50 protein-coding genes and 1 riboswitch (2 of these 51 only partly in view) are annotated in these 57,056 nt (G+C 69.0%); of the genes, 38 read left to right on the top strand and 12 right to left on the bottom strand.

Annotated features, from left to right (window positions below):
- The 25 genes from nusG to polA form a co-directional block, all read left to right on the top strand.
- Positions 1–450: the 3' portion of a transcription termination/antitermination protein NusG gene (nusG, locus tag D187_RS45540; protein WP_002628234.1), read on the top strand. Its footprint begins 93 nt before the window's first position; 450 of the gene's 543 nt are visible here — the last part of the coding sequence; its start codon lies off the left edge, out of view; its stop codon occupies positions 448–450.
- Between the two features lie 102 nt (positions 451–552).
- Positions 553–996 (top strand): 50S ribosomal protein L11, encoded by a 444-nt coding sequence (gene rplK, locus D187_RS45535; RefSeq protein WP_002628235.1) that lies wholly within the window; start codon positions 553–555, stop codon positions 994–996.
- A 42-nt stretch (positions 997–1,038) separates the two neighbouring features.
- Complete coding sequence (gene rplA / locus D187_RS45530; RefSeq protein WP_002628236.1) at positions 1,039–1,752, top strand: 50S ribosomal protein L1; 714 nt, start codon at positions 1,039–1,041, stop codon at positions 1,750–1,752.
- Between the two features lie 419 nt (positions 1,753–2,171).
- The gene (rplJ, locus tag D187_RS45525) at positions 2,172–2,693 is read left to right on the top strand and encodes a 50S ribosomal protein L10 (protein WP_002628237.1); all 522 of its coding nucleotides are present in this window, start codon (positions 2,172–2,174) and stop codon (positions 2,691–2,693) included.
- Between the two features lie 91 nt (positions 2,694–2,784).
- The gene (gene rplL, locus D187_RS45520) at positions 2,785–3,162 is read left to right on the top strand and encodes a 50S ribosomal protein L7/L12 (RefSeq protein ID WP_020918723.1); all 378 of its coding nucleotides are present in this window, start codon (positions 2,785–2,787) and stop codon (positions 3,160–3,162) included.
- A 179-nt stretch (positions 3,163–3,341) separates the two neighbouring features.
- A complete protein-coding gene (rpoB, locus tag D187_RS45515) occupies positions 3,342–7,571 on the top strand; it encodes a DNA-directed RNA polymerase subunit beta (protein ID WP_002628239.1) in 4,230 nt (1,409 codons plus the stop codon).
- Positions 7,572–7,675: 104 nt separating this feature from the next.
- A complete protein-coding gene (gene rpoC / locus D187_RS45510) occupies positions 7,676–11,893 on the top strand; it encodes a DNA-directed RNA polymerase subunit beta' (RefSeq protein WP_002628240.1) in 4,218 nt (1,405 codons plus the stop codon).
- A gap of 305 nt (positions 11,894–12,198) precedes the next feature.
- Complete coding sequence (locus D187_RS45505; protein ID WP_002628241.1) at positions 12,199–12,543, top strand: hypothetical protein; 345 nt, start codon at positions 12,199–12,201, stop codon at positions 12,541–12,543.
- Entirely contained in the window at positions 12,543–13,283 is a 741-nt protein-coding gene (locus D187_RS45500) for a lytic transglycosylase domain-containing protein (protein WP_043435019.1), read from the top strand. Before D187_RS45505 ends, D187_RS45500 begins: the two co-directional genes overlap by 1 nt.
- Positions 13,284–13,365: 82 nt before the next feature.
- Entirely contained in the window at positions 13,366–14,037 is a 672-nt protein-coding gene (locus D187_RS45495; RefSeq protein WP_002628243.1) for a hypothetical protein, read from the top strand.
- Positions 14,038–14,058: 21 nt separating this feature from the next.
- A complete protein-coding gene (locus D187_RS45490; RefSeq protein ID WP_002628244.1) occupies positions 14,059–14,523 on the top strand; it encodes a hypothetical protein in 465 nt (154 codons plus the stop codon).
- A gap of 29 nt (positions 14,524–14,552) precedes the next feature.
- Positions 14,553–15,302, top strand: a complete 750-nt coding sequence (gene tgl, locus D187_RS45485; RefSeq protein WP_002628245.1) for a social motility TPR repeat lipoprotein Tgl — start codon at positions 14,553–14,555, stop codon at positions 15,300–15,302.
- An 18-nt stretch (positions 15,303–15,320) separates the two neighbouring features.
- Positions 15,321–15,710 carry a helix-turn-helix domain-containing protein gene (locus D187_RS45480; protein ID WP_002628246.1) on the top strand — a complete coding sequence of 130 codons (390 nt, stop codon included), beginning with the start codon at positions 15,321–15,323 and terminating at the stop codon, positions 15,708–15,710.
- Between the two features lie 3 nt (positions 15,711–15,713).
- Entirely contained in the window at positions 15,714–16,448 is a 735-nt protein-coding gene (recO, locus tag D187_RS45475) for a DNA repair protein RecO (protein ID WP_002628247.1), read from the top strand.
- A 22-nt stretch (positions 16,449–16,470) separates the two neighbouring features.
- On the top strand, positions 16,471–17,481 hold the full coding sequence (locus tag D187_RS45470) for a carbohydrate kinase family protein (RefSeq protein WP_002628249.1): 1,011 nt from the start codon (positions 16,471–16,473) through the stop codon (positions 17,479–17,481).
- An 84-nt stretch (positions 17,482–17,565) separates the two neighbouring features.
- On the top strand, positions 17,566–18,546 hold the full coding sequence (glyQ, locus tag D187_RS45465) for a glycine--tRNA ligase subunit alpha (RefSeq protein ID WP_002628251.1): 981 nt from the start codon (positions 17,566–17,568) through the stop codon (positions 18,544–18,546).
- Positions 18,536–20,635: a glycine--tRNA ligase subunit beta gene (gene glyS / locus D187_RS45460; protein WP_002628252.1), complete on the top strand. Its 2,100-nt coding sequence runs from the start codon at positions 18,536–18,538 to the stop codon at positions 20,633–20,635. The genes glyQ and glyS overlap by 11 nt, the downstream gene beginning before the upstream one ends.
- Before the next feature lie 146 nt (positions 20,636–20,781).
- Positions 20,782–22,206, top strand: a complete 1,425-nt coding sequence (locus D187_RS45455) for a YncE family protein (protein WP_002628253.1) — start codon at positions 20,782–20,784, stop codon at positions 22,204–22,206.
- Entirely contained in the window at positions 22,203–24,230 is a 2,028-nt protein-coding gene (locus D187_RS45450; RefSeq protein WP_002628254.1) for a hypothetical protein, read from the top strand. Before D187_RS45455 ends, D187_RS45450 begins: the two co-directional genes overlap by 4 nt.
- Before the next feature lie 60 nt (positions 24,231–24,290).
- Positions 24,291–25,190 carry an FHA domain-containing protein gene (locus D187_RS45445; RefSeq protein ID WP_002628255.1) on the top strand — a complete coding sequence of 300 codons (900 nt, stop codon included), beginning with the start codon at positions 24,291–24,293 and terminating at the stop codon, positions 25,188–25,190.
- Positions 25,191–25,333: 143 nt separating this feature from the next.
- Positions 25,334–25,870 carry an A24 family peptidase gene (locus D187_RS45440; RefSeq protein ID WP_002628257.1) on the top strand — a complete coding sequence of 179 codons (537 nt, stop codon included), beginning with the start codon at positions 25,334–25,336 and terminating at the stop codon, positions 25,868–25,870.
- Positions 25,871–25,899: 29 nt separating this feature from the next.
- Positions 25,900–27,348: a type II and III secretion system protein family protein gene (locus D187_RS45435; RefSeq protein ID WP_002628259.1), complete on the top strand. Its 1,449-nt coding sequence runs from the start codon at positions 25,900–25,902 to the stop codon at positions 27,346–27,348.
- Positions 27,349–27,517: 169 nt separating this feature from the next.
- Positions 27,518–29,260 carry a TadA family conjugal transfer-associated ATPase gene (locus D187_RS45430; protein ID WP_002628262.1) on the top strand — a complete coding sequence of 581 codons (1,743 nt, stop codon included), beginning with the start codon at positions 27,518–27,520 and terminating at the stop codon, positions 29,258–29,260.
- Positions 29,261–29,267: 7 nt separating this feature from the next.
- Positions 29,268–31,487 carry an FHA domain-containing protein gene (locus D187_RS45425; RefSeq protein ID WP_002628263.1) on the top strand — a complete coding sequence of 740 codons (2,220 nt, stop codon included), beginning with the start codon at positions 29,268–29,270 and terminating at the stop codon, positions 31,485–31,487.
- A 65-nt stretch (positions 31,488–31,552) separates the two neighbouring features.
- Positions 31,553–34,228, top strand: coding sequence for a DNA polymerase I (gene polA, locus D187_RS45420; RefSeq protein WP_002628264.1), 2,676 nt, complete (start codon positions 31,553–31,555; stop codon positions 34,226–34,228).
- A 250-nt stretch (positions 34,229–34,478) separates the two neighbouring features.
- Here polA and D187_RS45415 read toward each other — a convergent pair whose 3' ends face one another.
- The 4 genes from D187_RS45415 to proC form a co-directional block, all read right to left on the bottom strand.
- Complete coding sequence (locus D187_RS45415) at positions 34,479–34,997, bottom strand: hypothetical protein (RefSeq protein WP_002628266.1); 519 nt, start codon at positions 34,995–34,997, stop codon at positions 34,479–34,481.
- 153 nt (positions 34,998–35,150) lie between these two features.
- Positions 35,151–36,314, bottom strand: a complete 1,164-nt coding sequence (locus tag D187_RS45410; protein WP_002628267.1) for a peptidase MA family metallohydrolase — start codon at positions 36,312–36,314, stop codon at positions 35,151–35,153.
- Between the two features lie 100 nt (positions 36,315–36,414).
- Entirely contained in the window at positions 36,415–36,942 is a 528-nt protein-coding gene (locus D187_RS45405) for a DivIVA domain-containing protein (protein ID WP_002628268.1), read from the bottom strand.
- 21 nt (positions 36,943–36,963) lie between these two features.
- Positions 36,964–37,791, bottom strand: coding sequence for a pyrroline-5-carboxylate reductase (gene proC / locus D187_RS45400; RefSeq protein WP_002628269.1), 828 nt, complete (start codon positions 37,789–37,791; stop codon positions 36,964–36,966).
- Positions 37,792–37,953: 162 nt separating this feature from the next.
- Between proC and D187_RS45395 the strand changes: the two genes are divergently transcribed.
- A complete protein-coding gene (locus D187_RS45395; protein ID WP_043435014.1) occupies positions 37,954–38,472 on the top strand; it encodes a J domain-containing protein in 519 nt (172 codons plus the stop codon).
- On the opposite strand, the gene D187_RS45390 is transcribed toward D187_RS45395, so the two are convergent.
- Entirely contained in the window at positions 38,418–39,398 is a 981-nt protein-coding gene (locus D187_RS45390; protein ID WP_020918721.1) for a stage II sporulation protein M, read from the bottom strand. The two genes, D187_RS45395 and D187_RS45390, sit on opposite strands and share 55 nt — an antisense overlap.
- Before the next feature lies 1 nt (position 39,399).
- Positions 39,400–40,164 carry an RDD family protein gene (locus D187_RS45385; RefSeq protein ID WP_002628273.1) on the bottom strand — a complete coding sequence of 255 codons (765 nt, stop codon included), beginning with the start codon at positions 40,162–40,164 and terminating at the stop codon, positions 39,400–39,402.
- A gap of 465 nt (positions 40,165–40,629) precedes the next feature.
- Between D187_RS45385 and D187_RS45380 the strand changes: the two genes are divergently transcribed.
- Both D187_RS45380 and D187_RS45375 read left to right on the top strand, forming a co-directional pair.
- Positions 40,630–41,319 carry a helix-turn-helix transcriptional regulator gene (locus D187_RS45380; protein WP_020918720.1) on the top strand — a complete coding sequence of 230 codons (690 nt, stop codon included), beginning with the start codon at positions 40,630–40,632 and terminating at the stop codon, positions 41,317–41,319.
- Between the two features lie 139 nt (positions 41,320–41,458).
- Positions 41,459–42,250, top strand: coding sequence for a WecB/TagA/CpsF family glycosyltransferase (locus tag D187_RS45375; RefSeq protein WP_002628277.1), 792 nt, complete (start codon positions 41,459–41,461; stop codon positions 42,248–42,250).
- Between the two features lie 24 nt (positions 42,251–42,274).
- Here the strand turns inward: D187_RS45375 and D187_RS45370 are convergent, their stop codons facing one another.
- Positions 42,275–43,363: an ABC transporter ATP-binding protein gene (locus tag D187_RS45370; RefSeq protein WP_002628279.1), complete on the bottom strand. Its 1,089-nt coding sequence runs from the start codon at positions 43,361–43,363 to the stop codon at positions 42,275–42,277.
- Positions 43,345–44,022, bottom strand: coding sequence for a molybdate ABC transporter permease subunit (modB, locus tag D187_RS45365; RefSeq protein ID WP_002628281.1), 678 nt, complete (start codon positions 44,020–44,022; stop codon positions 43,345–43,347). Before modB ends, D187_RS45370 begins: the two co-directional genes overlap by 19 nt.
- Positions 44,023–44,472: 450 nt before the next feature.
- Between modB and D187_RS45360 the strand changes: the two genes are divergently transcribed.
- Complete coding sequence (locus D187_RS45360) at positions 44,473–44,925, top strand: hypothetical protein (RefSeq protein WP_002628282.1); 453 nt, start codon at positions 44,473–44,475, stop codon at positions 44,923–44,925.
- Here D187_RS45360 and D187_RS45355 read toward each other — a convergent pair.
- The 4 genes from D187_RS45355 to D187_RS45340 all read right to left on the bottom strand — a co-directional run bounded on the left by D187_RS45355 (position 44,900) and on the right by D187_RS45340 (position 50,505).
- On the bottom strand, positions 44,900–45,643 hold the full coding sequence (locus tag D187_RS45355) for an energy transducer TonB (protein ID WP_020918719.1): 744 nt from the start codon (positions 45,641–45,643) through the stop codon (positions 44,900–44,902). The two genes, D187_RS45360 and D187_RS45355, sit on opposite strands and share 26 nt — an antisense overlap.
- A gap of 78 nt (positions 45,644–45,721) precedes the next feature.
- Positions 45,722–46,420 carry a response regulator transcription factor gene (locus D187_RS45350; RefSeq protein WP_043435010.1) on the bottom strand — a complete coding sequence of 233 codons (699 nt, stop codon included), beginning with the start codon at positions 46,418–46,420 and terminating at the stop codon, positions 45,722–45,724.
- Complete coding sequence (locus D187_RS45345) at positions 46,417–48,270, bottom strand: sensor histidine kinase (protein WP_002628287.1); 1,854 nt, start codon at positions 48,268–48,270, stop codon at positions 46,417–46,419. The genes D187_RS45350 and D187_RS45345 overlap by 4 nt, the downstream gene beginning before the upstream one ends.
- An 18-nt stretch (positions 48,271–48,288) precedes the next feature.
- Positions 48,289–50,505, bottom strand: coding sequence for a M3 family metallopeptidase (locus tag D187_RS45340; RefSeq protein ID WP_002628289.1), 2,217 nt, complete (start codon positions 50,503–50,505; stop codon positions 48,289–48,291).
- Between the two features lie 165 nt (positions 50,506–50,670).
- Here D187_RS45340 and D187_RS54480 point away from each other — a divergent pair, with 165 nt between their 5' ends.
- From D187_RS54480 to D187_RS45295, 9 genes are all read left to right on the top strand, one after another.
- Entirely contained in the window at positions 50,671–51,531 is an 861-nt protein-coding gene (locus tag D187_RS54480) for a hypothetical protein (protein WP_002628290.1), read from the top strand.
- A 148-nt stretch (positions 51,532–51,679) separates the two neighbouring features.
- Positions 51,680–52,303, top strand: a complete 624-nt coding sequence (locus D187_RS45325; RefSeq protein ID WP_002628292.1) for a histidine phosphatase family protein — start codon at positions 51,680–51,682, stop codon at positions 52,301–52,303.
- Positions 52,304–52,371: 68 nt separating this feature from the next.
- Positions 52,372–53,025 carry a 5,6-dimethylbenzimidazole synthase gene (gene bluB, locus D187_RS45320; protein ID WP_043435007.1) on the top strand — a complete coding sequence of 218 codons (654 nt, stop codon included), beginning with the start codon at positions 52,372–52,374 and terminating at the stop codon, positions 53,023–53,025.
- Between the two features lie 54 nt (positions 53,026–53,079).
- Positions 53,080–53,281: riboswitch (cobalamin riboswitch) on the top strand.
- A 29-nt stretch (positions 53,282–53,310) separates the two neighbouring features.
- Positions 53,311–54,123: an energy-coupling factor ABC transporter permease gene (locus tag D187_RS45315; protein ID WP_081714107.1), complete on the top strand. Its 813-nt coding sequence runs from the start codon at positions 53,311–53,313 to the stop codon at positions 54,121–54,123.
- Positions 54,120–54,338, top strand: coding sequence for a hypothetical protein (locus D187_RS56605; protein WP_002628296.1), 219 nt, complete (start codon positions 54,120–54,122; stop codon positions 54,336–54,338). Before D187_RS45315 ends, D187_RS56605 begins: the two co-directional genes overlap by 4 nt.
- Complete coding sequence (locus D187_RS51365) at positions 54,335–54,967, top strand: CbiQ family ECF transporter T component (RefSeq protein WP_002628297.1); 633 nt, start codon at positions 54,335–54,337, stop codon at positions 54,965–54,967. The genes D187_RS56605 and D187_RS51365 overlap by 4 nt, the downstream gene beginning before the upstream one ends.
- Positions 54,964–55,821, top strand: coding sequence for an energy-coupling factor ABC transporter ATP-binding protein (locus tag D187_RS45305; RefSeq protein WP_002628299.1), 858 nt, complete (start codon positions 54,964–54,966; stop codon positions 55,819–55,821). Before D187_RS51365 ends, D187_RS45305 begins: the two co-directional genes overlap by 4 nt.
- Positions 55,818–57,026, top strand: a complete 1,209-nt coding sequence (locus tag D187_RS45300) for a CbiX/SirB N-terminal domain-containing protein (RefSeq protein ID WP_002628300.1) — start codon at positions 55,818–55,820, stop codon at positions 57,024–57,026. The genes D187_RS45305 and D187_RS45300 overlap by 4 nt, the downstream gene beginning before the upstream one ends.
- Before the next feature lie 14 nt (positions 57,027–57,040).
- A protein-coding gene (locus D187_RS45295) for a DUF3209 family protein (protein ID WP_002628301.1) crosses the window boundary here: on the top strand, positions 57,041–57,056 show its start. The gene runs 359 nt beyond the window's last position; the window shows 16 of its 375 coding nt (coding positions 1–16); the start codon lies at positions 57,041–57,043; its stop codon lies beyond the right edge, outside the window.

Below are 57,056 nucleotides of genomic sequence, written 5' to 3'. Positions count from 1 at the left end.
CAGGACCTGTTCGGCGAGATCCTGATCCCCATGGAGCAGGTCGTCGAGATGGTGAAGGGCGAGAAGAAGACCTCGCGGCGCAAGTTCTTCCCGGGCTACATCTTCGTGCAGATGGAGCTCAATGATCGCTCCTGGCACCTGGTGAAGAACACCCCGAAGATCACGGGCTTCCCCGGGGCGGCGCAGAACGAGCAGCCCACCCCCATCTCGGATGCCGAGGTGGCCCGGCTCACCTCGCAGATCTCCGAGGGGACGCTCAAGCCCAAGCCCAAGATGCAGTTCTCCGATGGCGACACCGTGCGCGTCATCGATGGCCCCTTCGCCAACTTCAATGGCACCGTGGAAGAGGTCAACGCGGAGAAGGGCCGCGTGAAGGTGCTGGTCAGCATCTTCGGTCGCGCCACGCCCGTGGAACTGGATTTCATGCAGGTGGAGAAGACCACCGGCTAGCAGTCTTCCCCGGTCGCTCACGCGCCGGGGATCCCCAGGGTGGGAGGCCCGCCTGTCAAGCGGACCGCGACAACCACCCATTCGAAAGGCAGTCGTCAGCCGATGAAGAAGGTCACAGGACAGGTCAAGCTGCAGATTCCCGCCGGCAAGGCGAACCCCGCTCCGCCGATCGGCCCCGCGCTCGGTCAGCAGGGCGTGAACATCATGGAGTTCTGCAAGCAGTTCAACGCCAAGACGCAGGCGGAGGCCAAGGAAGGTCTGATCATCCCGGTCATCATCACCGTGTATCAGGACCGCTCCTTCACCTTCATCCTGAAGACGCCTCCGGCGGCCGTGCTCATCAAGAAGGCGGCGGGCCTGCACACCGAGAAGAAGAAGGGCTCGGGCGCCAAGAAGCCGGGCAAGGAGAAGGTGGGGCAGATCACCCAGAAGCAGCTGGAGGAGATCGCCAAGAAGAAGCTCGAGGACACCACGGCTGGTTCCCTGGAGGCCTGCCAGCGCACCATCGCCGGCACCGCGCGCTCCATGGGCATCGAGATCGTCTAGTCCCCTCCACCTTCACCCTTTTGAATCAAGAGGATTTTCCCCATGCCTCAGTCCGGTAAGAAGTTCCGCGCCGCCGCCGAGAAGGTGGACCGCAACAAGCGTTACAACATCGCCGAGGGCTTCCAGGCCCTGAAGGAGACCACCACTCTCCGCGGCACCAAGTTCGATCAGACCGTCGAGGTCGCGCTCAACCTGGGCGTGGACCCGAAGCACGCGGACCAGATGGTCCGTGGCGCCGTGGTTCTTCCCCACGGTACGGGCGCCACCGTGCGCGTGGCCGTGTTCGCCAAGGGCGAGCGGGCCACCGACGCGGAGACCGCCGGGGCCGACGTGGTGGGCGGCGACGACCTCGCCAAGCGCATCGAGGGCGGCTTCCTCGACTTCGACACCGTCATCGCCACCCCGGACATGATGGGCGTGGTCGGCCGGCTCGGTAAGGTGCTCGGTCCTCGCGGCCTCATGCCCAACCCCAAGGTGGGCACGGTGACCATGGACGTGGCCAAGGCCGTGCGCGATGCCAAGGGCGGTAAGGTGGAGTTCCGCGCCGAGAAGGCCGGCATCATCCACGCCAAGCTCGGCAAGGCCTCGTTCCCCGCGGAGAAGCTCCAGGAGAACTTCAACACCCTGGTGGACCTGGTCATGAAGCTCAAGCCGGCCACCGCCAAGGGTGTCTACCTCAAGGGCGTGGCCATCTCCGCCACCATGAGCCCGGGCATCAAGATCGACACCACCGAGATCCTCGCCCGTCACCGGTAGTCAAAAGTAGGGCAGGGTGGTTGCGGAGTCCTGACGAGGGGGCGTGGCATCGGTTCACGAAGCCCGCCCCGTTGGTCCGCGACCACCCCCATCACAATTTGCTGGACGTTTTGCGAAGCCGCGGGTATAGCGCCCCGGCTTTTGCAATTGAAGCGCCACGTCGATGAGACGACGCGCTTCAGACATCCCTGGTCCCAGACAGCAGGGATCCGGAGCGGGGCGCGTGCTCTCCGTTGGCAACCGGGCAACCGGTCGGAGGCGCGGGCAGTCCACCGGGTTCAAACGGCTCACCCCGAGCCACCCTGCCGAGACTGGAGGTGCGGTGTGGTGCCTCTCGAGGCTCCTCTCGCTCTGCCACCCTGCGTGGCCCAGGTAATCCAGCCCACCCTCGGGTGGGCGTCGTGAGGAGGTGAAACCAAGTGATCAAGAGCGAGAAGGAAGAACTCATCAAGGAACTCAACGAGAAGTTTTCGCGGGCTCAGACCGCGATCGTCGCTGAGTTTTCCAAGCTGAACGTGGAGACGGTCACCAAGCTGCGCAAGAAGTTCCGCGACGGCAAGGTGGACTACAAGGTCCTGAAGAACACGCTGGCCAAGCGCGCCGCGAAGGGTACCCCGGTGGAGGTCATCGCCGAGGACTTCGTGGGTCCCGTGGCCATCGCCATCAGCTACGACGACGTCGTGGCCCCGGCGAAGATCCTCACGGACTTCATCAAGGATCTCGAGACCATCAAGGTCCGCAGCGCGTCCGTGCAGGGCCGCCGCGTCAACGCCGAGGGTGTCAAGGCCCTGGCGAAGATGCCCGGTCTGCCCGAGCTCCGCGCCCAGCTGCTCGGCATGCTCAACCAGCCGGCCGGCAAGCTCGTTCGCACCATCGCGGCCCCCGGTTCCCAGCTGGCCCGCGTGCTCCAGGCGAACGTGGACAAGCAGCAGCCCAAGTAACCGATTCCAGTAGCCAACCCACCGCACACCTCTGGTCCCGCTCGTTCCGGAAGGAAGAGGGGCCGTTACAAGTTGAAAGAAGGACATTCACATGGCTGACCTGAACACGATCATCGACCAGCTCTCCTCCCTGACGGTCATGGAGGCCGCCGAGCTCGTCAAGAAGCTCGAGGAGAAGTGGGGCGTTTCCGCCGCCGCCGTCGCCGTCGCCGCTGGCCCGGCCGCTGGCGCCGCCGCCGCCGCTCCCGCCGAGGAGAAGACGGAGTTCAACGTCGTGCTGGCCAACGCCGGCGCGAACAAGATCAACGTCATCAAGGAGATCCGCGCCATCACCGGCCTGGGCCTGAAGGAGGCCAAGGACCTGGTCGAGGGCGCTCCCAAGACCGTCAAGGAGGGCGTCAACAAGGACGACGCCAAGAAGATCAAGGACCAGCTCGTCGCCGCTGGTGCCACCGTCGAGATCAAGTAGTTTCGTCTCGGGCCGGCGACGGGTTTCGGGAAATTCCCGTCGCCTCCTGACCGGTTGAGCAGGCCGGCGTGCCCGGAAAGGGTGCGCCGGCTTTGCCCTTTCCGTATCTCTAAATTTCCCGCTGCCGCTGCGCGTTATCCAAGCTCGTCCCGCCCGAGCTTGCTCGCCCCGGAGTTTGAATGCCGACGCAGATCCAGAACAACTTCCGCGTGCGGAAGACCTTCGCGAAGATCGCGAAGACCATCGACATTCCCAATCTCATCAACATCCAGAAGCAGTCCTACGAGAAGTTCCTCCAGGCGGATATTCCGCCCGAGAAGCGTGAGGACCTCGGACTGCAGGGAGTATTCAAGTCGGTCTTCCCGATCCGCGACTTCAACGAGACGTCCTCGCTGGAGTTCGTCAGCTACCACCTCGAGAAGCCCAAGTACGACGTGGATGAGTGCCACCAGCGTGGCATGACCTATTCGGCGCCCATCAAGGTCGTCGTGCGCCTGGTCGTTTGGGACAAGGACGAGGAGACCGGCGCCCAGTCCATCCGGGACGTGAAGGAGCAGGAGGTCTACTTCGGCGAAATCCCGCTGATGACCCAGAACGGCACCTTCATCATCAACGGGACCGAGCGCGTGGTGGTCAGCCAGCTGCACCGCAGCCCGGGTGCCTTCTTCGACCACGACAAGGGCAAGAGCCACTCGTCCGGCAAGCTGCTCTACAACGCCCGCATCATCCCGTACCGCGGCTCGTGGATCGACTTCGAGTTCGACCACAAGGACATCCTCTACGTCCGCATCGACCGGCGCCGCAAGCTGCCGGCCACGGTGCTCATCCGCGCCCTGGGCGCGGTGCCCGACACGGCCAAGAAGAACCCTCTGGAGTTCCGCGGCTCCACCGAGGAGATGCTCAACTACTACTACGCCACGGAGACCATCTACCTCCAGGCGAACACCGAGTTCGAGAAGTCGGTGGAGTTGGAGCTGTTGCCCGGTCAGCGCGCCACGCGCGACATCAAGACGAAGACGGGCGACATCATCGTCAAGAAGAACCGCAAGTTCACCCGCGCCGCCATCAAGAAGCTCGAGGCGGCCAAGATGAAGACGCTCCCCATCGACGCGGACGAGCTCTTCACCAAGGTGTCCGCCTACGACGTGGTGGACGAGAACACCGGCGAGGTCATCCTCGAGTGCAACGAGGAGGTCTCCCAGGAGAAGGTGGACGAGCTCCTCAAGCGCGACATCAAGGAGTTCAAGGTCCTCTTCATCGACAACCTCAACGTGGGTCCCTACCTGCGTGAGACGTTGATGATGGACAAGATCGAGACCCCCGAGCAGGCGATCATGGAGATCTACCGCCGCCTGCGCCCGGGCGATCCTCCGACGCCCGAGACGGCCACCAACCTCTTCAGCAACCTGTTCTTCAACCCCGAGCGCTACGACCTGTCCAAGGTCGGCCGCCTCAAGCTGAACTTCAAGTTCGGCCTCGAGGAGCCGCTCGACGGGCAGATCCTCACCAAGCGCGACATCCTCGAGGTCATCCGCTACCTGGTGGACCTCAAGAACGGCAAGGGTGTGATCGACGACATCGATCACCTCGGCAACCGGCGCGTGCGCGCGGTGGGTGAGCTGCTGGAGAACCAGTACCGCATCGGTCTGGTACGCATGGAGCGGGCGATCAAGGAGCGCATGAGCCTCCAGGAGATCGAGACGCTCATGCCGCACGATCTCATCAACGCCAAGCCCGTGACGGCCGTCATCAAGGAGTTCTTCGGGTCCAGCCAGCTGTCGCAGTTCATGGACCAGACGAACCCCCTGTCCGAGGTCACCCACAAGCGGCGTCTGTCCGCGCTTGGGCCCGGCGGCCTCACCCGCGAGCGCGCGGGCTTCGAGGTGCGCGACGTGCACCCGACGCACTACGGCCGCATCTGCCCCATCGAGACGCCGGAAGGCCCGAACATCGGCCTCATCGCGTCGCTGTCCACCTACGCCCGCGTCAACGAGTTCGGCTTCGTCGAGACGCCGTACAAGAAGGTGGAGGCCGGCTCGGTGACCGGCGACGTGGCCTTCTACTCCGCGCTCGAGGAGGAGAAGCACACCATCGCCCAGGCCAACGCGGAGACGGACCCCAAGGGCAAGTTCATCAACGCCCTCGTGTCCTCGCGCCGCGGCGGTGAGTTCGTCCAGGCCAAGGCCGAGGACGTGGACCTGATGGACGTGTCGCCCAACCAGCTCGTGTCGGTGGCCGCCTCGCTCATCCCGTTCCTGGAGAACGACGACGCCAACCGCGCCCTCATGGGCTCGAACATGCAGCGACAGGCCGTGCCGCTCTTGCGCACCGCCGCTCCGCTCGTGGGCACCGGCATCGAGGCGATCGTCGCCCGCGACTCCGGCGTCACGTGCGTGGCCCGCCGTGACGGCATCGTGGAGAGCGTGGACGCCGGCCGCATCGTGGTGAAGGCCGACTCCGCCGCGGGCGCCTTCGACATCTCCAGCGAGGTCGACATCTACAACCTCCTGAAGTACCAGCGCTCCAACCAGAACACGTGCCTCAACCAGAAGCCCATCGTCCGCAAGGGCGACAAGGTGAAGAAGGGCGACGTGATCGCGGACGGACCCGCCACCGAGACGGGTGAGCTCGCGCTGGGCCAGAACGTGGTCGTCGCGTTCATGCCGTGGCAGGGCTACAACTTCGAGGACTCCATCCTCATCTCCGAGCGCATCCTCAAGGAGGACGTCTTCACGTCCATCCACATCGAGGAGTTCGAGTGCATCGCGCGCGACACCAAGCTCGGCAAGGAGGAGATCACCCGCGACATCCCGAACGTGGGTGAGGAGGCCCTCAAGGACCTCGACGAGAGCGGCATCATCCGCATTGGCGCCGAGGTGAAGCCCGGCGACGTGCTGGTGGGCAAGATCACTCCCAAGGGCGAGACCCAGCTCTCCCCCGAGGAGAAGCTCCTGCGCGCCATCTTCGGTGAGAAGGCCGGCGACGTGCGTGACAGCTCCCTGCGCGTGCCCCCGGGCGTCGTGGGCACCGTCATCAACGCCAAGGTCTTCAGCCGCAAGGGCGTGGAGAAGGACGAGCGCGCCAAGCAGATCGAGTCGATGGAGGAGGCCAAGCTCCTCAAGGACCAGAACGACGAGATCAAGGTCCTGCGCGACAGCGCCTACAACCGCATCCGCACCATGCTCCGGACGAAGGAAGTCCAGGGCAAGCTCGTGGATGACAAGGGCAAGATCCTGCTGAAGAAGGGCGACATCGTCACCGACGAGCTGCTCGCCACCGTGCCCTACAAGTACTGGACGGAGATCTCCGTCGGTGACCCGCTCGACGGCAAGCTGCGCGACATCCTGCGCAACCTCGAGGAGACCACCGAGGCCGTGAAGCTGGCCTTCGGTGAGAAGATCGCCCGCATCAAGAAGGGCGACGAGCTCCCGCCGGGCGTCATCAAGATGGTGAAGGTGTACGTCGCCATCAAGCGCAAGCTGGCCGTGGGCGACAAGATGGCCGGCCGCCACGGAAACAAGGGCGTGGTGTCGCGCGTGCTCCCCGAGGAGGATCTGCCGTTCCTCGAGGACGGCCGTCCCGTGGACATCGTGCTCAACCCGCTGGGCGTGCCCTCGCGCATGAACATCGGGCAGATCCTCGAGACGCACCTGGGCTGGGCCGCCAAGGGCGTGGGCGAGCAGCTGCAGCGCTACATCGACGAGAACTACAGCGGCGAGAACCTCAAGAAGCAGCTCAAGACGGTCTACGACGACGCGGCCTTCGGCCGGTTCGTGGACGGCCTGTCCGACGACGAGGTGAAGAGCCTGGCCCAGCGCCTCAAGAAGGGCATCCATGTCGCCACGCCGGTGTTCGACGGCGCGCGCGAGACGGAGATCCACTCGCTCTTCGACGAGGCCCGTCTGCCGCGCACCGGCCAGATGGTGCTCTTCGACGGCCGCACCGGTGAGCCGTTCGACCAGAACGTCACCGTGGGCGTCATGTACATGCTCAAGCTGCACCACCTGGTGGACGAGAAGATCCACGCCCGCTCCATCGGGCCCTACTCGCTCGTTACCCAGCAGCCCCTGGGCGGCAAGGCGCAGTTCGGCGGTCAGCGTCTGGGCGAGATGGAAGTCTGGGCCATGGAGGCCTACGGCGCCGCGTACACGCTCCAGGAGTTCCTCACCGTCAAGTCCGACGACGTGGTGGGCCGCACGCGCATGTACGAGGCCATCGTCAAGGGCGACAACGTCCTCGAGTCCGGTCTGCCCGAGTCGTTCAACGTGCTCCTCAAGGAGCTCCAGTCGCTCGCCCTGGACGTGGAGCTCTTGGAGAGCGCCCCGCCCGAGCGGCAGCGCTCGTTCTCGGGGGACTTCGGCGGCGGCGGCGACAGCGACGACCGCGTGAAGACCGGTACCGAGGCCTAGTTCAGCGTGCCTTCCCCCCGGCGCCCGCTCCCTGAGCGGGCGGGCGCTGGCGGGAGGGTGAAACGAATAAGCGCTCACGCGCTCCAAAGAAGTTCGGAGGCAACGTGAAGGACATTTTCAACTTCTTCGAGAAGCCGAAGGATCCGCTCTCGTTCAACGCCATCCGCATCGCGCTGGCGTCGCCGGATAAGATCCGCCAGTGGTCGCATGGCGAGGTGAAGAAGCCCGAGACGATCAACTACCGCACCTTCAAGCCGGAGCGGGACGGGCTGTTCTGCGCCCGCATCTTCGGACCGGTGAAGGACTACGAGTGCAACTGCGGCAAGTACAAGCGCATGAAGCACCGCGGCGTCGTGTGCGAGAAGTGCGGCGTGGAGGTCATCCAATCCAAGGTGCGCCGTGAGCGCCTGGGCCACATCACGCTCGCCACGCCCGTGGCGCACATCTGGTTCCTCAAGTCGCTGCCCTCGCGCATCGGCAACCTGCTCGACATCACGCTCAAGGAGCTCGAGAAGGTCCTGTACTGCGAGAGCTACATCATCATCGACCCCAAGGCGACGCCCCTGCAGAAGGGCGAACTCGTCAGCGAGGAGAAGCTCCACCGGCTCTACGAGGAGCACGGCGAGGAGTCCTTCAGCGCGGGCATGGGTGGTGAGGCCGTGCGCGAGATGCTCAAGGCCCTGGACGTCATCCGCCTGTCCGAGGACCTGCGCCGCGACATGCGCGAGACCAACTCGGAGGCCAAGAAGAAGAAGTACGCCAAGCGCCTCAAGGTCGCCGAGGCCTTCCGCATGTCGGGCAACAAGCCCGAGTGGATGATGCTCGACGTCATCCCCGTGATTCCGCCCGATCTGCGCCCCCTGGTGCCGCTCGATGGTGGCCGCTTCGCGACGTCGGACCTCAACGACCTGTACCGCCGCGTCATCAACCGCAACAACCGCCTCAAGCGGCTGCAGGAGCTCAACGCCCCGGACATCATCATCCGCAACGAGAAGCGGATGCTCCAGGAGGCGGTGGACGCGCTGTTTGACAACGGCCGCCGCGGCAAGACGATCACCGGCCCGAACAAGCGGCCGCTCAAGTCGCTCTCCGACATGCTCAAGGGCAAGCAGGGCCGGTTCCGTCAGAACCTGCTCGGCAAGCGCGTGGACTACTCGGGCCGCTCCGTCATCGTGGTGGGCCCCGAGCTGCGCCTGCACCAGTGCGGTCTGCCCAAGATCATGGCGCTCGAGCTCTTCAAGCCGTTCATCTACAACAAGCTCGAAGAGAAGGGCTACGTCACCACCATCAAGAGCGCCAAGAAGATGGTGGAGAAGGAGCGTCCCGAGGTGTGGGACATCCTCGAGGACGTCATCCGCGAGCACCCGGTGATGCTCAACCGCGCGCCCACGCTGCACCGCCTGGGCATGCAGGCCTTCGAGCCCGTGCTCATCGAGGGCAAGGCCATCCAACTGCACCCGCTCGTGTGCGCCGCGTTCAACGCGGACTTCGACGGTGACCAGATGGCCGTCCACGTGCCCCTGTCCATCGAGGCCCAGATGGAAGCGCGCGTGCTGATGATGTCGACGAACAACATCCTCAGCCCCGCCAACGGCAAGCCCATCATCGTCCCCACGCAGGACATGGTGCTCGGCATCTACTACATGACGCGCGCCCGTGAGTTCGCCCACGGCGAGGGCCGGGTGTTCGCCTCGCCCGACGAGGTTCGCGCCGCGTACGACCATGGCGAGGTGCACCTGCAGGCGAAGGTCGTCTGCCGCATCCTCGGCACGCGCAAGGAGACCACCGTCGGCCGCGTCCTGCTCTGGGACATCGTGCCGCGCAAGGTGGGCTTCGACGCCATCAACAAGGTGCTCGACAAGAAGTCGCTCGGTGGCCTCATCGACCTCTGCTACCGCCTCACCGGCGAGAAGGAGACGGTGCTGCTGGCCGATCGCATCCGGAGCCTCGGGTATACCAACGCCACGCGCGCCGGTATCTCCATCGCGCTCAAGGACATGATCATCCCCGCCAAGAAGCAGACCTTCCTGGAGTACGCGGGCAAGGAAGTGGCGGAGATCGAGAACCAGTACCTCGAGGGCCTCATCACCGACGGCGAGCGCTACAACAAGGTCATCGATATCTGGGCGGAGATCACCGAGAAGGTGGCCGCCGAGATGATGCAGCAGATCTCCCAGGAAGAGGCCGTGGGTGACAAGGACGGCAAGCGCGAGACGCGCAAGCAGCCGTCGTTCAATCCCATCTACATCATGGCCGACTCGGGTGCCCGCGGCAGCGCGCAGCAGATCCGCCAGCTCGCCGGTATGCGCGGCCTCATGGCCAAGCCCTCCGGTGAAATCATCGAGACGCCCATCACGGCCAACTTCCGTGAAGGCCTCTCCGTGCTCCAGTACTTCATCTCCACCCACGGCGCCCGCAAGGGTCTGGCGGACACGGCCCTCAAGACGGCCAACTCCGGCTACCTCACCCGCCGTCTCGTCGACGTGGCCCAGGACGCCATCATCAACGAGTACGACTGCGGCACCATGGACGGCCTGTTCATCGGCGCCCTCGTCGAGGGCGGGGAAATCATCGAGGCGCTCGGCGAGCGTATCCTCGGCCGCGTGGCCCTGGACGACATCCTCGATCCGGTGACCAACGACGTGCTCGTGCGCGCCAACGAGGAGATCGACGAGGACCGCGTCAAGAAGATCGAGAACAGCGGGTTGGATCGCGTGAAGATCCGCTCGGTGCTCACGTGCCAGGCCAAGCGCGGCATCTGCGTGGAGTGCTACGGCCGTGACCTGGCGCGCGGCCGCAAGGTGGCCGTGGGCGAGGCGGTGGGCGTCATCGCGGCGCAGTCCATCGGTGAGCCGGGTACCCAGCTCACGATGCGTACCTTCCACATCGGTGGTGCGGCGCAGCGGCGCGCCGAGCAGTCCAGCCTCGAGAACCGCAACGCCGGTACGGTGAAGTTCGCGGGCCTCAACACGGTGCAGAGGAAGGACGGCAGCCTCGTCGCGATGAACCGCAACGGCGAGCTCGTCATCGTCGACGAGAGCGGCCGCGAGCGCGAGCGCTACCAGGTCATCTACGGCGCGCGCATCCTCGTGAAGGAAGGCCAGAAGATCGAGGCCGGCATCCTCGTGGCCGAGTGGGACCCGTTCGCCATCCCCCTGCTCACCGAGGTGGGCGGCACCGTGCGCTTCGAGGACATCATCGAAGGCGTCACGATGAACGAGTCGCTCGACGAGGTGACGGGCCTCACGCGCAAGACGATCATCGAGTCCAAGGACCCCGACGCCCGTCCGCACATCACGCTGCGCGACGAGCAGGGCAACCTCAAGGACCTGGTGTCCTCCAAGGGCCAGGCGAGCTACTTCCTGCCGCAGGGCTCCATCATCACCGTCAACGACGGCGATGAGATCCACGCGGGCGAGGTCATCGCCAAGGTGCCTCGCGAGACCACCAAGACGAAGGACATCACGGGTGGTCTGCCGCGCGTCGCCGAGCTGTTCGAGGCGCGCAAGCCCAAGGACGCCGCGTCCATCGCCGAGATCGACGGCGTGGTCTCCTTCGGCAAGGACACCACGGGCAAGCGCAAGCTCATCATCACCCCCGAGGTGGCGGGTGAGCTGCGCACGGACCTCGCCAAGGAGTACCTGATCTCCAAGGGCAAGAACATCAGCGTGCACGCCGGCGACCGCGTCAAGGCCGGCGAGGCGCTCATGGATGGCTCGGCCAACCCGCACGACATCCTCAAGGTGCTCGGCGAGAAGGCGCTCGCGGGCTACCTCGTGGATGAGGTGCAGGAGGTCTACCGGCTGCAGGGCGTGAAGATCAACGACAAGCACATCGAGGTGATCGTCCGGCAGATGCTGCGCCGCGTGCGCGTCACCGACGTGGGCGACACCAGCTTCCTCGTCGACGAGCAGGTCGAGAAGTGGGTGTTCGAGGAGGAGAACGAGAAGGTCATGGCCAACGGTCAGCGTCCGGGCGTCGGTGAGCCCCTGCTGCTCGGCATCACCAAGGCCTCGCTCTCCACCGAGTCGTTCATCTCCGCGTCCTCCTTCCAGGAGACCACCAAGGTGCTCACCGAGGCCGCCATCAACGGCAAGGTGGACTACCTGCGCGGCCTCAAGGAGAACGTCATCATGGGCCGCCTCATCCCCGCCGGAACGGGCCTGCCCAACTACAAGCACCTCGACATCGAGGTGGAGAGCCCCGCCGACGAGATCTCCGAGATGGAGGCCGCCCTGGCCGCCACCCACGGCGACGATCTCGTGCCGCCCTTGTCCTCGGGCAGCCGCTCCGAGGGCTCCCAGAGCAGCGGGGCGGCCTAGCCCTCGCTCCTCGTCTCTCTGAAGGAAGTTTCAAGCCGCCACCCCGGTTTTCCCCGGGAGTGGCGGTTTTTTTATGACTTTCAACAGTTTTACAGCTTGACCCGTGTAAGCTGGTTGCACTAACTCGTAAAAACGATGGAGATCGACCCGTGCGCTTTCCGGGCGAACATCCAGCAGTGGTCGCAGCAAGCAGCTCGGCGAGCGTGAGCGGTGTTTCACACGATCGAGTGCCTGTTGGCTCGATCGCTCCTTACCCCCCCGCCGTCCTGGCCCCGGGTCGGGACGGCCATGCTGGAGAGTGTGTCATGGACAACGTGGAAATCCCCCAGAAGTACCCCCTGGCGGAGACGTTCGAGCGCGTGTGGAGCCAGGCCCTGCTGGCCGTATCTACCGCCGAGGACGAGGCCACGCGCTGTGCGCAGCGAGTGGCGGACCTGGCGGGCTGGAGCCAGGACGAGGTGGTGCGCCAGGGGCGGCTGTTGACGGACCGGTTGACGGGCCACCGCAAGGATCTCGAGCACAACGTGGAGGAGGGAGTTCGGCGCGCTCTGTCGGGCATCATGATTCCGCGCCGCGACCAGATCCAGGACATCGAGAGCCGGCTCATCCGACTGGCCGAGCGCATCGACGCCATGGGGCAGCGCAAGTGATGCCCCCCCCCTCGACCCGTCAGCGTTGGGCCGAGGGGCTGTTCCGCGGTTTGCACGCGCTGGGCGCCGGGTGTGGAAAGCTCCCCCTGGTGGCCGGGGTCGCCCTGGTGTTGTCCGCCCGCGCGGTGCCGCTGTTCACCCCTCCGGAGGCGCCCCTCGCGGCCGAGTCCTCCCGTTTCGAAGCAGCGCCTCCCGACGCGGCGCTCATCGACGCGGTGCTCGCCAAGCGTGCTCCGGAGTTGGGTCTCACCCTGCGGCGGCAGCTCGTGCACGCCATCGCCGAGGAGGCCGGCCAGGCGGGGTATGATCCGCTGCTCATCCTGGCGCTCATCGACGTGGAGTCGGACTTCACGGAAGAGGCCGTCTCCGACAAGGGGGCACGGGGGCTGATGCAGATCAAGCCCAGCACGTTGCACTTCCTCGCGGAGAAGCAGGGCTTGCGGCTGTCGCGCGAGGAGGTGGCCGCGGACCCCGCCCTGGGAGTGCGCCTGGGCATCCGCTACCTGCGTACGCTGCATGATCGCTTCGGGGAGCTGGATCTGGCCCTCATGGCCTACAATGCCGGCCCCACGCGCATCTGGCTGGCGAAGAAGGCGGGCGAGCTGGACACCTTCCGCCGCTATCCACGCCTGGTCCGCCGTGACTTCAGGCGTTTCCGGGAAGGGGAGGGGCTGGGCGGTGATTGGGCCATGGCCCAGAGGGAGCTCGAGGAGCCCTCGCCCGAGGTGAAGGGTCCTTAGTTAGCGCACGCGGCGGGGGCGCGTGCTTGTCCGTCCCGGATGGGTGCGCTATCGCTCTGTTCCAGGAGGAGTCCATCACCTCATGCGCCGCGTCATCTCCGCTCTCGTCCTCTCGGTCCTGTTGCCCCTGCCGGCTCTCGCCTCGGTGTTCCTCAATGGGGTGCGCATCGACGGCCTGACGAACCAGACCTTCGACAAGGTCTCCTCCGTCCGCCTGGATGATCAGGGCAACGTCCACATCGTCGCTCCGGGCTACACCGTCAAGACGATGGAAGTGCCCGCGCCGGTGGCACCGGCTCCCACGCCCCCTCCGGTGGCCCCCGCTCCAGTGGCTCCCGCTCCCACGGCCGCTCCAGTGGCGCCCGCCGCCCCTCCGGCCCCGGCGGCTCCTACCCGCATCACCCAGCGCTACTGGCTGGTGACGGAGCAATCCGCCCAGGGCAAGACGGAGTACGACATCGACCTGTTCATCAACTCCGCCTGGGTGCGCAAGCTGCGCAATGGCGAGGGGCAGGTCATCACGGAGCTCACCCGCTACCTGCGGCCCGGAAGGAACACCGTGCGGCTGATGGCGTCCAAGGTCGTGACGGGTCCGCGGCGCAGCCAGTCCGCCGAGCACGTCTTCCAGGTCGTCATCGGCGAGGGCAACGAGGGCGGTGGCCGGGTGATGCTCGACAAGCCCCTCATCCGCTTCCAGCGCACCGCCGCGCAGACCGAGGACGTGACCGAGGAGTTCATCCTCACCACGCGCTAGCGCGAGGGATGGTGCCCAAGCATGTTCGTCATCGACGACAGATTCCGGGGTCTGCCCGCGGCGCGGGAGCAGGTGCTGCTGGTGCACCAGTCCATCAACTCGCCCCACCTGGCCATTCCCGGCAAGCCCGCGGGGCCCGCGCAGGCCTTCGTGGTGGGCCTGCGCGGCGCGAGCGGCTTCGCCGTCTTCATCTACCTGTTCCTGTCCGAGGCCCGGGATTGCGCCGTGTACGCCCCCTCGCGTCGCGGCACGAGCCTCGAGGAAACCCAACAGCATGAGGCCGAGGCGCTCGCCTTCGTGGAGTCCATGGGCTTCATGATGGACAACGCGCACTACGCTTCCCTGTCCACCGCGCAGCAGGATGAGCTGTTGAAGAGCTTGCCCGTCTTCTACAAGGACCCCAAGCTGGCGCCGGGCCCCCGTACCCGGGCCGACGACAAGCGCACGGCCTCGACGAACCTCGGCCGCCTGCTGGCCTCCTTCTGATTCCCCCTTCCGTGACGAGATCTCCCCGAATGCTCTCCCGCGCTTCCTCCCTCTGGTTCCTCGCGCTCCTGCTGGTGGGTTGCAAGCATGTCCCCACCGACAAGGAGCGCGAGGGCGCCGAGATCCACTACGAGCTGGCCCTGCAGGCCCAGCATGCGGGCAACGTGCAGGCTGCCTACATGGAACTCCAGAAGTCGTTGGAGCTCAATCCGGACTACCCGGAGGCGCACCACGTCATGGCCATCCTCCTGCACCTGTCGTTCAACCGCCCCGAGGAGGCCATCGTGCACTACCAGAAGGCCCTGCAGCTGCGTCCGACCTTCTCCGAGGCGAAGACGAACCTGGCCAATGTCTATCTGTCCCAGGCGCGCTATGACGAGGCCATTCCCCTGTACGAGCAGGCACTCAACGACATGCTCTACCCCACGCCCTTCATCGCGCAGAGCAACCTGGGGTGGGCCCTGTACAAGAAGGGCGACAAGGAGCGGGCGTTGCAGAACATCAAGGCGGCGGTGACGATCAATCCCGGCTTCTGCCTGGGCTACCGCAACCTGGGCACCATCTACGAGGAAAGCGGCGAGCTTTCCGAGGCATGCCGCTATCTGGGCCGTTATCGTGAGGCCTGCCCGGAGGTGGCGGACGCCCACCTGCGTGAGGGCGCCTGCCTGGTGAAGCAGGGGAAGTTGGAGGAGGCGAAGCAGAGCTTCACCACGTGCGAGGCCAAGGCGACGAGCCAGAACCTCAAGGACGATTGCCACCGCCTGCTCGAGGCCTTGTAACCAGCGAGTCCCATCCCCGTGGATTACGTCGAATTCGGCAGATATCTGTCCCAGCAACGCGAGCTGCGCGGCCTGTCCCGTGACGAGGTGTCGCGGGTGACGAAGATTTCCCCGAGTCTGATCGCCGCCCTGGAGGAAGGGCAGATCGAGCGGCTGCCCAACCGGGTCTTCATCGTCAACTACATCCGCTCCTACGCCACCGTCATCGGCCTGGCGCCCGAGGAGGCCATCCTCCGCTACGAGGAGGTGGACAAGGCCGCTCCCGAGCCCAGTCCCGTGACGCTGGAGCGCGAGCGGCGAAGGCGCGCTTGGTTGATTCTCGCGGTGGTTCTGTTGGTGCTCGCCGCCGGCGTGTTCGCGGCCCTGGTGGTGACTGGAAAGGTGGCGCTGCCGCAGCCCCGCCCCTGACGCATGGATCGATACACTGACGAGGCGCTGGTCCTCTCCACCGTGGACTATGGGGAAGCGGACCGGCTGGTCACGCTCCTCACGCGCGAGCACGGCAAGCTGACGGCCTTCGCCGCCGGGGCGCGCAAGAGCAAACGCCGCTTCGCCGGCGCGTTGGAGCCCTACATGCGCCTGCGCGTGCAGCTCGTGGAGACGCGGGGCGCCACGGTGCGCCTGGACTCGGCCGACATCGTCACGGGCTACTACGCGGCCCGCGCGGATCTGCCCCTCATCGCCCGGGCCCTCTACGCCGTGGAGCTGTGCCGCGAGCTGACGCGCGATCACGAGCCCCACCCGGAGCTCTTCGCGCTGCTCGAGGGCTACCTGCACAAGCTCGATGCGAAGGAGGCGGGCCCCACCTCGCTGCTGGCCTTCGAGCTGTCGGCGCTGGCCCACGCGGGCCTCATGCCGCGCTTCGACTCGTGCTCGTTGTGCGGCGGCCCTCCGGGCGAACGGCCCCGCTTCGATCAGGCCCATGGCGGCGCGGTGTGCGAGGCCTGCGCGGTCCGGGCGCGCGACGCGGTGGCCATCTCCGCCGAGCTGCTCTCCGGCCTCCGGGCGCTCCAGGATGGCGAGCGCACTCCGCTGCCCGCGGAGCTCCGGGCCCGGGCGCGCGCGCTGCTCAACCTTTTCATCTCCCACCACCTGGGCCGCCGCCTCAAGAGCGTGGACTTCATGGACCAGGTGGGGCTGGACTGATGGCGGCGGCCAGGAGGCACCCATGACGCAGGACGAGGCGGCCGCGCTCGACGTGGTGTGTGTGGGCGAGTGCCTGGTGGACTTCCTCCCCACGCGGGCCGGTGAGCGCGTGCGGGACGTGGCCTCCTGGACCCCGGGCATCGGCGGCTCGCTGGCCAATGTCGCCGTGGGCGTGGCGCGCCTGGGGGGCCGCTCGGCCAGCGTGGGCGTGGTGGGCGAGGACGAGTTCGGCCACCTGCTGCGCGAGCGCCTGGCCGCCGAGGGCGTCGACGTGAGCCGCCTGCGCCAGACGGCCGAGGGCCGCACGGGGCTCGTCTTCATCTCGCTCGACGCGCGGGGCGAGCGCAGCTTCTGCTACTTCCGCACGCGCTCGGCCGAGTTCCTCCTGGCCGAGCGGGACGTGGACCCCGCCTTCCTCGCCCGCGCGCGGGTCATGCACCTGGGCACCAACTCCCTGGCGCTGCCCGAGGCGCGCGCGGCGATGTTGCGCGGCGTGGAGGCCGCGCGCGCGGCGGGGCGCATCGTGAGTTGCGACCCCAACATCCGCATCCATGCCTGGGAGGAGCCCCAGGTGCTGCGCGAGCTGCTCGGGCGGCTGCTGCCGCGCTGCACGGTGGTGAAGATGTCCGAGGAGGAGGTGGCCTTCGCCACCGGGCAGCCGGGGCCCGTGGAGGCGCTGCATCACCTGGCGGGCCTGGGCGTGTTGCTGCCCGTGGTGACCCGGGGCGAGGCGGGCGCCGTCTTTCTCTGGAAGGGTCAGGTGGTACACGTGGAGGCCCCCCGGGCGCGAGTGGTGGACACCACCGGGGCGGGGGATGGGTTCACCTCGGGCCTGCTCCGGGGGCTGTCCCGGCGCTACCCGGACGCGGCGGCGCTGGGGCGGGCGCCCCTCGAGGAGCTGACCGAACTGGTCCGCTTCTCGTGCGTGGTGGGCTCGCGCGTGGTGGAGCACCTGGGGGCCGTGGCGGGCCTGCCCTCCGGGGCCGAGGTGGCCTCCGCCATGCCCGGGTGGTTGCGCGAGCAGTCCTCCTGAGGTGCCTGTCGCTTTCGGATAGGACACGGAGCACGCGGGCCGTTCTTGACGCTCCTGGACCCCATCACTAGGGTCCGCGGCGCCATGTACTTCCAGGATTTGATCCTCACGCTCCAGAACCACTGGGCCAAGCAGGGTTGCATCATCAACCAGCCCTATGATCTCGAGGTGGGTGCGGGCACCATGCACCCGTCCACCTTCCTCCGCGCCCTGGGCCCCGAGCCCTGGAACGTGGCCTACGTGCAGCCCTCGCGGCGTCCCGCCGACGGCCGCTTCGGCGAGAATCCCAACCGCCTGTTCCAGCACCACCAGTTCCAGGTCATCCTCAAGCCCGCGCCCAAGAACGTCCAGCAGCTCTACCTGGACTCGCTGCGCGCCATCGGCATGGATCCGCTCGACCACGACATCCGCTTCGTCGAGGACGACTGGGAGTCGCCCACGCTGGGCGCCTGGGGCCTGGGCTGGGAGGTGTGGTGTGACGGCATGGAAGTCACCCAGTTCACCTACTTCCAGCAGTGCGGCGGCTTCGAGTGCAAGCCCGTGGCGGCGGAGCTCACGTACGGCCTCGAGCGGCTGACCATGTACCTGCAGAACGTCGAGAACGTCTACGACATCGAGTGGGTCAAGGGCGTGAAGTACCGCGAGGTCTTCCACCCGAACGAAGTGGAGATGAGCCGCTACGCGCTCCAGGAGTCGGATGCGCAGATGCTCTTCGCGCTCTTCGACTCCTACGAGAAGGAGTGCAAGCGCCTCATCGAGCGCGAGCTGCCGCTGCCCGCGTATGACTACGCGCTCAAGTGCTCGCACGCCTTCAACCTGCTGGACGCGCGCGGCGCCATCTCGGTGACCGAGCGCGCCAACTTCATCAAGCGCGTGCGCGACAACGCGCGCCTGTGCGCCGAGGGTTACCTGAAGATGCGTGAGAGGCTCGGCTACCCGCTGCTCAAGACGCCCTGGACCGTGGGCGAGCAGCCGCCGGTGCTCGAGGGCAAGCCGGCCAGCGACTACTGGAAGACGGTGACGCTCAACAAGCCCGAGCAGGCGGAGGTGGCCCGTGGCCAGTGAACTGCTGCTGGAGATCGGCGCCGAGGAGATTCCCGCCTCGTTCATCCTCCCCGCGCTGGAGGACCTCAAGCGCATCATCACCGAGCGCGCCGCCGAGGCCCGGCTCCAGCTCGGCGAGGTGCGCACCTACGGCACGCCGCGCCGGCTCGCGGTGTGGGTGAAGGGCGTGGCGGAGCGGGGCGAGGACATCACCCGCGAGGTGCTCGGCCCCAGCGTCAAGGCGGCCTTCGACAAGGACGGCAAGCCCACCAAGGCGGCCGAGAAGTTCGCCGAGAGCCAGAAGGTCGCGGTGGACGCCCTCTTGCGCGTGCAGACGCCCAAGGGCGAGTACCTGGGCGCCAAGGTGGAGGAGAAGGGCCGCCCGGCGGCGGACATCCTCAAGGACATCCTCCACGCGGCGGTGCACGGCATCAGCTTCCGCAAGACGATGCGCTGGGGCGACGTGGACCAGGCCTTCGCGCGGCCCGTGCAGTGGGTGGTGGCGCTGCTGGGTGGCGAGGTGCTGCCGGTGGTGCTCGGTGACGTGAGGAGCGGCCGCACCACCTACGGCCACCGCTTCCTGTCGCCCGCGGCCATCGAACTCGCCCGGCCCTCGGACTACGAGGCCGCCCTGGAGAAGGCGAACGTGGTGCCGGACTTCTCCAAGCGCCGCGCCTCGGTGCTGGAGAAGGTGCGCGCGGCGGCCCAGCAGGCCGGCGGCAAGCTCATGGAGGACGACTCCCTGGTGGATCAGGTGACCAACCTCGTGGAGTTGCCCAACCCGGTGGTGGGCTCCTTCGAGGAGCGGCACCTGGACTTGCCCCCCGAGGTGCTGGTGCAGGAGATGAAGAGCCACCAGCGCTACTTCTCCGTGGTGGATGCCAACGGCAAGCTGCTGCCGCGCTTCATCGCCGTGTCCAACACGCCGGTGCGCGACGTGAACCTGTCGCTGCGCGGCTACCAGCGCGTGCTGCGCTCGCGGCTGGCCGACGGGCGCTTCTTCTTCGACGAGGATCGCAAGACGCCGCTCGAGGCGCGCACGGAGAAGCTGGCGCGCGTGGTGTGGCAGGGTCAGCTCGGCAGCTACGCGGAGAAGGTGGCGCGCATGCGCTCGCTGGCCGTGAAGCTGGCGGAGTCGACGGGCCATGGCGCGCTCCAGTCCACCATCGAGCGCGCCGCCACCCTGTCCAAGGCGGACCTCGTCACCGGCATGGTGGGCGAGTTCCCCGAGTTGCAGGGCGTGATGGGCCGCGAGTATGCCCGCGCGAGTGGAGAGCCGGAGGCGGTGGCCCTGGCCATCTTCGAGCACTACCTGCCGCGCTCGGCCGAGGACTCCCTGCCCACGCAGGACGCCGGAGCCCTGGTGGGCCTCGCGGACCGGTTGGACACCCTGTGCGGCATCTTCGCCATCGGCAAGGGGCCGAGCGGCGCGGCGGACCCGTTCGCCCTGCGGCGCGCGTGCCTCACCACCATCCGCATCGTGCTGGACCGGGGCTATCGCTTCTCGCTGGCCCAGGCGGTGGACGCGGCGCTCGAGCAGCTCGCGCCCAAGCTCGCCAACGTCAAGCGCAAGGCCGGTGAGCCCGCCGCGCGCGAGCAGGTGCTCGAGTTCTTCCGCGGCCGCCTCAAGGCGCTGTGGACGGAGCAGTACCGCACGGACGTGGTGGAGGCGGTGCTCGCCGCCGGCTACGACGATCTCGTGGCCGCCCACAAGCGCCTCCAGGCGCTCGCCAGCATCGTGGGACAGGCGGACTTCGCTCCCCTGGCGGTGGCCTTCAAGCGCGTGGTCAACATCGTCGAGAAGCAGGGCAAGGACGTGAGCCGCGGCGGCGTGGACTCCCAGCGCTTCACCGACGACGCCGAGCGCCAGCTCCACTCGGCCTTCGTCCAGGCGCGCACCCGCGTGGGCGATCGGGTCAAGGCCGATGACTTCTCCGGCGCCCTCCAGGAGATCACCGGCCTCAAGCCCACCGTGGACACCTTCTTCGACAAGGTCATGGTGATGGCCGAGGATCGCGCCCTGCGCGAGAACCGCATCCGGCTGCTCACGGAGGTCGGCACGCTGTTCAACCAGGTGGCCGACTTCTCGAAGATCCAGTCCGAGGCCTGACGGCCGCCGGGCAGGGGAGGAGGGGCCCACTCCGAGCCCGCTCCGACCCCACTCGGGGCCCAGCCGCCCCGAGGGGTCGGAATAGGCCGGCCCCTTTGTAGTTGCTCGAAGGGAGGGGGGTTCCTACACTCCGCCCCCCTTCCGACATGCGCATCCTCCTCCCCAGCCTCGCGCTCTTCCTCGTCGCGTGCTCCGAAGCCGAGCCGCGACCCCCGCCCACGGATCGCTTCGTCTACCCGAGCGGCATCCACTACCGCTCCGTGGCCGGTTCCACGCGGGGCATCCTCTACGTGTCGAGCGCCAACTTCGACCGGTGCTTCGATCAGGGCACCGTCATGGCGGTCGATCTGGATCGCGTGGGCACGGAGGGCAACCGGCTGCCGCTGCTGAGCGAGTCGGGCGCCAATCCCGCCGCCCCCGTGGTGACGTTCGAGCAGCTCAACGTGCCGCCTGAATCCCGGGTCTTCATCCAGAGCTACGCCGGGCAGCTCGCCTACTGGGAGCGCGCGGACGCGGCGCCCCGCCTCTTCGTGACCGCGCGCGCCGACGGCGACTTCATCCACTACATCGACGTGCCGGAGCCAACGCGGCTGTCCTGCGTGGGCACCCCGGGCAACAACTGCATCGAGGGCGCGCTGTCGCTCACCCAGGTCGCGGGCCAGACGGATGATCTGCCCCGCGCGCCCGCGCCCTTCGGCGTGGGGGTGGGGGCCGGGGGCGACGTGTGGGTGACACACCTGAGCGCGGCGGATTCTCCGGCCGGGTCGGCCCCGTCGGGCTTGAGCAACGCCTTCCAGTCCTACGTGGTGCGCCTGCCGGGCGACGAGCCCCGGGTGACCACGTCGGACTTCTTCTCGCTGTCCATTCCGGATCTCCCCCAGGGCAGCAGCAACTCGGTGGTCGTCGACGAGCGCTATGTGTTCGTCTCCGGCCGGTTCGACAGGTACGCGTCGAGTTCCTCGTCGGCCCGGAGGTTCCTGCTGCGCGTGCTGGACAAGAACAATCCCGGGCGGCTGCTCGACCCCGGGTTGGATTTGAGCTTCGCGGCGAGCGAATCCCGGGGGCTCGCGCTGACGGCGAGGCCCGCGGTGTCGGGAGCGGCCAGTCGCCGGCTCTACATGGCCGTGCGCGGGCCGGACTCGCTGCTGATCGTGAACGTGGAGGGCAGTGAAGGGGATTCGCCCCGCATGTCCGTGGTGGGCTCGGTGCCACTGCCGCTCGGCCCCACGGAAGTGACGCTGGTGCCCCGAGGGGCGGGGCGGGCGGAGCTGGTGCTCATCTCCTGCAGTGACGCGGGCGTGGTGGCCGTCTATGACCCGGACGTGGGGCAGGTCGTGGCCCAGGTGTCGGTGGGACAGATCCGCGGCGTCGAGTCGCCCCGGCCCTTCGGCCTCGACGTGCAGCGGGAGGGCAACTCGGCGCGTATCTTCGCCAGCAACTTCGGAGATGGACGCATCTCGGTGATCGACATCCCCAACCTCGACAGTCCCCAGGACGCCCGGCTCGTGGCCTACCTCGGCGCCCGTCAGGACGTGGGGCAATCCGCGACGTGCACGGAGGTGCAGCAGTGAAGCGCTTCATGGTGTCTCTGGTGCTGGGCCTGGGAGCGCTGCTGTGCGCGTGCACGCAGCAGGATCCGGTGGCCCTGCCCGCGGGTCTCCAGGGGACGTACGACCTGGCCCTGGTCAATGATCTGGTGTTCGTCACGTCGACGGACCGCAACGAGTTGCGCGTGCTCCAGTTGACGGAGGACGTGACGAAGCGGGGTTACGTGCGTGCCCCCAATCCGCTGGAGCCGCTCGCCATTCCGGTGCTGCCCCGGCCCCAGGCGCTCGCGCGCGACGTGCGCTACGACGCCGAGGGCAATGAGCGCACCGGCACCTATGTGTACGCGCGCAGCGGTGGCTCGTCCGTCATCTCCGTCGTGGACTCCGCCGTCGACAAGCTGCGCGAGGTGGCCCGGCTCGACACGCGGCTGATGACGGGCGTGTCCTCGGGGCCCGTGACGGCCTTCGCGTCGCTCGCCACCGAGCAGGAGGGCGGCTCGAGCACGCTCTACTTCGCCACCCAGGAGCCCGCTGGGGCGCGGCTGTGGCGCGCCCCGCTCTCGACGGACCCCCAGGCACTGGCCTCTCCCCCGGCGCCCCTCACCGCGGAGCTGATCCTGGAGCTGGCCGCCGACGAGTCGGTGAATTCCCTGCTCGTGCTGCCCGATCCCAACCTGATCGCGGTGTCCACGCACCGGGGCCAGTTCGGCCACCCGGGAACGAGCTTCATCCTGGAGGTGAACACGAAGGTCCGGCGCACGACGCTCGACTTCGGCGGCGCTCAGGTGCTCCAGCTCGTCACCCACAGCCGGGTGCCCGGAGAGGACGCGCAACCGGAGCGTCGGGCCGCGGGCGCGCGCATCTTCGGCGTGTTGGATCCCTCCAACTGCACCCAGCCCGCCGCCCCCGCTCCGGCCGCCACGTGCCCGTCGGGCATCCTGGCGGTGGACTCCACCACGGGCACACTGGCCAAGGACTTCACCGGCTACCCCATGCTGCCCATCAACTCGGGCCCGGGGCTGTCCATGGGCCTGTCGCTGTCCACGAACACCCTGCTGAGCGTGCAGGGCGGCGAGAAGCGCGAGGCCACGGTTCCGCTGCTGGGCATCGTGCCGCTGTCCACGGGCGGCATCCTCTTCTTCGATGCCCTGAACCTCGTCCACCTCAACGTGGGCGCGGCCTGGCTGGCCACGGAGACGCCGAACACGGCCACCGCCGCCGTCTCCCTGCTGGATGTCGTGGGCAACAACGTGGATCCCTCCACCCCCGACCGCCGGGCGGACATCGCCTTCTCGGGCACGTTCGGCGTCACCCGCGACGAGGCGTACGTGCTCACCTCAGAGGGCGTGCTGCCCAACGCCTCCCGGCTGGAGCGCGATCCGGCCACTCCCACCTTCACGGTCCCCATCGTCGATGCCCTGGAGGACGGGGTCGCGCGGCCGAGCGTGCGGCCGGGAGATCTGATCGTGCTGCTTCCCGAGGACACGTCCCTGCCGGCCTGTGCCGAGTCCGTGCTCGTAGGGGAGGTGCAACGCGCGCCCGCGGCCCCCACGGCGCTGCTGGTACCCGCGGGCGCCCTGCCGGCGGCCTGCGCGGACTACCCGCGCTTCGCGGTCCGCGCCGGGGGCGAGCGCTCGCTCGTGCTCACCGATGCCGCGGGCAACTACCTCCAGCGCATGGGCACGGGCAGTACCTACTCCCGCGCCGACACCTTCTTCTTCCACCCCCCGGGCTACGCGGGGCAGGCCACCGGCACCGCCGTGTCCCTGACGGTCACGCGCGACCTGCGCCAGAGCCCCGTGGGCCGGGACCAGCGCTTCGTGGTGACCACCGCGTCCCATTTCTTCCCGTACCTCCTCACGGTGGACCTCGTGAACTACGATGCGCTCCGCTTCTTCCGACTGCCCGGACCCGTGGTGCGGGCGAGGGTGGGGAACACGGACTTCGCCTACATCGTCTATCCCTCCGCCAACGCCATCCTGCAGATGAACCTGTCCACCGTCGTCGCCGGAGCGGCGAACGCCCTGGCCTTGGCGACCTTCCGTTGATTTCGCGTCCCGGGAGCGCTCTGTTATCGTCCGGCGCTCCTGGATGAGTGAGTCAAACCGATGATTGACCAGAATTCCCGTCCTGCCCGCAAGGTCGGCATCGCCGACCACCTGTGGGAGACCTACGAAGACATGGCCCAGCAGATGGGCTCGGACCGCGACGCGCTCATCAATCAAGCGTTGTTCATGTTCGCGCGTCTCAATGGTTTCCTCGAGGTGCGCCCGAGCCGCTCCGAGGCGCCCGTCGAGGCTCCCTCCGCCGCCCCGGCCACGGCCGCCGCGCGGCCCTCCGCCCCGGCCCCGGCCCGGTCCGCTCCGCCCGTGTTGCAGCCGGTGAGCGGAGGCGGCGCCAAGACGCCTCCGCCCCGCGAGGACACGCCGTTGCCGGCGCCCGCCCCGCAGCGGGCCGCCCCTCGGCTCGAGGAGCGCTCCTCGGCGAATACCCTCGACAATGATCCGGCCCGCCGCGAGGTGGCCGAGCGCGTGCTGGAGACCGCCGCCGAGCTCGAGCGCCTCATCAAGGGCAAGAGCAACGAGCCGCGCGAGGAGCTCGACGAGGAGCCCCTGGCCGACGAGCACGACTCGGATCTGGGCCTGCCCGAGGACGAGCCGCTGCCCGAGGACGAGCCGCTGCCCGAGGACGAGGCGCCGCCCGAGGACGAGCCCATGGACCAGGCGGTGGGCGGGCTCTTGCTGTCCATGGACAACGCCGAGCCGCAGAGCATCACCAAGGAGCGCTTCGTGATCGGCCGCGGCAAGCACTGCGACCTGGTCATCAACTCCGGCAAGGTGTCGCGCGAGCACGCCGTCATCGTCCGCGAGGGCGACGACTTCTTCATCGAGGACCTGGGCTCGTCCAACGGCACCTGGTTCAACAAGCAGCGCATCAAGCGCCGCAAGGTCGAGGACGGCGACGAGTACTTCATCTGCAGCGAGCGCGTCCGGCTCACCTACCAATAGCCGCACTGGAAGCAGGCCCGGAGAATCACCGGGAGCGCTGTCTTTTCAGGAAGTTGGGCCGTTGCCTGATTGACGGATGCCGGTCCTCCCTGGTTTAGTTGGCCGTCTCCTCCCATCCCCCCGGGGGAGGCGGCCCGCCTTCGATGACGCCTTCTCACATCGCGCTGTGGATCGTCCTGGGCATGGCGCTGGTGATCTCCGTGGTGACGGACGTGCTCCGCCGCCGGATCCTCGACGTCGTCACCTATCCCCTGATGGTGGTGGCCCTGGGCGTGCGCCTGGCGAGCGAGGGAGTGGGAGGGCTGGAGACGGGGCTGGTGAGTGGGGTGGTATCCGGGGCGGGACTGGCGCTGGTGTTGGTGCCGGCGGCGGTGCGCGGGCGCATGGGGTGGGGGGACGTGAAGTTGATGGCGGGCGTGGGCGCGGTGTTGGGCTTTCCCGCGGTGATGGCCGCGGCGGCCTTCATCTCCCTGGTGGGAGCCTTGCAGGCGGTGGTGACGCTGCTGTGGCACGGCGCCGTCTGGGAGACGTTGGGCGACCTGGTGCGGCGTTGGGCCGTGCGGGTGCGCTGGATGAAAGAGGGCGCGGTGGACGCGCCGCGACGCCATATCCCGTATGGCGTGGCGATCGCGCTGGGGACTTTCTGGGCCATGTGGTGGCAGCACGACAGATTGGGGTAGCTCGGATGCGACGCGAAGGAACTCTCACGATGCTTGGACGCTTCACCCAGGCCGCCGCGATCGGCGTCCTGTTGACCGTGTTGCTCGCCGCGAGCGCGCAGGCCCAGGACAGCTCGCTCATCAACCTGGGCATCGGCGCCCAGAAGGTGCTCTCCATCCCCGGCATGACGCGCATCTCCATCGGAGACCCGGGCGTCGCCGAGGTGAAGGCGCTCGGTCCCGGCCAGGTGCTCGTGCTCGGACAGGGCGAGGGCAAGACGACGCTGCTGGTGTGGAAGGGCAACGGCCAGCGCGTCACCTACAACATCGCGGTGCGCAAGCAGGACCCCAACGAGGTCAGCTCCGACATCAAGAAGCTGCTCGGGGAGATCGAGGGCGTCAGCATCCGCATCGTGGGGGATCGCATCTTCCTGGACGGCCAGGCGTACACGTCCGCGGACGCCGCGCGCATCGAGGAGGTGGCGGCGCTCTACCCGAACGTGAAGAGCTTCGTGAAGGTGGCGCCCAACGCCAAGAAGCTCGTGGCGCAGAACCTCACCGCCGCCTTCCAGAAGGCGGGCCTGCGCAACGTGCAGGTCAACCCCCAGGGCTCCACCATCTTCCTGGAGGGCTCGGTGGAGAGCCAGCAGGAGATGCAGAAGGCGGAGCTGCTCGTGAAGGCGCTGGGCGAGAAGGTGGAGAACCTGCTCGTGGTGGGCATCAAGAAGATGATCATCTCCGAGGTGCAGTTCGTGGAGATCCGCCGCAACTCGCGCGATCGCTACGGCATCAAGTACCCCACGGACATCGCCGGCACCGTGTCCGCCACGGCCACCATCAACCAGTCGCTCTTCCCGGGCAGCTTCGGTTCGGGCGCGGGCATGGCGTCGCTGGCGGCCGGCGCGGAGTTCGCCGTGGGCTTCCAGGGCAATGACGGCTACGGCCGGCTCTTGGCCCAGCCCAAGCTGGTGTGCGCCAGCGGCGAGAAGGCCGAGTTCCTCGCGGGCGGCGAGGTGCCCATCCCCCTCATCACCCAGAACCAGTTCTCCGTGGAGTACAAGCCCTACGGCGTCATCCTCAACCTGCGCCCCACCGCGGACAGCAACGGCAACATCCAGACGGAGATCGAGGCCGAGGCGAGCGAGCTGGACACCTCGGTGGCCGTCTCCATCGGTGGCTCGGCGGCCATCCCCGGCTTCCGCACCCGCAAGGTGAAGACGAACGTCACCGTGCGCCACGGCGAGACGATCGTCCTGTCCGGCGTGTTCAGCCACGACGAGCAGAAGGCCGTCAGCAAGCTGCCGGGCCTGGGCCACATCCCCATCATCGGGGAGATCTTCAAGAACCGCGCGTTCGACTCCACCAAGCGCGAGCTCGTCATCTTCGTGACCCCGCGCATCGTCACGCCCGACTCGGACAAGATCCACACCCTCATCGAGGACGTGAAGAGCCGCTACAAGCAGGCGCGCTCCGAGGTCTCCTTCAACATCTTCGACTGAGCTGCCCGTCGAGGCTCCCCGCCCGCTGTCCGGGCGGCCCGAGGCCGGTCTCCATCCTCCGCGAGGGAGGGGAGGCCGGCCTCGTCGCGTTCAGGGGGGCGGGCGGGCGCGTGGTGGCGCGTCATGTCCCCTTGGTGCTGCCCGGGGTCGCTTGGTAGCATCCGCGCCCATGTTTCTGATTACGCTCGAGGAGAAGGGTGGCGGCACCGAGCAGATCGAGTTCGAGAAGAACGAGATCACCATCGGTCGCCTGGATGGCAACGACATCCGCCTCGCCAAGGGCAATGTCTCCAAGTACCACTCGAAGATCATCGCCAAGGACGGCAAGTTCATCGTCGTGGACATGAAGTCCACCAACGGCACCTTCGTGAACGGCAAGAAGATCGCCGGGCCGCAGGTGGTCAAGCCGACCGATCAGATCTCCATCGGCGACTACATCCTCAACGTGGAGGCGCTCGAGGAGGAGGCCTCCCAGACGCGCACGGCGCCTCCCGAGGAGGAGTACTACGACGAGGAGCCCGTCGAGGAGGAGGAGCCCTACGAGGAGGAAGCTCCCGCGCCGGAAGCCAACGCGCGCATGCCCGCCTCGCTCGCCTCGGCGCTCGCCAAGAACAGGAAGCGGGTGGATCCCCGGGTGGAGGCCTACACCCGGCTGCAGAAGGAGATCCACGACCGGCTCATCGAGTACCTCGACCTGCGCCGCATGGACATGGACCGGCTCGGGGACGACGAGCTGTGGCGGCGCACCGAGAAGGCCATCAGCGACATCATCGATCAGATGGAGGCGGACGGAGAGCTGCCGCCCGAGGTGGACCGCGAGGAGCTGCTCACCGACGTCATCAACGAGGCGCTGGGCCTGGGGCCCCTCGAGGCGTTCCTCGCGTCGGATGAGATCAGCGAGATCATGGTCAACCACGCCAACCAGATCTACATCGAGCGCAAGGGCAAGCTCGTGCTGAGCGAGAAGACGTTCAGCTCGAACCAGGCGGTGCTCGGGGTCATCGAGCGCATTGTGGCGCCCATCGGCCGGCGCATCGACGAGTCCAGCCCCCTGGTGGACGCGCGCCTCAAGGACGGCAGCCGCGTCAACGCCATCATCCCGCCGCTGGCGCTCAAGGGCCCCTGCATCACCATCCGCAAGTTCAAGAAGGACTCGCTGAAGATCCAGGATCTCATCAAGTTCAAGACCGTCACGGCGCAGATGGCCGAGTTCCTGGAGATGTGCGTCAAGGCGCGCAAGAACATCGTCATCTCCGGTGGCACGGGCTCGGGCAAGACGACGACGCTCAACATCATCAGCTCCTTCATCCCCGAGGACGAGCGCATCGTCACGGTGGAGGACGCCGCCGAGCTGCAACTGCCGCAGGATCACTGGGTGCAACTGGAGAGCCGTCCGCCCAACCTGGAAGGCAAGGGCGCCATCACCATCCGCGATCTGGTGAAGAACTGCCTGCGCATGCGGCCCGACCGCATCGTGGTGGGCGAGTGCCGCGCGGGCGAGACGCTGGACATGCTCCAGGCGATGAACACGGGCCACGACGGCTCGCTCACCACGCTGCACGCCAACACGCCACGCGACGCCATCGCCCGGCTGGAGACGATGGTGCTCATGAGCGGCATGGAGCTGCCGGTGAAGGCCATCCGCGAGCAGATCGCGAGCGCCGTGCACCTCATCGTGCAGCAGACGCGCTTCTCCGACGGCACGCGCAAGATCTGCTTCATCACGGAGATCGCCGGCATGGAGGTGGACATCGTCACCCTCCAGGACATCTTCTATTACAAGCAGGAAGGCTTCACGGACGAGGGCAAGGTGCGCGGCCGGTACGTGGCGAGCGGCTTCGTGCCCAAGTTCTACGATGACCTGCAGCGCAAGGGCATCCCCGTCAACATGAGCATCTTCCGCGAGGACTGACCCCGTCATGCCCACCCTGGTCATCCGTCATCCCGACGGCAGCGAGAGCGAACAGGAATTGTCTGGCGAGCTGAGGGTCGGCCGCCAGGAAGGCACCAACGATCTGACCCTCGCCGAGGGCGGTGTGTCGCGCCGCCACGCCCGCTTCTTCGAGGAAGACGGCACGGTGATGGTGGAGGACGTGGGCAGCGCCAATGGCACCTTCGTGGATGGCCAGCGCATCACCGGCGCCACGGCCCTCACGCCCACGTCGGAGGTGGTGCTGGGCGACTACGCCCTGCGGCTCAAGGCGCCCGCCCGGCCCGCCGGGGTGCGCCGGAGCGCCAGGCCCGCGGGCGAGGCCGGCGCGGCCCCCGGAGGCGCGAGGCCGGCGCCCACCCGGTCGATCCCCGCCGGAAAGCGGCCTCCCTCGGCGCTCGCCAAACGGCCCGCGTCCGCCGTGGCGCCTCCCCCGGAGGACCACGCGGACGGGGAGAAGGAGGACGAGGGCGGGTTCGTGCTCAAGGGCCTCACCGGCCCCTGGGCCAACCAGAAGTACCCGCTCCAGGGCAAGCTCGTCGTGGGCCGGCAGGCACCCGCCACGGTGCTGCTCGACGACGACTCGGTGAGCCGCCGGCACGCCGAGGTGGAGCTCGGCCCGGACGGTCCGGTGCTGCGCGACCTGGGCAGTGCCAACGGCACGCTGCTCAATGGCGAGCGGGTGGCCCCCCAGGAGCCCCTGGACCTGCAACCCGGTGACGTCATCACCTTCGGCATGGTGGAGGTGGTGGTCGAGCGCACCGGCTCCGCGCCGGCCAGGAAGGGCCGCGCCTCACGCACCGACGCGGCGGGCTCGGAGGTGGCGCCCGCGGCGGCCTCGCGCAAGCGGTTGCTCGTCGTGGCCGCCAGCGTGGTGGGCGTGCTGCTGGTGGCGGGAATCATCAAGAGCACCACGGGGGGCTCGGAGGAGAGTGTCTCGGGGGCCGTGGCCTCCCGGGGGGAGCCCGCCGTGGATCCCACCGAGCAGATCCAGGAGTTGCTCAGCCAGTGCCGTTCCTACTCCTCCATGGAGATGGGCGGCGAGCCGGATTGGGGCAAGGCGCAGACGGCCTGTTCGAAGGTGCTGAACATCGACCCCATCAACTCCGAGGCCGTCTCCCTCATGAAGCGCATCACGCTGGAGAAGGATGCCTCGGAGCAGTTCGCCCAGGGCAACAAGGCGCTGCTGCGCGGCAAGGAAGAGGAGGCGCTGGATCTCTTCAAGAAGATTCCCAAGGAGAGCACCTACTTCCGCCGGGCCAAGCCCAAGGTGCAGGAGGCGGTGCTCCAGGTGATGAAGCGCTCCGAGGACGACTGCAAGCGCTACGTGCGTGACGCGCAGTGGAGCGCGGCGGTGCCCCGGTGCGAGCGCTACATGGGCTTCGCCTGCCAGAAGATGTCGCGCGAGGAGCTGGAGCCGCCCATCGGCTTCACCCTCGTGCTCGACTCGCGCCGGCGCCTGGGCCGCACCGAGTGGCGGCCGAAGAACAAGCTCTACGTGGACTTCCTCAACGCCCGGCAGAAGTTGGATCCCAACGCCGAGCCCTGGCACTGCCCCGTGTCGGACATCTTCATGGATGACGACGCGGCGCCCAATCCCCGCAAGGTGGTGGAGGAGGCCTTCAAGCAGCGCTTCCCCAACAAGTTCATGAACGAGGCGATGCTGGACTACTGGGGTGGACGCGGCAACGAGGCCGTCGCCACGCTGCAGCGGCTGCGCAACAACTACGAGATGGCCCAGTACCACGCGGACGCGGACCGGATGATCGCGGACGTGAACAACGTGGACCAGCTCTTCAAGATCGGCCAGGGCCACCTGCAGAGCGAGGACGTGGAGAAGGCCGCCGAGGCGCTCCAGGAAGCGCTGGACGTGGACAAGCGGCTGATGGACACCCTGTTCGAGTCGCGTCCGTCCTTCTACCGCCGCAACATCCAGCAGGACATGGCCGCCAAGGCCATCACCCGTGGCAAGTACTGGGACGAGCGCGGAGACGGGCGCCGGGCCTGCCGCATCTGGAAGCTGGGCTTCAGCTTCTACCAGGGCAACACGGACCTCAACTCGGACGTGACCCGCTGCTCCACGCGTGCCCTCAAGGCCTTCAAGTCCGCCGAGTCGTGCCAGGACCTGGACCTCGTCCTGGAATACGCCGTGCCCAAGGACGGCATGGCGGAGAAGGTCGCCGAGCAGAAAAAGCAGATCGGATGTTGACGGGTAGCGTCTGAGCTTCCTACCAACGTGGACAGAGGGGCGTGGGCTCGGTTAAGGCCGGGCCCATGGTCCCCCCTCCCTCGAATGGCGCACCCCGCCTCGTCCTGATCGACGCCTCCAGCTTCATCTTCCGCGCCTATCACGCCATTCCTCCCCTGACGACCCGCCAGGGGATTCCCACCAACGCCACCCTGGGCTTCACCCGCCAGGTGCTCAAGGCGCTCCGGGAGCTCGAGCCTTCTCACGTGGCGCTCGCCTTCGACAAGGAGAGCCGCGCCGAGCGCCAGAAGATCGATCCCAACTACAAGGCCAACCGCAAGGAGACGCCGGAGGACCTGTCCCAGCAGTTCCCCTACATCCGCCGCGTGGTGGAGGGGCTCGCGCTGCCCATCCTCGAGGTGGCGGGCTGGGAGGCGGACGACGTCATCGGCACCCTGGCCCAGCGCGCCGTCGCCGAGGGCTTCGACGTGCTCGTCGTCACCGGGGACAAGGACTTCGTGCAGATCGTCTCCGAGCGCGTGCACCTCTATGATCCGCAGAACGAGCGCTACACCACTCCCTCCGAGGTGAAGGAGCGCCTGGGCATCGAGCCCGCGCAGATGCGCGACTACCTGGCGCTCATCGGGGACGCCATCGACAACGTGCCCAAGGTGCCGGGCATCGGCCCCAAGAGCGCGGTGGAGCTGCTCACCCAGTTCGGGGGCGTGGACGCGCTGCTCTCGCGGCTCACCGAGGTGAAGAAGCCGAAGATGCGCGCGGCCCTGGAGGCGCACCGCGACAGCCTGCTGCTCGCGCGCGACCTGGTGACTTTCCGCACGGACCTGAAGCTGGACGTGAGCATCTCCCAGCTCGTGCGCCAGCCCCTGCGCGAGGAGCTCCTGCGCCCGCTCTTCACCGAGCTGGAGTTCTCCGCGCTGCTCAAGGAGCTGCCCGCGCGCGAGCCCACGAAGCTCGAGACACAGACGGAGCAGGTCACCACGAAGGAGGCGCTCGAGGCGCTCGCCGCGGCCATCCGCCAGGCGGGGCGGGTGACGCTCTTTCCCGCCTACGAGGGCCTGCCCCTGTCCGCCACGCTGGTGGGGCTCGGGGTGGCGCTGCCGGACGGCACCACGCGCTACGTGCCGCTGCACCACGAGGGGCTGGGCGTGGAGCAGGTGAAGCCCGCGGACTTCAAGCGCGCGCTCGCGGGCGTGCTGGAGGACGAGGGGGTGAAGAAGGGCGGGCATGATCTCAAGGCGCTGTGGCTCCTGCTCGCGCGCGAGGGCATCCAGCTCAGGGGAGGGGAGGAGGACGTCGAGCTGCTCAGCTACCTGCTGGATGCGTCGCGGAGGGATCACACCCTGGAGTTCCTCGCCCGCGAGCGGATGCAGGTGGACCTGCCCGCGCTGCCCTCCACGGGCGGGCGCAAGCCGCGACCCCTGAAGGAGTTCTCTCCCGGAGAGGTGGCGGTGGCGTACGCGGTGCGCGCGGACGTGGCGCGGCGGCTCGTGCCCGGACTCCAGGAGGAGCTGGAGCCCCTGGGCCTCAACCGGCTCGCCAAGGAGCTGGAGGTGCCGCTCGTGCCCATCCTCGCGCGCATGGAGGCACGGGGCGTGAAGGTGGACGTGGCGACGCTGCGGAAGATCTCCGAGAAGGTGGGCGCCGAGTGCGACGCCAAGGTGAAGGAGATCCACCAGCTCGCGGGCACCGAGTTCAACGTGGGCTCCAACCCCCAGCTCGCGGAGGTGCTCTACAAGAAGCTGGAGTTGCCGGTGCTCAAGCGCGGCAAGACGGGCCCGTCCACGGACCAGGAGGTGCTGGAGAAGCTCGCCGAGAAGCACGCGCTGCCGCGCGCCATCATCGAGTACCGCTCGCTGTCCAAGCTCAAGAGCACCTACCTGGACACGCTGCCGGAGCTGGTGACGAAGGACGGGCGCCTGCACACCACCTTCCACCAGGCGGCCACGGCGACGGGGCGCCTGTCCTCGTCGGATCCGAACCTGCAGAACATCCCCATCCGCACCGAGCTGGGCATGGAGATCCGCCGCGCCTTCATCGCCGACGAGGGCCACCAGCTCGTCTCCGCGGACTACAGCCAGATCGAACTGCGGCTGCTCGCGCACATCGCCGAGGACGAGGTGTTGCTGGACGCCTTCGCCCGGGACGAGGACATCCACAGCCGCACCGCGGCGGAGGTCTTCGGCGTACCGCAGAAGGAGGTGACGAAGGATCAGCGCCGGGTGGCGAAGATGGTCAACTTCGGCATCGCCTACGGCCTGTCGCCCTACGGCCTGTCCACGCGCCTGAACATCCCCGAGGAGGAGGCGCGCGACATCATCGAGCGCTACTTCACGCGCTACGCCGGCATCAAGCGCTACCTGGACGAGACGGTGCGGGTGGCGCGCGAGCGGGGCTACGTGGAGACGCTCTTCGGACGGCGCCGACCCATGGGGGATTTGAGCGCGAAGAACCGCCAGGTGGTGCAGGCCGCGGAGCGCGCCGCCATCAACATGCCGATTCAGGGCACGGCGGCCGATCTCATGAAGAAGGCGATGCTGGAGGTGGACGCGGCGCTGGCGCGCGAGAAGCTGCGCACGCGGATGCTGCTGCAGGTGCACGACGAACTGCTCTTCGAGGCGCCCGACGACGAGGTGGAGGCCGTGAAGGAGCTGTCGCGCCGGTGCATGGGCGCGGTGATGACGCTCAAGGTGCCGCTCAAGGTGGAAGTGGGGGCTGGAAACACGTGGGCGGACGCGCACTGACGTACGCGCCCGCCCGGAAAAAGTGTCGACCCGCCCGGCCGTCAGAAAGGCTCGCGTGGACCCCCGCCCACGCGGCTTTCAGCGGCCATACCGTGCGCGTTCTCCGAACCCCCGTACGGGAACGCGCCCCGTGAGCGCCTCGGGCCCCCCATGGCCCGTCAGCGCAGCCCCCTTCAACCGCCGGCCCCGGACACCGCCCCCAAGCGGGGGAGGCGTCAAGCCGGACGGGTCGACCAACCCTCGAAAAATCTCAATGCGCCGGCGCGTGCTTCTCCCCGGAGTGCGTCTTCTCGCGCGCCCGGGCGGGCTTCTCGAAGCACTGCACGACGAGCCCCGCGAAGGGCACCCGCGGCTTGGGCGCGAACGGATTGGCCAGGTGCTCCACCAACTCCTCCGTCGAGCTGACCGCCTCGTCCAGCGCCTGGTTCACCACCGCGCGCTCCGCGTCCCCTCCGCCGAGCGTCTCCACCGCGTCCAGCATGCAGCGGCGCAGCGCCGTGAACTCGTCATTCAGTACCCGCGAGCCGCGCCGGGACGACAGCCGCAGCACCGCGCGCGTCCGGCTCCAGGCGCTGCCCTCCACACCCTCCAGCGTGCGGCCCACCTCGCGGATGAAGGGCTCCACCACGCTCTCCAATTGGTTGCAGGGAGGAGAGCCGTCCTTGCGGGCCTCCGCGAAGCGCATCCGGCGCCATGCCGCCGCGAGCCGCTCGGGCTGCCCCACGAACACCCTCGCCACCCCTGCCCTTCGCCGTGCGTGCTCCGCCATGACGCCTCTCCTCCCCACTGATGCACGGGGCTTTAGCAAGGCGCTGGCCAACGGCTTCGCGCGGCCAATGGACAATGAATTCAGCCACTTGGCGCAACGCACCGGGATGCTGACGCGCCCGGCGCTGTAGATTCTTCCCGGGGGGAGGGGAACTCAGTGCACGGTGGGCTTCGCCGGACGGGGCAGCGTGTCCTCGTCCTCGTCGCGCTCCGTGCCGGGCGCCGACTCGTACCACTCGGGGATTTCCAACGTCTCGGGCGCCGCCGGGGCGGACGCCAGGTCCGGGGGCACCAGGGCGGCGCGCTGCTGGGCGAGCTCCGCCTCGAGCGCCTCGCGCATGGCGGCTTCCTCGGCGGCCTCGCGCGCGTCCATCTCGACGAGCCGCTGCTCCTTGATGGCGCGCAGCCTCAGGTACGCCGCCGCGCCGAGCACGATGATGAGCAACCACAGCAGGGAGGTGCTCGTGGTGAGCGGGAGCCAGCCGTAGCGGGCCGCCAGTCCCTCGCGCCAGGCCTGCTCCTCCACCCACAGCGAGGTGTGGAAGGCCTTGCCGAAGGCCTGCTCGAAGGGCTGCCCCGTGGCGACCTCGTCCACCAGCCGGCCCATGCCCTCGGGGCCGTAGTGCGCCGAGAGCCACGCCACGAAGGCCGCGCTCTGCGCGTAGGCGATCTCCACGTCCGTGGGGAGATCCGGCCACTCCTCGGCCAGGTGCTCGAAGCGGAACACCTTCTCCTGCGCCACCGCGCTGAAGAGGGCCGCGTAGTGCGTCATGGACAGGTTCTCCCCGGTGAGGTGCTGGGCGAGCCCCTCCTGGAACCAGCGCGGCCAGCGCGGCGCGAGCTGCCCGAGCGCCACGTGCGCCAGTTCGTGCCGCAGCGTCACCTGCCCCTCGGGGCCCGCGAGCGTCTGCGCGTTGAGCAGGATGATGCGGTGGGCGGGGTAGGCGAGCGCCACGGCCCAACCCGGTGGCTCGCCCCCGGGCAGCGCGAGCGCCTCGAACTCCTCGCGCCCCATGCCCACGCGCACCTCCGTCGTCCCGGGCCAGTCGCGCCCCAGCACGTTCACGAAGGCGTCGCGGATGGACTCGATGCCGCTGGCGAGCTGGCGCGAGGACTCCTGGGAGCGGGCGGTGTAGAGGATGTGGAAGCGGCGCGTGTCCACCGCGCCGATCACCAGCTTGGGCGGGGCCGTGGGCACCAGGGCGGGCTCCACGTGGCCCTGGGCATGACCCGCTTCAAGCCGCGGACCGGCGATCTCTTCCTGGGCCCACACCCGGGGCGAGAGCAACAGCAGCAGGAGCAGGAGCAGGTGGCGCATGGGCGGGCCTCACGTGCCCGAAGACATAGCAGCCTGCCCCCTCGCCGCGCCAAGCTCCGCGCCCTCCGAACTCGCGACGCGCGGCGTCACACAGGGGAGGCTATTCGCCGCTCTGCGCCTTCTTCTGGGTGAGATAGGCCACGTTGTCCTCGACGCGCGCGTAGTCCTTGTCCGCGAAGGTGCGCCCGCTGAACGTCTCGAGCAGCTTCTGGTGCGCCTCCACCACGGACTTCACCTGGGACTCGAACTGGGTGCGCTGGCGCTTGAGCTCGTTGATGTCCTCCACCACCTGCACCAGCCGCTGGTGCGCGCCGTGGACGATCTTCTCCGCCTGGTGCTCGGCGTCCGCGAGGATGATCTCCGCTTCCTTCTTGGCCGCGCCCTTCATGTCCTCGCTGATGCGCTGGGCGGTGACCATCGTCTCCTGGAGGGTGCGCTCGCGCTCGAGGTGCTGCTCCAGCCGCAGCTGGGTGCGCTTGAGCTCCTCCTTCAGGCCGATGTTCTCCTTGACCACTTCCTCGAACTCACCCGCGATGAGCTCCAGGAAGGCCTCCACCTCTCGCTTGGAGAAGCCGCGCAGGGCGGTCTCGAAGCGCTTCTGCCGGATGTCGAGCGGGGTGAGCTTCATGACCCCGAGTATAGGCCAGCCCTAGGACTTCTCCAGGAACTGCTCCCCCAGCTCCCTCGAGCGGCGCGTGGCCGCCTCCACGGCGTTGATGAGCGTGGTGCGCAGCCCGCCTGCCTCCAGGGTATGCAGGCCAGCGATCGCCGTGCCGCCGGGGCTCGTCACCTGATCCTTGAGCTGGCCGGGGTGGGCGTTGGTCTCGATGAGCAGCTGGGCGCTGCCGAGCACCGTCTGCGCGGCGAGCTTCTGGGCGGTGTAGCGCGGCAGGCCCACCTTCACGCCCGCGTCCGAGAGCGCCTCGATGATGAGGAAGATGTAGGCGGGGCCGCTGCCGGACAGGCCGGTGACGGCGTCCAGGAGGTTCTCCTCCACCACGGTGGTGATGCCCACGGACTGGAAGACGCGGCTGGCCACGGCCATGTCCTCCTCGCTCGCGTGCTCCCCGGGGGCGAGCGCGCAGGCGCCCATGCCCACCAGCGAGGGGGTGTTGGGCATGGTGCGGATGACGCGCATGCCCTGGCCCAGCCGCCGCTCCATCACGGAGATGGGCACGCCGGCCGCCACGGAGATGAAGAGCTTCTTCTGGTCCGCCGCGGGCGCCACCTGGAGGAGAACCTTGTCCAGCGCCTGCGGCTTGACGGCGAGCACCACCACGTCCGCCTCGCGCACCGCGGCGACGTTGTCCAGGAGGGTGCGCACCCCGTAGGTGCGCCGCAGGCCCTCCAGCCGCTCCTCGCGGCGTCCGGTGGCGATGATGGAGTCGGGCCGCGCGGTGCCGGCGCGCAACAGCCCCTTGATGAGCGCCTCGGCCATGTTGCCGGCGCCGATGAAGGCGATGGTCCGTTCGAGCATCCGCCGGGTTCTAGCGCGGAATGGCCCCGGCCGGACGCCGGGCATGAGCGGATTTTTCCACCCCTCCCCCCGCTCATTTTTTTTGACAGGGGATCCGATCGTGAGACCTTGCGCCCGCTACGAACCTGTAGCGCCTGGACACACACCGAGGTGGACACACCCATGAGCGCGGCGGTTGGGACGAGCTGGAACTGGCGGACCCTGGAGAACGTGGAGGTCGAGTGCACCTATTGCGGTGTGCGCATGGCCCGTCACGAGGGACCGAGCATCAAGTACTTCCGCTGCGGCTCGTGCCACCGTTGGGTGTCGAGTACCTATACGGACGTGTTCCGCGCGGACGCGAAGATGCGCACCCATCCGGTGAAGGACAACACGGAAGGGGACGCGCGCTTCCTGGCGGCCAAGAGCAAGCTGGAGGCGTGGCTGACGGCGCTGGACGAGCAGGATCCACACCAGGTGCTGGGCGTGTCGCCGACGGACTCCATCGAGGTGGTGCGGGCGCGCTTCCGCGAGCTGGCGCTGGCGCAGCACCCGGACCGCGGCGGCTGCGAGGCGAAGATGCGGGAGCTGAACGTGGCGTACGAGAAGATCCTCGGCCACCGCCAGCGCGCGCGCACGCCGGTGCGTCAGCCGGCCGCGACGCCCGCGCGGGGCCCGGCATTGCCGGCGCGCAGCAGGTAGCCCCAGAAGAGCGCCCCCAGCGCGAGCCCCAGCGAGGCCTTCACCCACCCGGGGAAGAAGTCGCCCGGGGAGATGAAGCCCTCCACCACGGCGATGAGGGCGAGGAAGGGGGCGCACCCGAGCACGAGCTTCACCGACTCGCGCCCGTGCAGCACCAGGGCCTGGCCCCGGGGCAGCTCGCCGGGCGCGATGAGCGTCTGCCCCACGCGCAGCCCCGCGCCCCCGGCGATGACGATGATGGACAGCTCCACGGGCCCATGGGCGGCGATGAAGTCGAACAGCTTGGCGCCCAGCCCCTCGTGCACGCACAGGGCGGCCACCGAGCCCAGGTGCACGCCGTTGTTGAGGAGCATGAACACCGTGCCCAGGCCGAGCAGCAGCCCCGAGGCGAAGGTGGCGATGGTGACGGTGAGGTTGTTGGTGGCGATGCCCGAGGCCACCGCGCCCGGCGGGCTCACCGACAAGAGGCCGTCCGTCCACAGCTGCTTGCGCGAGATGTAGTCGCGCAGGTTCTCGGGCACGAGCAGCTCCGCGCCCCGGGGCTCGAGCAGCACCACCACCGCGCCCAGGAGGATGCCGAGCACGAACAGGCCGGCGCTCGCGGCCACGAAGGCGCCGTGGGCGCGCAGGGTGCGCGGGAAGTCCTGGCGGAAGAAGGCGAGCAGGGCCGCCCAGCGCTCGCGCGGGGGCTGGTAGATGGCGGCGTAGGCCCGGGCGCACAACTGGTTGAGGAAGCGGTGGACGTCGGTGCCCGGGTGGAAGGTCTGCGCGTGGGCGAGGTCCGCCGCCGCCCGCCGGTAGAGCACGTCGAGCGTGCGCAGCTCCTCCAGGTGCAGGGTGCCCGCGCGCTGCCGGGTGAGCAGCGCCTCGAGCGCCGTCCAGTCCGGGCGGCGGCGGGCGACGAAGGCGGGCAGCGAGGAGGCCATGTCAGCGCTCCGCCTGGACGCGCGCGCGCAGGAAGGACTCCACGCCCCCGGGCGCGGCGAGCAGCGTGGCGCGTTGTTGCGCGTCGAGCCCGCCATAGCGCTCCACCAGGCGCGCGCCCAGGCGGGTGCGCGCGGCCGGCTCGAGCCAGGGCGCCCGCGCGAGGAAGGACAGGATGAGCTCCACGTCCCCCGAGGCGAGTCTCGCCGTGACGCCGGCGGGCGGGAGCACGACGGAGGGCGCGGCCGCGGCGGTGTACTTGTCCAGGTCGATGCGCTCCTCGCGCACCAGCAGGGTGCCGGCGAGCAAGTCTCCCAGCCGCCGGTGCTGGCGCGTGAGCAGGATGCTCAGACAGCCCACGGCGTAGATGAGCGGGAAGGAGTCCACCACGCGCAGGAGGTTGCGCACCGCGCTCTCCAGCACGCCCACGGGCGAGCCATCCACGCGCACCACGCGGATGCCGACGAGCCGCTTGCCGGGCGTCTGGCCCCCCATGAGCACCTCGCACAGCGTCCAGTACACCCACTGGGTGGCGAACACACCCACCACCATCAGCGTGCGCACCAGGCCGGACAGCCCCTGGAAGAAGCCGACGACGTCACTCACCAGCAGGGTGAAGACGAAGTAGGCGAGCACCCAGAAGGAGAAGAGCAGGGCCAGGTCCACCAGGTAGGCCAGACACCGATAGCCGATGCCGGCCACGGGAAGGGAGAGCGACACGCGCTCGGGCGTGGCGACGTCCAGACTGGGGGAGGCGGGGGAGCTCATGTGTCGGGAAGATTACCTGGAATGGTCACCCCGACGTGGCTTCTCGTTCCCTGGGAACGGAGGGCTGTCCTGTTCGGACACGCTCCGTGGAAGGGTTCCAGTGCCCGCCGCCCAACATCTTCCCGGGCCCATGGGTTCGCTCGTGCACAGTCGCGCGGCACACGCACGCCGCCATGGCTGGACAGCGGGACGAGGGATGGCCATTCGTCATGTCGCTGGTCGAGAAGGACCGTGGTCATCCGGGTGGTGGTTTCATCCTGGTGGTAGTTTGGGAGTAGAATCGTCCAGGTGACGACAGAGGCACGCAGCACGCAGTGGAAGTGTCGACGGTCGGGCCAGACATCCTCGCGAGCCACAACGCGCACGATTCATCTCGAGATCGCCAGGATGCGGGCCGGACCCTGAGTTTGGTTGGTTTCACTAAAAAAAATGGGCAGTACGCCATGATGGCTGGGGGGCCCTCACATGGCAGCGAATCAAGCGGATGTGCGCGTTGGCTTGTTGGAAGGACCTTGGGCGGCCTGGCAGGGACTGGCCGACGGGTTGAAGGGTGAAGGCCTCAATCTGCTGTGGGTGACGCGCGACGCGCGCACGCTCCTGGATGGGATCGGCACGGATCCTCCGCAGGTGGCCATTCTGGACGTGGAGCCCGGTGGAGACTCGGGCATGGGCTGCTCGAGCATGGAGGGGCTCAACCTCCTGCGCGAGGCGCGCAAGCGCCGGCTGGAGGTGCGGATGCTGGTGTTGTCCTCGGCCAACGCCCAGGACTTCATCTCCCAGTGCTTCGATGAAGGGGCCTCGGGTTATCTCTTCCGGCAGAGCCTCACGTCGAACGCGGTGTGTACGGCCGTCAACGCCCTGGTGCGCGGGGAGCGGCTCTTTCCGGTGCAGCTGTTGCGCAACGACTTCGAGCACTCTCCCGTGACCAACGCCACCGCGAGCGTGTTGCTCACGCTCACGCAGCGTGAGCGCGAGGTGCTCGCCTACGTGGCCGGCGGCGCGGACAACCTGAAGATCGCCGCGCACCTGCAGATCGCCGAGCGCACGGTGAAATCCCACGTGACCCAGCTCTACCGGAAGCTGGGCGCGGAGAACCGGACCCAGCTCGCGCTGCGCGCCTGCCACCTGGGCGTCCGGCCGCCGCCGGATCTGTAGCGGTGGACGAATCCGGCCGGGGCGAACACGTCACGTACTTGTCAGCCACCAGAGCCGAGAACGTCAGACTCCCCTGGCAGATCAGGGCTCGCGACACCACTGTGTCGTTCCCTTAGAGGGCGTCAGGAGGAGGCGGGTCATGCGTGGGGTGATGAGGCTGGTGACGGCACGGGCTGGGCTCGTTCCGTCCAGGCCCTGGCGGTTCGACAAGAGCCCCGCGGGCGGCTTGCCGCGGGTGCGCATCGGACACGTCCCCCTGGACCTGGGCCGCCTGGATGAGGTGCTCCGGGCCGTCGAGGGACTCGTCACGGGCGGCCAGGGGGGACGTATCCTCCTGCCGGACGTGGAGCAGGTGGTGCGCGCCGAACGCGACGAGGTGTTGCGCTCGGCGCTCGCCACCGCGGAGTTGTCGCTGGCGGGAGGCCCCTCGATGATCCGCGCCGCCGGGCGTCTGGGGGTACCCGCGCTCGCCCTGGAACCGCGAGCGGGCGCGCAGTGGTTGCCGCCGCTGGCGACCCTGGCGCGGGAGCGGGCCTGGCGCGTCGTCGTGGTGGCCGAGCGTCCGAAGCTCTCGGAGTGGGCCGCGGGCGCGCTGCGCGATCGCTACGGGCTCCTGGCGGTGGGCGTGGCCGCGCCGGACGTGCCGGACAATGGCCGGGGGCCGTGGGTGGACACCTTGATCGACCGCATTGAACTCACGCGGCCCGATCTGGTGTGGGTGTCCATGGACACGCCCAAGCAGGAGCTGTTCTGCCAGCACGCGGCCCAGCGGCTGCACGGGGCGGTGCTGCTGGGGGTGGGCTCGGCGATGGAGTCCTTGCTGGTCGGGCGCGGCGGGGCGCGTGCCCGCGGTGCGTTGCGCTCGCCGTGGCGGTGGCTGCTCCAGCGGCTGGCGTTCCAGCGGGTGCTCGCCCACGCTCGCGCCACCTGAGCGCGGCCGGGCGCTGGGGGGCACTCACGGGCGGGGAACGAGCCGCACGGCGGGCGCCTTGAAGGAGGCGGTGACGGCGCGTCCCTCGGCGAGCCCCAGCTCCTCGCGCGACAGCCGTGTCACCCGGGCCACCAGGGGCACGCCCGCGTCGAGCGTCACGCGCACCAGGGCACCCTCGGGCACGAGCGACACCACGGTGCACGCCAACCGGTTGCGCGCGCTGGTGGGCGCGGCCTCGGGCGGGCCGAGGGTGACGTCCTCCGCGCGCAGACAGACGAAGACGGCGTCTCCTCCGGGCGTGGACTCCAGGGCGAGCAGGGCGTGGGGACCCACCTCCACCGTGGCCAGCCCCGTCTCGCGCCGCACCACCCGGCCCGGCAGCACGGTTTCAATCCCCGTCATCCGCGCCACCGCGAGCTCGGCCGGGTGGTTGAACACGTCGGCCACCGGCCCCACCTGGCACACCCGGCCCTGCTCCATGGCGACGAGATCGTCTCCCAGCGCGAGCGCCTCGAGCCGATCATGCGTCACCACCACCGTGGGGACGCCCAGCTCGCGCAGCAGCCGCCGCAGCTCGCCCCGGAGTCCCTCGCGCGAGGGCGCGTCCAGCGCCGACAGGGGCTCGTCCAGCAGCAGCAAGCGCGGGCGGATGGCGAGCGCCCGCGCCAGGGCCACCCGTTGCTGTTGGCCTCCGGACAACTCGCGCGCGCCCCGGCGCTCCAGTCCCTCCAGGTGCAGCAGCGAGAAGAGGGCGCGCGAGCGCTCCTGGCGCTCGGCCACGGGCAGGTGCGCGAGGCCGAATTGCACGTTCTGCTCCGCGGTGAGGTGGGGAAACAGCGCGTAGTCCTGGAAGAGAAAGCCGATGCGCCGCGCCTGGGGTGGCAGGAAGACGCGGGTGCTCGAGTCACACCACGTCTCCCCGTGGAAGAGGATGCGGCCGTGCTCGGGCCTGTCCAGCCCCGCCAGGGCGCGCAGCACCGTGGTCTTCCCCGCGCCCGAGGGGCCGAAGAGCACCGCGACCCGGCCCGGCGTGGCGGGCAGCGTCAGGTGGGCGTGGATGGTGGGGCCGTCCCGGAAGCGCTTCTCCAACTCGATCAGGAGCGCCGCGTCCATGCGCCCTCCCTCCCACGGCGCAGCCCCTGGGTGAGGGCCAGCACGACGAACGACACGACGAGCAGCACGAGCGACATCCTCCCCGCCGCGTCATAGTCCAGCGCCTGCACCGCGTCGTAGATGGCGATGGAGGCCGTGCGCGTGCGGCCCGGGAGGTTGCCGCCCACCATCAGCACCACGCCGAACTCCCCCAGCGCGTGCGCGAACGTGAGCACCATGCCGGAGAGGATGCCCGTGGCCGCCAGGGGCAGCACCACCCGGAAGAACGTCCGCGCGCGGGACACGCCCAGGCACCACGAGGCCTCGATGAGGCGGGGATCCACGCCCGCGAGCGCGGCCGTGAAGGGCTGGACGGAGAAGGGCAGACTGGAGAGGACGGAGGCGAGCAGCAGGCCCTCGAAGCTGAAGGGCAGGGGGTGTCCGGAGAGCGCCTCGAAGGCGGGCCCCAGCGGACCCCGGGGGCCCATGGCCCGCAGCAGGTAGAAGCCGAGCACCGTGGGGGGCAGCACCAGCGGGAGCGAGACCAGGGCCTCGAGCAGGAACTTCCACCGCCACCGCGAACGGGCGAGCCACCAGGCGATGGGCAACCCCAGCGGAAGCAGCAGCATCGTCGTCCAGCCCGCGAGGCGCAGGCTCAACAGCAGGGCGGTCGGGTCCACGCGTCCTCTCGTTCCCGGGGTCCGGACGTCTTATCCGCGAGTGGCCGTCAAGGCCCCGGTTTTCGACCGTCCCGGATCCCACACTGCCCCTCGTACCTCCCGCGCCCCGGCACCCCGGGCCCGAGGGGACGGGGACAGGCCTCCAGCCGGGGGGATGCTGGAGTTTCTTCCTGACTGTTCGGGAGTGTCCCGGTAAGAAGTTCCGCGTCGCTCCGGGAGACGCTGGGGAGGCGGATTGACGCGGGGCGTCTTCAATCCGGACAGACCGGGCAACTCTCTGTTTTCCCGAAAGAAAGGAGGGGCTCGGGAAGACGCCCTCACGAGGGGCGTGGGCGACACGGGTCCGGCACGCTTCTGGCTTTGGGGAGGGGCATGGCAACCACCTCCAAGCACAGTCATGTCAGGCCGGCCGTCTGGACGACGTGGGCCCCGTCGATGGGTGTTTTGTGCGTGGTCGGCGCACACCTGCTGGCCGCCATGCTGGGTCTGTACTCCTCGGCACCGAATGTCACGGTCCTCCAGCCCACGGGTGACGCGCTCCAGGGCTACCTGGAGATCGCCGTCCAGGCGAGTGATGGCCCCACGGGCGCGGGGGTGCGCCGGGTGGAGTACCAGCTCGATTCTCCCTCGGGGGCCTGGACGCCGCTGCGGCTGGAGAAGGAGACGATGACCTACAAGGGTCGTCACGATCTCTCCGCCGTGAAGGGAGGCGGCCATTCCCTGTACCTGCGCGCCGCGGACTTCGCGGGCAACCTGCGCGTCGTGTCCGTCTCGGTGACGGTGAGCCCGGCGCAGACCGCGGGGCCCAGCATGGCGGACGCGAAGCGCGGGCCGCTGGCCGACAAGGGCTCCTCCCAGGGCTGGGGGGGCTCGGGCACTACTGCATCTGGAGTTTCACGTTGAAGGTGTAGAGCGCGTTGACCGGCTTGCCCTGGAAGGTCACCGGGCGGTAGCGGCGGCTCTCGAGCGACTCGAGCACCGCCTGATCCATGAAGGGCAGGCCCTTGATGACGCGGCAGTCGTCCACCTGTCCGTCACGGGTGATGGTGCACCGGGCGATGAGCAGCCCACGCACCCCCGCGTGGATCGCATCGGACGTGTAGCGCACGGGCACGCCCTCGGAGAGCAGTTGCGGCGGCGTCATGCCGGCGCCGAAGGGAACCGTCTCCTCGCCCGTGCCCTGGCGCGCGGGCCCCACGGCGCAATTCGGGCACATGGGCCCCGCGATCACCTCGCCTCCTCCTGAGGGCGAACCCGTGGCCTCGCTGCTCGCCTCCGCGTCCGAGGGCGTGGGCTCCACCGGCTGGGGCTCGACCGCGGGTGGGGGCGGGATGATCGAGGGCTGGCGCAGCGTCTTCCGGGGCGCCGGGGGCTTCTTGGCGGCCACCTTGGGGGGGGTGGGCTTCTGCTCGAGCCGGGGGGGCGTCGTCTGGGGCGGGCCCGAGGGGAGGTGTTGAAAGATCAAGACGTCCGGCTCCTTTGGGGGAGCGACCTTCTGGGTCACTCCCGACACGAGCAGCGCGCCGCCGAGCACGCCCGCGTGCACCAACAGGGAAACCCAGACGCCCGTGCCGAACCGACTCCTGCCCGCTGCCGACTGCTGGATGACCGACTGAAACATGTGACGCCCTCCGTGGCTGACACCCCACAACCTACGGAGTCGCGCGGACGGCGTGGCCTTGGGCCGTCCATGCCTTCGTCATGGTTTCGTCATGGTTTCCAGCTCCAGCCGGTAGCCCACCCCCCGGAGGGTGTGGATGGTGAAGGCGGAGGTGCTCGTCCAGCCGAGCTTCTTCTTCAGGCTGGAGACGAAGTTGTCCACCGTGCGCGGGTCCACCACGACGTCGCCCCACACGGCATCGAGGATCTCCGTCCGGGTGAGGGCCCGATCGCGGTGCTTGAGCAGGAAGGCGAGCAGATCGAACTCGGTGCGCGTCAGTTCAATCTCCCCGCCCTCCGCGCGGCGCAGCGAGCGCTTGCCCAGGTCCAGGTGGAATCCGGCGAAGGAGACGACCTGGGGAGGCTCGCCGCCGGTGCGCCGCACCAGGGCGCCCACGCGCGCGAGCAGCTCGCGCAGGCGGTAGGGCTTGGTGAGGTAGTCCTGGGCGCCCACCTCGAAGCCCCGCACGATGTCGTCCTCCAGCGAGCGCGCCGTCAGCATCATCACCGGGGTGCGCACCCCGTTCGCGCGCAGGCGCCGGCAGAAGGCGTAGCCGTCCTCGCCCGGGAGCATGACGTCGAGCAGGATGAGTTCGAAGGAGCGCGCGCCCAGCAGGGGCTCGGCCTCGCGGGCGCTCGTGGCCACCACCACCTCGTAGCCCTCGTCCCGGAGGTTGTCACACAGGCCAAGCCGCAGGTTCGCGTCGTCCTCGACGATGAGCACGGAAGGGGAGTTCATTCTCGCGTTTCGGGGAAGAGCAGACAGAACGTCGTGCCCTCGGGGCTGGAGTTCTCCACGGAGATGCGGCCTGAGTGCAGGGTCATGATCTTGCGGCACAGCGCGAGCCCGAGGCCACTGCCATGCACCTCGGGACCGTTGGAATCCAACCGGTGGAAGTCGCGGAAGACGTTCTCCCACTCGCTCGGGGGAATGCCGATGCCATTGTCGGAGAACATCACCACGCAGCCGTTGTGCCCGGAAGGGTAGGCGCGCAGGGACAGCTCCACCGGGCTGCGGCGGTTGTAGGCGCAGGCGTTGCGCGCGAGGTTGGCCAGCAGCAGGCGGATGAGCGAGGGGTCCGCTTCGATCTGGGCCTCGCCCACGTTCGCGGTGAGCCGGACGGGGACGGACACGGAGTCCCTCAAGTCCGCGCGGAGCATGCCGACGAGCTCCTCCATCGTCACGAGGGTGATGCGCGGCCGCCAGCGCCCCTTGTCGATGCGGTTGAACGACAGGATGTTCTCCACGAGGAAGCTCAGGCCATCGGCGGCCTGGAGGATGCGCTCGGGGTAGGCGCGCGTGTCGGGCGGGGCCTGGGCGAGCTTGCGCTCGAGCGTCTCGGCCATCAGGCGGATGGAGGCCAGCGGGGTGCGCAGCTCATGGGAGACGGTGGCCACGAAGTCATTCTTGAGCTCCACGTAGCGGTAGCGCCCGCGCTGGGCCACCACGGCGAGCACCCCGATGGCCACCGCGAGCGAGCCGCAGGTGGCCACCAGCAGCGTCTTGAGTCCATGGCGTTGCTCGATGGCCTCCTCGGCCGCGCGCCACCGGGGCACGGACACCTCCAGCCGCAGGGTGTCCAGGGGTAGCACCCAGTCCGAGGACTGGAGCCTGACCCGTCCATCCGGGCCGAAGTGGCCCCGCGCACGCAGCTCCGTGGCCAGCTCGTCGAGCAGCGGCTCGAGCTCCACGGCGATGCCACGCACGACCACGTCCTGTTGCTGGGGCAGGAGGGTGGGCTCCACGTACCAGCGCTCGCCCAGGAGCGTGGGGCCGGTGAGTCCCTCGGGGAGGATGATGAGGCCCGCGTCGGCCTCGCGCGCGCGGGCCAGGAAGTCGTCGGTGGGCTCGCCCAGGGCGGTGCTCACCTTCACCGTGCGCACGAGCAGGAAGGTGAAGTCGGGCGAGGTGAAGCGCTCGCGCTCGCGCAGCAGATCCCTCTGGAGACCCGCGGAGCGTTGGATGCCACCGAAGTCCTCGGGGAGCCCCTCACGCAGGAGCGCGCGGACCAGGGGAGGGGTGGCCGCTCCCCGCTGGAGCCGCTCGATCAGCAGCAGCACGAAGGGCAGCTCCTGCTCGGCGGGCAGCGGGTGCTCCGCGTGATGGCGCAGCACCTCCTCGACGAGCGCGTTGGCGCGCGCGGTCTGCTTGCGCTCGAGTGCCGCCTCCACGTCCCGCAGCCGAGTCAGCCGCTCGCGCCAGGGCTCGGGGAGGGGGCCCGACGAGGTGAGCGCGTGGACGAGCGCGCGGTAATTGCGCCGGGCGGGCGTGTCCGTGCCGGGGGCCGAGTGGGTGGCACGGGGCAGGAACTGCTGCCCGCGGAAGCGCAGATAGTAGCCCTCGCCGGGGGCGAGGGGATTGCCCATGGCGGCATGCAGGGCGGGCAGCTCGTGCTCCAACCGGTGGGCGAGCCGGTGGCGCAGGGACTGGGTGGCGGACTCCTCGAGGGCCTCGCGGCTGGTGCGCAGCTGGGCCCGGGCATCCTCCCGCTCCTGGGAGAAGATCCGCTGCAGGCTCACCAGCCCCCAGAAGAGGGCCAGCAGACCACAGACGAGAGCGGCGAGGGTGGGGAGGAGCCGGCGCAGCATGCGGAGGCGGGACGGTCCTCAGTTCTTCTTCTTCGCCGCGGGCACGGGGAAGCCGCGCTTGCGCATCAGCGCGTCGATGCCCGCTTCCTTGCCACGGAAGGAGCGGTAGCCCTCGGCCGGGTCCACCGTGTTTCCCACCGAGAAGACGTGCTTCTTCAGCCGGCTGGCCACGTCCCGATCGTAGGGGCCCTTGGCCTCGGTGAAGGACTCGAAGGCATCGGCGGTGAGCGTGTCCGACCAGAGGTAGCTGTAGTAGCCCGCCGAGTAGCCATCCCCCGCGAAGACGTGGCCGAACTGGGGCGTGCGGTGGCGCATGACGATCTCCCTGGGCATCCCGAGCCCCTGGAGCGTGTCGCGCTCGAACGCGTCCGGCTCGATCTTCTTCGTGCCCGCCAGGTGCAGCTTCATGTCCACGAGCGCGCTGGACAGGTACTCCACCGTGGCGAAGCCCTGGTTGAAGGTGGCCGCCTTGGCGATCTTCGCGACGAGCTCGGAGGGGATGGGCTTGCCCGTCTGGTAGTGCAGGGCGTAGGTGTTGAGCACCTCGGGCGTGTCCAGCCAGTGCTCGAGCAGCTGCGAGGGGAACTCCACGTAGTCACGCACCACGTTGGTGCCCGACAGCGCGGGGTAGTTCACGTCGGAGCTCAGGCCGTGCAGCGCATGGCCGAACTCGTGGAAGAGCGTCTCCGCGTCGCTCCAGCTGATGAGGACTGGCTCGCCGGGCTGGCCCTTCACGAAGTTGGCGTTGTTGGAGACGATGGTGGTGATCTCCCCCCGGAAGCGCTCCTGCGAGCGATAGGCGTTCATCCACGCCCCGGAGCGCTTACCCGGGCGGGCATAGGGATCGAAGTACCACAGGCCCACGTGCTTGCCCCGGGCCTTGTCCTTCACCTCCCAGACGCGCACGTCCGGGTGATACACGGGCACGTCGTTCACCGGGGTGAAGGTGAAGCCGAACAGCTCCCCGGCCACCCAGAACATCGCCTCGCGCAGCTTCTCCAACTGCAGGTAGGGCTTCACCTCGTTCTGATCCAAGTCGTACTTCGCCTTGCGCACCTTCTCGGCGTAGTAGCGGTAGTCCCAGGGCTCGATGGTGATCTTGTCGCCCTCCTTCGTGGCGAGCGCCTGCATGTCGGCGACCTCCTGGCGCACGCGCGCGACGGCGGGCTTCCAGACGGCCTCCATCAGCGTCATGGCGCGCTCGGGCGTGCGGGCCATGGTGTTCTCCAGCCGCCAGTGGGCATGGGTGGCGTAGCCCAGGAGCTGGGCCCGCTCGGCGCGCAGTTGGAGGATCTCCGTGATGATGGCGTTGTTGTCGTGGGTGTCCCCGTTGTCACCCCGGTTGATGTAGTGGCGCCAGACCTTCTCGCGCAGATCCCTGCGGCGCGAGTACGTCAGGAAGGGCTCCATGGACGAGCGCGTGTTGGTGATGGCCCACTTGCCCGCCAGCCCCCGCGACGCGGCGGCCGCCGCCGCGCCCGCGCGCACCGAGTCGGGCAGGCCGTCGAGATCCTTGTCCGAGTCGAGCACCACGACGTAGCCCTCCTCGTCGGCCAGCACGTTCTGGCCGAAGCTCGTGTAGAGCGACGCGAGGCGCTGGTTGAGCGCCGACAGCTGCTTCTTCTTCTCCGCGTCGAGCCGGGCCCCCGAGCGCACGAAGCGCGTGTAGTGGTGCCACACCAGGCGCTGCTGCTCGGGCGTCAGCTTCGCCTTGTCGGGCGACTCGTAGACGGCCGCGATGCGCTGGAACAGCCGCTCGTTCTGGATGACCTCGTCGGAGATCGCCGCGAGCCGGGGCGCCATCTCCCGCTCGATGGTCTGGAACTCCGGCCCGTTGAGCGACGAGCCCCAGATGCCATAGATCGTGCTCACCTCCTCGAAGCGCTGCCCGAGCCGCTCGAACGCGGCGATCGTGTTCTCGAAGGTGGGCGCCGCCGGCTCGTTCGCCAGGTCGGCGATCTCACGGCGGTACTCGTTCATCGAGGTCTCGAGCGCGGGCCGGAAGTGCTCGATGCGGATTTGATCGAAGGCCGGCACGCCGCCATAGGGGCCGGACCAGTGATCCAACAGCGGGTTCGTCTTGGACGACGTCGTTTCCGAGGAAGGAGACATGGTGGGCGCTGGGGGGGTTGCGGGAACGGTGGGGTCGGCCCCACGCCCCTCGTGGGATGTCGTCGTGCAGGCGGCGGAGGCGAGCACCAGGATGCCCGCGCCGGTGAGGAAGAACTGACGCATGGATGGGGTCTCCGGAGGGGTGGGAGAGGAGGCACCAGAGCTAACACGCCGGCCCGCTGGAGTCGGAAGCCACCTGATTCTCGTCTCATCGCGTCATGGGGGGTTGACTGCCCTAACGCGACGCGTTAGCACTGGGGTACTTACCCTAGCGGAGGTTTCAAACACATGGCCAAGCACCACAAGCACTCGAAATCCCAGCAGTCGCACGCTCCCCAGGCCGGCGAGCCCGCACCGGTGGTGAATGCCGTGGAGGAGAAGGTGGAGGCCGCGGCCCAGACGGTGGCCGAGACGGCGAGTGAGGTGGCCCAGACGGTGAGTGAGACGGTGGGGGCGGCGGAGGCCGCGGCGCAGACGGCGGCCACGGTGGCGGAGAGCGCGGCGCAGACGGCCGCGGGCCGGGTGGAGACCGCGGCGCACAAGGCCATCGAGAAGGCGGAGGCCGTGACGCAGAAGGCGGCGGAGAAGGTGGAGGCCGTGGCGCAGAAGGCGGCGGAGAAGGTGGAGGCCGTGGCGCAGAAGGCGGCCGAGACGGTGGCCGAGGCGGCGGGCAAGGCGGAGGCGGCCGCGGGCAAGGCGGCCGAGGCGGCCAAGGCGGAGGCGGCCAAGGCGGAGACGGCGGTGGCCGAGGCGGCGGGCCAGGTGGCGTCCTTCGTGAAGGGGCGCCTGGAGCAGGCCCAGAAGCAGCTGGGGCAGATCGAGGCGGATGCGCAGAAGGCGCTGCAGACGCTGGCGACGATCGGCCGGGAGTCGCGCCGCGAGGTGCTGGGGATGCTGAACGTGAACGATCTGCGCGCCAACCCCACCGTGCAGAAGCTGGAGAAGCAGGCGACGTGGGTGGGCGGTGAGGTGCGTCAGCGCCTGACGGGGCTGCGCAGCCAGATGATCCAGGTGGTGGGCGGGGTGGCGAGCCAGTCCCAGGTGAGCGCGATCAACCGCGAGCTGGATCGGCTGACGAGCCGACTGGATTCGCTCGTGTCGCCCGCGAAGCCGGCGGAGCCGAAGCAGCAGGAGACGCCCAAGGCGTAAGGCTGGACTCTCCCGTTGGAGACGAAGCCGCCCGGTGGCCCCCTTGGGGCTTCCGGGCGTTCGTGTTTCCGGGCCCCGCTGCATGTCGAGGATGACGGCATCGCGAGTGGGTGCGAACGTGGTGTGACCCGGGTGGAGGGGTAAGGCAATGGACTGGCGACTCGCGAAGGGCGTGACGCGCATGGTGCTGGTGCGGCACGGGCAGCCGGTGGAGGAGGCGCGGGGCCGGTGCTACGGGCGGCTGGACGTGGGGCTGTCCTCCGCGGGCCGGTCGCAGGCCGAGCACGCCGCGCGGTTCCTGGCCGAGGCGCCCCTGTCACGCGTCTACGCGAGCCCGCTCCGGCGCGCGGTGGAGAGCGCGGCCCCACTGGCGCAGCTCAAGGGGATGGCGGTGGACACGGAGGCGGCGTTCCAGGAGCTCGACTTCGGTCTCCTCGAGGGCCTCACGTACGAGGAGGTGGAGAAGCGCTACCCCGCGGTGTTCGCGGAGTGGATGGCGCATCCCACGCGGGTGCGCTTCCCGGAGGGCGAGAGCTACCCGGAGCTGCGCGAGCGGGTGTCGTCGGCGGCCCGGGCGTTGCGCTCGCGGCACGCGGGAGAGACGTTCGTGCTGGTCTCGCACGGCGGCGTGAACCGGACGTTGCTCGCCGAGGCGCTGGGCCTGCCGGACGCGCACCTGTTCCGGCTGGAGCAGGGGTACTCGGCGGTGAACATCCTCGACTTCCACGGGGACGAGCCCGTCGTGAAGTTGATGAACCTGACGTTCGGCTGAGCCGCCGGGCGGGGCGAGCGGTGGTATGGAGCGCCTCGAGAGAGGGCTTGCCAGGGGCTCGACGATCCATGACGAAACACCGCTTTTCTCCCGCGGAGCGAGAAGCCGTCTACCGAGTGATCAGTGAACGCCGGGACATGCGCCACTTCCGATCCGATCCCATCGATCAGGAGATCATGGCGCGGCTGCTCCAGGCGGCGCATCTCGGGCCGAGCGTCGGCTTCATGCAGCCGTGGCGTTTCATTCGCATCACGGATGCGCGGCTGCGCGGTGACATCGCCGGGCTGGTCGAGCAGGAGCGCGCGCGTACCGCCGAGGCGCTGGGCCCGCGGGGCGAGGAGTTCATGCGCCTCAAGGTCGAGGGCATCAAGGAATGTCCCGAGCTCTGGGTCGTGGCGCTGATGGATCAACGCGAGCGCTACGTGTTTGGCAGGCGCACCCTGCCGAACATGGACCTCGCCTCCGCCAGTTGCGCCATCCAGAACCTCTGGCTCGCCGCGAGGGCCGAGGGGATTGGCATGGGCTGGGTGTCGCTCTTCGAGCCCACCCGGCTGGCGGAGTTGTTGGGAGCACCAAAGGGCAGTGAGCCCATCGCCATCCTGTGCCTGGGCCATGTCGAGGCCTTCTATGAGCGGCCGATGCTGGAGCTGGAAGGCTGGGACTCGCGCCGGACGCTGGAAGAGCTGATCTGGGAGAATCGGTGGCGGAGTGCCGAGGGGTAGGAGCGCGCATTCCGTTGACAGGAGCGCGCCGCCTCCGATACTTGGCCCCTGACAATCGAATCCATAGCCAGGGGTGCCCGCTATCAAGGGCATAACGGGGAAGCCGGTGTGAGTCCGGCGCGGACCCGCCACTGTAAGTGGGAAGCTACCTCCGAAGTCACCACTCGATGCGTCGGGGAAGGTGGAGGTGGCGCGGAACGCCGTCAGGCGCTCTGAATCCACGAGCCAGGAGACCTACCCAGGGCTGTTCGACCCATCTCTCCGAGGATTGAGAGCGAGGTTGCCATGCCGGGTTTCTCCGGGCGTGGGTGTGGTGCCGTCCTCCGGCATTGCGTCCAGGCCTGCCTCCAATCAGCGCCTCTCCCACCGAGCGCGGGGCTCGCGGCACTCGTGCTGTTGCTGCTGCCTCATCCCGCGCATGCCATGCACCTGGCGGAGGGCCTCCTTCCCTTCGGGTGGGCCGCGGGCTGGACGCTGTCCGTGCTGCCACTGCTCGCGCTGGGCGTCACGCGGTTGCGCCAGCGCATGGCGCAGAGCCCGCTCTATTCGCCCTTCGTGGCGATGCTCGCCGCCGCGGTCTTCGTCGTCTCCTGCATGCCCGTGCCGGTCCCCATCATCGGCACCTGCTCGCACCCGTGTGGCACGGGGCTCGCCGCCGTGCTCATCGGTCCGGTGATGACCGTGCTGGTGACGTTCGTGGCGCTGTTGCTGCAAGCGCTCTTCCTCGCCCACGGAGGGCTGTCCACCCTGGGCGCCGACATCTGGTCCATGGGCGTGGTGGGCGGCTTCGTCGGCTACGCCATCTTCCACGGACTGCGCTCCCTGCGCGCCTCGCTCGGAGTGGCGGCCTTCGCCGCGGGCATGTTGTCGGATTGGGCCACCTACGCCATGACGTCCTTCGAGCTGGCCTCGGCGCTGCACGGCGCCCAACCGCTGGGCACCACGCTGGGCACCCTGCTGCTCTCCTTCCTCCCCACCCAGCTTCCGCTCGGAATACTCGAGGGGGCCTTCACCGCCGGCGCCGTCGTCTTCATCTCCCGCCGCCGGCCCGCCCTCCTGAAGTTCCACGCGCTTCCCGCCGCACCCGCCACGCCATGAAGCCGCTGCTCGCCGAGGCCTCGGGCTGGCCTGGTGTCGACGAACACGTCGTGCTCCCGTTCGCCGAGGCCGCGGGACGCTCCCCCCAGCCGCCCCTGATTCCGCTGGAGGGGGATGTCCTCCTCTTCGCCTTCCTGTGTGCCGGGCTCGTGGGGGGCTTCTTCCTCGGCTATCTCTACCGCTCCCTGTTCGTCGAGACGGGAGAGCGGGCGTGAGCCGCGCCGCCCTTCGCGAGCGGGTGGTCGGGCTGGATGCCCGCCTCAAGCTGGGGGGCGCGTTGTTCGCTCTCCTGGTGGCGCTCGCCGGGCCCGCTCCGTACACCGCCTCGGCGGTGGCGGTGCTGGCGCTGCTCGCCTCGCTCGCGGTGGGCGAGCGGGCAGGGGTGTTGCTCCGCCGCCTCGGGGTGGCCCTCTTCTCGGGGCTGGCGCTCTGGGCCCTGCACGGCTTGCTGCGCTCGGAGGCGAACGGAGCCTGGAGACTCGGGCTGGTGCTGGGGACACGGGTCGCCGCGGGGGCCACCGTCTTCGGCCTCCTCATCGCGCTCACGCCACCCTGGGCGCTGGTGGGCGCGCTGCGAGCCTGGCGGGTGCCGGCCCCGCTCGCCGAGGTGATCGCGCTCGCGGTGCGCTACGCCACGGTCCTCGAGCGGGCGGCCCACACCGCGCGCGAGGCGCAGATCCTCCGCCTCGGCTACCGGGGCGTGCGCCGCGGCGTGCATTCGCTCGGGGCGCTCGGCGGGCTCACCCTGGTCCGCGCGTTCGATCAGGCTCACGCCACCGCCGAGGCGATGGCCGCCCGGGGCTGCCGCGGTGCCCACCTTCCGCCCTCGGGAGAGCGGCCGTGAAGGCGGCGCTCGCACTCGAGGCGCTCTCGGTGGGAAACCCCGGTGGCCCCGCCATCCTCTCCGGCCTGTCCCTCGAGGTGCGGCCGGGAGAGGTGGTCGCGTTGCTCGGCGCCAACGGGTGCGGCAAGACGACGCTGCTGCGCGGCATCGCGGGGCTGGTGCCGGAGCGCGCCGGCAAGGTGTGGCTGCGCGGACAGGTGGCTCCGCGCGGAGCGGTGGCCCGGACCGAAGCGGGCCTGGCGCTCGCCTTCCAGAATCCGGATGACCAGCTCTTCGGCACCACGGTCGGAGAGGACGTGGCCATCGGGCCGATGCATCAGGGGCTCGCCCCGGACGCGGTGCGGGCCCGGGTGGACGAGGCGCTCGCGGCCACCGGGCTGGCGCACCTGGCGCAGCGCCCCATCGAGGCGCTGAGCTTCGGGGAGAAGAAGCGGGCCTGTCTCGCGGGCGTGCTGGCGATGCATCCGGCGGTGCTGCTGCTCGATGAGCCCACCGCCGGGTTGGATCCGGTGGGCGAGCGCGAGACGGCGGGACTGCTGCGGCGTCTGGCGCGCGAGCGCGACGTGGCCCTGGTGGTCTCCACCCATGCCACCGACGAAGTGCCCTTCTTCGCCGATCGGGTGGCCATTCTCGGCGAGGGGCGATTGCTCGCCTTCGGTGCTCCCGCGGAGGTCTTCCGGGACGCGGCGCTGCTGGCGCGGGCGCATCTGCGCGCACCGGCCGTCGCCGAGTTGTGGGCCCAACTCGCGCCCTTCCTTCCCAAGTCAGGGGAGGCCCCGCCCCTCACGGTCGCCGAGGCCGCCCGGCGCCTCCTCCCTCACCTCGTCCCCACCAGCCAGGAAGTGCACCCGTGAGCACCCCTCCTTCCCACCCCGGCATCCTCTTCGTCGGACACGGCAGCCGCGATGCGCAGGCCATCGCGGAGGTGCACCGTTTCGTGGACGCCTACCGCGAGGCCCATCCGCAGCGGCGCGTGGGCCTGGGCTTCGTGGAGCTCACCGAGCCGGCCCTCCCCGAGGCGCTGGACGCCATCGCCTCCGAGGTACCGGAGGTGCTCGTCGTCCCGCTCTTCCTCTTCACCGCGAAGCACGTGAAGAACGACATTCCGCTGGCGCTCGCCACGGCGCGCAAGAATCACCCGGGCGTGCGCTTCCTCGCGGTGAAGGCCTTCGGCGTCCATCCGGACCTCGCGCAACTGGCCTTCGAGCGCACCCAGGCCCGCACCGGACCGCTCTCCCCCCAGGACGCGGCGCGCACGGTGGTGGTGATGCTGGGGCGGGGCTCGTCGGATCCGGACGCCAACGGCGACTTCTGCAAGCTGACCCGCCTCTACGCGGAGGGCAGGGGCTTCGCCCAGGTGCAACCGGCCTTCGTCGGCATCGCGAAGCCCTCGCTGGAGGAGGCGCTGGAGTGGATGGCCCGGGCCCGGCCGGAGCGCATCCTGGTGGCGCCCTACCTCCTCTTCACCGGGGTGCTGTTGCAGAAGATCCACGCCCAGGTGGCCCTCTTCGCCGAGCGCTACCCCTGGTTGCGCGCCGAGGTGGCTCCGCACCTGGCGGACGGCGGCATGTCGCCGCTCGTCCAACACGTGGACCGGCGCATCGAGGAGGCCCTCGCGGGCGGGGTGCCGCTGCCGTGCGATGGCTGCCAGTACCGCGTGCCGCTCACGGGCCTCCAGGAGAACGTCGGCGGCCTCAAGGCGCTGCTCTGGAGCATCCGCCACCGGGAGACGCACACCCAGGCGGCGCCCCATCCCCACGCCCACCGCGCCATGGAGAAGCACGTGCTGGTCTGCGGCAACGCCGACTGCGCCGAGCGCGGCAGCGTGGCGCTGATCGAGGCGCTGCGCCGCAAGCTCAAGGAAGTGGGCAAGGGGCGCACGGTGCGCATCACCCGGACGGCCTGCATGGGCCGCTGTGGCGAGGGGCCCACCGTGGCCGTCTACCCGGATGGCATCTGGTATCGCGGCGTCACGGAGGCGGATGCCCGGGAGCTCGTGGAAGAGCACCTGGTGGGAGATCGCCTCGTGTCCCGCCTGGTCGACAACATCATGCAGTAGCGAGGAGAACACACATGGCCTGTCATGAAC

It is taken from the genome of Cystobacter fuscus DSM 2262 (assembly GCF_000335475.2).
Lineage (GTDB): Bacteria > Myxococcota > Myxococcia > Myxococcales > Myxococcaceae > Cystobacter > Cystobacter fuscus.
This window is presented reverse-complemented; position numbering and strand designations above follow the sequence as displayed.

What these genes read in the sequence shown, in the direction of transcription:
- tgl (WP_002628245.1), top strand. Translation starts at nt 14,553, where the DNA reads ATGCTCTCCCGCGCTTCCTCCCTCTGGTTCCTCGCGCTCCTGCTGGTG.
- D187_RS45505 (WP_002628241.1), top strand. Translation starts at nt 12,199, where the DNA reads ATGGACAACGTGGAAATCCCCCAGAAGTACCCCCTGGCGGAGACGTTC.
- glyQ (WP_002628251.1), top strand. Translation starts at nt 17,566, where the DNA reads ATGTACTTCCAGGATTTGATCCTCACGCTCCAGAACCACTGGGCCAAG.
- D187_RS45425 (WP_002628263.1), top strand. Translation starts at nt 29,268, where the DNA reads ATGCCCACCCTGGTCATCCGTCATCCCGACGGCAGCGAGAGCGAACAG.
- D187_RS56605 (WP_002628296.1), top strand. Translation starts at nt 54,120, where the DNA reads ATGAAGCCGCTGCTCGCCGAGGCCTCGGGCTGGCCTGGTGTCGACGAA.
- D187_RS45490 (WP_002628244.1), top strand. Translation starts at nt 14,059, where the DNA reads ATGTTCGTCATCGACGACAGATTCCGGGGTCTGCCCGCGGCGCGGGAG.
- D187_RS45375 (WP_002628277.1), top strand. Translation starts at nt 41,459, where the DNA reads ATGCGTGGGGTGATGAGGCTGGTGACGGCACGGGCTGGGCTCGTTCCG.
- polA (WP_002628264.1), top strand. Translation starts at nt 31,553, where the DNA reads ATGGTCCCCCCTCCCTCGAATGGCGCACCCCGCCTCGTCCTGATCGAC.
- rplA (WP_002628236.1), top strand. Translation starts at nt 1,039, where the DNA reads ATGCCTCAGTCCGGTAAGAAGTTCCGCGCCGCCGCCGAGAAGGTGGAC.
- rplK (WP_002628235.1), top strand. Translation starts at nt 553, where the DNA reads ATGAAGAAGGTCACAGGACAGGTCAAGCTGCAGATTCCCGCCGGCAAG.
- recO (WP_002628247.1), top strand. Translation starts at nt 15,714, where the DNA reads ATGGATCGATACACTGACGAGGCGCTGGTCCTCTCCACCGTGGACTAT.
- D187_RS45470 (WP_002628249.1), top strand. Translation starts at nt 16,471, where the DNA reads ATGACGCAGGACGAGGCGGCCGCGCTCGACGTGGTGTGTGTGGGCGAG.
- D187_RS45415 (WP_002628266.1), bottom strand. Translation starts at nt 34,997, where the DNA reads ATGGCGGAGCACGCACGGCGAAGGGCAGGGGTGGCGAGGGTGTTCGTG.
- D187_RS45435 (WP_002628259.1), top strand. Translation starts at nt 25,900, where the DNA reads ATGCTTGGACGCTTCACCCAGGCCGCCGCGATCGGCGTCCTGTTGACC.
- D187_RS54480 (WP_002628290.1), top strand. Translation starts at nt 50,671, where the DNA reads ATGGCCAAGCACCACAAGCACTCGAAATCCCAGCAGTCGCACGCTCCC.
- bluB (WP_043435007.1), top strand. Translation starts at nt 52,372, where the DNA reads ATGACGAAACACCGCTTTTCTCCCGCGGAGCGAGAAGCCGTCTACCGA.
- D187_RS45430 (WP_002628262.1), top strand. Translation starts at nt 27,518, where the DNA reads ATGTTTCTGATTACGCTCGAGGAGAAGGGTGGCGGCACCGAGCAGATC.
- D187_RS45355 (WP_020918719.1), bottom strand. Translation starts at nt 45,643, where the DNA reads ATGTTTCAGTCGGTCATCCAGCAGTCGGCAGCGGGCAGGAGTCGGTTC.
- D187_RS45380 (WP_020918720.1), top strand. Translation starts at nt 40,630, where the DNA reads ATGGCAGCGAATCAAGCGGATGTGCGCGTTGGCTTGTTGGAAGGACCT.
- D187_RS45500 (WP_043435019.1), top strand. Translation starts at nt 12,543, where the DNA reads ATGCCCCCCCCCTCGACCCGTCAGCGTTGGGCCGAGGGGCTGTTCCGC.
- D187_RS45350 (WP_043435010.1), bottom strand. Translation starts at nt 46,420, where the DNA reads ATGAACTCCCCTTCCGTGCTCATCGTCGAGGACGACGCGAACCTGCGG.
- proC (WP_002628269.1), bottom strand. Translation starts at nt 37,791, where the DNA reads ATGCTCGAACGGACCATCGCCTTCATCGGCGCCGGCAACATGGCCGAG.
- D187_RS45315 (WP_081714107.1), top strand. Translation starts at nt 53,311, where the DNA reads ATGCCGGGTTTCTCCGGGCGTGGGTGTGGTGCCGTCCTCCGGCATTGC.
- rplL (WP_020918723.1), top strand. Translation starts at nt 2,785, where the DNA reads ATGGCTGACCTGAACACGATCATCGACCAGCTCTCCTCCCTGACGGTC.
- D187_RS45455 (WP_002628253.1), top strand. Translation starts at nt 20,782, where the DNA reads ATGCGCATCCTCCTCCCCAGCCTCGCGCTCTTCCTCGTCGCGTGCTCC.
- D187_RS45445 (WP_002628255.1), top strand. Translation starts at nt 24,291, where the DNA reads ATGATTGACCAGAATTCCCGTCCTGCCCGCAAGGTCGGCATCGCCGAC.
- D187_RS45345 (WP_002628287.1), bottom strand. Translation starts at nt 48,270, where the DNA reads ATGCTGCGCCGGCTCCTCCCCACCCTCGCCGCTCTCGTCTGTGGTCTG.
- D187_RS45410 (WP_002628267.1), bottom strand. Translation starts at nt 36,314, where the DNA reads ATGCGCCACCTGCTCCTGCTCCTGCTGCTGTTGCTCTCGCCCCGGGTG.
- D187_RS45325 (WP_002628292.1), top strand. Translation starts at nt 51,680, where the DNA reads ATGGACTGGCGACTCGCGAAGGGCGTGACGCGCATGGTGCTGGTGCGG.
- D187_RS45370 (WP_002628279.1), bottom strand. Translation starts at nt 43,363, where the DNA reads ATGGACGCGGCGCTCCTGATCGAGTTGGAGAAGCGCTTCCGGGACGGC.
- D187_RS45385 (WP_002628273.1), bottom strand. Translation starts at nt 40,164, where the DNA reads ATGAGCTCCCCCGCCTCCCCCAGTCTGGACGTCGCCACGCCCGAGCGC.
- D187_RS45390 (WP_020918721.1), bottom strand. Translation starts at nt 39,398, where the DNA reads ATGGCCTCCTCGCTGCCCGCCTTCGTCGCCCGCCGCCGCCCGGACTGG.
- D187_RS45495 (WP_002628243.1), top strand. Translation starts at nt 13,366, where the DNA reads ATGCGCCGCGTCATCTCCGCTCTCGTCCTCTCGGTCCTGTTGCCCCTG.
- D187_RS45395 (WP_043435014.1), top strand. Translation starts at nt 37,954, where the DNA reads ATGAGCGCGGCGGTTGGGACGAGCTGGAACTGGCGGACCCTGGAGAAC.
- rpoB (WP_002628239.1), top strand. Translation starts at nt 3,342, where the DNA reads ATGCCGACGCAGATCCAGAACAACTTCCGCGTGCGGAAGACCTTCGCG.
- D187_RS45440 (WP_002628257.1), top strand. Translation starts at nt 25,334, where the DNA reads ATGACGCCTTCTCACATCGCGCTGTGGATCGTCCTGGGCATGGCGCTG.
- D187_RS45340 (WP_002628289.1), bottom strand. Translation starts at nt 50,505, where the DNA reads ATGCGTCAGTTCTTCCTCACCGGCGCGGGCATCCTGGTGCTCGCCTCC.
- D187_RS45405 (WP_002628268.1), bottom strand. Translation starts at nt 36,942, where the DNA reads ATGAAGCTCACCCCGCTCGACATCCGGCAGAAGCGCTTCGAGACCGCC.